The organism is Burkholderia paludis, assembly GCF_000732615.1.
Classification (GTDB): Bacteria; Pseudomonadota; Gammaproteobacteria; order Burkholderiales; family Burkholderiaceae; genus Burkholderia; species Burkholderia paludis.
In genome coordinates this window covers 1-44867 of the sequence record NZ_JPGL01000079.1, presented here as the reverse complement: position 1 = coordinate 44867, position 44867 = coordinate 1, and the positions used below count along the sequence as shown (strand labels likewise).

The following is a 44867-nucleotide window of genomic DNA, read 5'->3' as shown; positions in this document are numbered from 1 at the left end:
CCGCCTGCGCGGTCGCGGCGGGGCAGCCGGTCGGCGGGCGCGTCGACCTGCGGCACGCGCACTTCTTCGACGACGCGGGCCGCGCGCTCTGAATCCGGCCCGGCCGGCAGGTTCCGCCCGCCGCATCGGCGGGCGGCCGAACGCATGCATAACACCGAATTTCGATGACGACAGTGAAACTGGTACAGGGCGCGAACGCGATCCTGGGTGAGGGCCCGCTCTGGTGCGAACGCTCGGCGTCGCTCTACTGGATCGACATCAAGCGCACCGCGCTCTACCGCCATACGCCCGGCCAGGGGCAGACGGGCTTCTGGCTGCTGCCGGAGCTGGCCGGCTGTGTGGCGGGCGTCGACGACGGGCGGCTGCTCGTCGCGCTGAAGAGCGGCCTGCACCTGTTCGAACCCGCGCACGGCACGCTCGAACGGCTGGCCGACGCCGCGCACGCGCGGCCGTCGCTGCGCTACAACGACGGCGCGGTCGATGCGCGCGGCCGCTTCTGGGTCGGCACGATGGCCGACGACGGCGACGGCCCGGGCGATCTGCATTGCTTCGAGCACGCCCGTGCGTCGCGCGTCGCGGCGGCCGGCTTCGCGTGCGCGAACGGCATGGGCTGGAGCCCGGACGGCGCGACGATGTACGTGACGGATTCCGGCCGCCGCACGATCCTCGCGTACGACTTCGACGCCGACGCGGGGCAGGTGTCGAACGCGCGGCCGTTCGCGACGCTCGGCGACGCGCGCGGCGTGCCGGACGGGCTGGCGGTCGACGCGGAGGGCGGCGTGTGGTCGGCGGTCTGGGACGGCTGGCGGCTGCATCGCTACGCGCCGGACGGCGCGCTCGACGCGGTTGTCGAGATGCCCGTGCAGCGGCCGACCAGCGTCGCGTTCGGCGGCGCCGATCGCGCGACGCTGTTCGTCACGTCGGCGTCGGTCAACGTGAGCGCGGACGGGCTGCTGCGCGGGCCGCTCGCGGGCAGCCTGTTCGAGACGCGCCCGGGCGTGGCCGGGCTCGGGCCGCATCGCGTCGCGCGCGCGTGGCTGGGGGAGGCGGTTGCGTCGCGTTGCGCCTAGCGGCGGCGCGGTTCGCGCGGCCGCACCGTCGATTCGCGCACGACGAGCCGCGCGTCGAGCATCGCGTGCGCGGCGGGCGACTTGCCCGCGAGCGCGTCGAGCAGCGTCGTCATCGCGACTTCGCCGGCGCGCTCGGTCTCGGTGTCGATCGACGTCAGCGTGGGCGACGTGAGCTTGCCGAGTTCGAGATTGTCGAAGCCGCACACGGCGACGTCGTGCGGGATCGCGATGCCGAGCCGTTCGGCCTCCTTGATGAAACCGGCCGCGATCATGTCGTTGTAGCAGATCACCGCATCGGGCGGCTCGGCCGACAGCATCACCGATGCGCACACGCGCTCGCCGTCGGCGACGGTCGCGCGCGGCACGCTGAAGGTGCGCAGCGGCAGCCCCGCGCGCGCGAGCACCTGCTCGGCGCCGGCGCGGCGTTCGTCGTCGCCGCGCGCGTTCGGCAGGCTGATGTACGCGAAGCGCTGGTATTTCTCCATCAGCAGGTGCTGCGCGAGCATCTCGCCCGCGCGCACCGGATCGGAGTACAGCGTGAGCAGGCCGTCGCGCGGCGCGGAGCCGACCGCGACCACCGGCTTGCCGAGGCTCGCGGTCCAGCGCAGGTCGTCGTCGGGCATGCTGGTGTTCAGGATCAGCCCGTCGACGCGGCGGCTCAGCTTCGTCAGCGCGGGGCGTTCGCCCTTGCGGTTCTCGTCGGCGTCGACGATCAGGACGACGAAATCGTTGCGCTGCGCGATCCGGTTGACGCCCTTGACCATCGCGGTGAAGTACGGGTTGAGAATATCCTGGATCACGACGCCGACCGCGCCCGTCTGGCCGGTGGCCATCGAGCGCGCGAGCGGGTTCGACTCGTAGCCGAGCTGATCGATCGCCTCGGCGATGCGGCGCTCGACGTCGGGCGAGAAGCGCTTCGTCTTGTTGATGAACTTCGAGACGGTTCCGATGGAGACGCCTGCGGCAGCGGCGACTTCGTTGATCTTGGCCACGATGAAAGTGAGTGTCAGTGCGTTTTGCCGGCGAGCATAGCATGCGCGCCGACGGCGGCGGTCGCGCGGCGCACGGGGTCGCGTGCCGCGCGATCGGACTCGGTAGTATCCCTTGGGGCGCCAGAATTCCCTTGAAAAAGCGCGATCGCGCGTCGACAATGAAAACGCTTTCCCTTTTCGCGAGCATAGCACGCGCGCATTCCGGACGACATTCGACGGAAAACGACGCACGACAACCGCCGCGAAATTTTTTTGCCGTTGAGGGAAAGCGTTTTCCCATTTCGACAGGGCGTGAACGAAAAACAGGAGGAGATCTTGATGCGACAGTATGGGTGGATCGCGGCGCTGGCACTGGCGGTGCCGGCGGCGGCGCAGGCCGAATCGAGCGTCACGGTGTGGGGGCGCGTCGGCGGCGACGTGCAGTACCTGAGCGGCGTGCAGAACGGCGCGCATTCGACGGGTTCGCGATTCTCGGAAGGCAACGACTGGGGGACCAGCATCCTGGGCCTGACGGGCAAGGAGGATCTCGGCGGCGGCAACCAGGCCGTGTTCTGGCTCGAATCGGCGATCAACGCGGCCAACGGCAACTACAGCGGCGGCGTGCTGTTCCAGCGCGGCGCGTGGGTCGGGTTCAGGAACGAGCGCTACGGCTTCCTGCGGCTCGGGCAGGGCTCGTTCATCAACAGCTACATCTGGTCGTACGATCCGCTGCTCGAGGAAAACTATTCGGTCGAGTCGCTGACGTCGTACCGGAACGGCCCGAAGCTGTCGAACGGGATCCGCTACGAATCGCCGACCTTCGGCGGCTTCTCGTTCGCGCTGCAGGCAAACCTCGGCAACAGCTCGAACGGCTGGCTGCGCGGCTCGCCGAACAACGTGAACGCGACGGGGCTCTCGGACGGCGCGACGCTCGCCTACACGCACGGCGGCTTCGAGGTGCGCGCCATCTGGAACGAGATCCGCAACCAGTACGGCCGCGAGGACAACCTGTTCACCGCGTCCCAGGAAGCCTTCATCGGCGTGCGCAACCGTTTCGGCCCCGCGCTGGTGCAGCTCGGCTATACGCGCTACAGCGCGCCCGATACGCCGGCCGGCCTGTCGCGCACCGCGAACTACTACTGGGGCGGCGTGACGTACGACGCGACGCCGTTCCTGCATCTGCAGAGCGCCGTCTATTCGATGAAGATCGACGCCGGCCAGTGGACCGCCGACCACAGCGGCGAAGGGCGTTCGACGATCGTCGGCCTCGGCGCGATGTACGACCTGTCGAAGCGCACGTTCCTGTACGCGACGGCCGCGCACGTGTTCAACAGCGCGAACGCGAACCTGGGCGTGAACCCGCAGTCGCCGGGGCTCGGCAACGGCAACGGACTCGGTGCGTCGCCGCTGCCGGGGCACAGGCAGACGGGCGTCTATGCGGGTATCGAGACGCTCTTCTGATATCGCGGCGGCAACGCGGCTCACGTCAACCCTGAAAAAGAGGAATCCTATGCAAGAGGCAACACCACGGCCCGATGGACGAGCGCCGTTGCCGCGCCTGATCGCGCTCGACTGGGGCACCACGTCGCTGCGCGCGTACCTGATGGCGAGCGCCCATACCGTGCTGGACGAGCGGGGCGCGGCGAAGGGCGTGATGCAGATCGGCGGCGCGGGCGTCCCGATCGCGCATGCCTGCGACGCGGCGTTCGAGGACGTGTGCGGCGCATGGCTCGATGCGTGGCCGGCGCTGCCGGTCGTCGCGGCGGGCATGGTCGGCAGTGCGCAGGGCTGGCGCGAGGCGCCATACGCGGACGTGCCGATCGACGCGGCGCGGCTCGGCGCGTCGCTGCAGACGGTGCGTGCGCGGCGCGGGACGACCGTGCACATTGTGCCGGGGCTGATGCAGCGCGGCGAGCTCGCGAACGTGATGCGCGGCGAGGAGACGCAGATCGTCGGCGCGCTGCAGGCGGGCGGCGCGACGCACGGGGCGGAGACGCTGCGGTGGTTCGGCCTGCCGGGCACGCACTCGAAATGGGTGGCCGTGCGCGGCTCGCGTATCGAGCGCTTTCGCACCTTCATGACGGGCGAACTGTATGCGCTGCTGTGTACGCACAGCCTGCTCGGCCGCACGATGCGACCGTCCGCCGGGTTCGCGCGCACGGCCTTCGAGCGTGGCGTGCGCGCCGCGCAGGCGGGCCACGCGGCGGGGCTGCTCGCGACGATCTTCGGTTCGCGCGCGCGGCTGCTGGCCGGCGAGCTGGCGGCCGACGAACAGGCCGACTACCTGTCCGGCGTGCTGATCGGTCATGAACTCGCGGGGCTGGCCGCGGAAGACGGCGGGCCGGCCGGCGCGGCGCATGCCGATGCGCCGGGGCCGATGCTGATCGGCGACGCCGCGCTGTGCGCGCGCTACCGGCATGCGACGTGGCTGATCGGCTGGCCGCCCGTCGACACGATCGACGGAGCGGCGGCAGCCGGCCTGTGGACGCTGGCCGAGCGGGCGGGCCTGTTGCCCGCGGCGGGCGAGGAGGGGGCGCCGCATCGTCTCGACGAAGCGGTGGCCGGAACGGGCGGCCGGCGCGCGGATCGACCTGCGGTCGACCCGGCGCGGGATCGCGAATGCAATATTTCAGGAGACTGACCTTGAAACACTGGAAGATGGTCGCGGCGCCGCTGATCGGCGCGCTTGCGGCATGCGGCGGCGGGGAATCGGCGGACGGCGCGGCAGCCGGGCAGCAACTGGCCGCCGCGCGGGCGGGCGGACAGGCGGCCGACGCGCCGCCCGGCACGCTGTACGTCGACTGCTCGGCCGGGACGAACGCGGCGGCACCGGCCGCGCCGGCCGGCACGGAGGCGAATCCGGTTCGCGATCTCGCGTCGCTGAACCGTATCGTGCTGACGCCCGGCATGCACGTGCGCTTCAAGCGCGGCACGACGTGCAACGGCAGCTTCACGCCCGCAGCGGGCAGCACCGGCGCGGCCGGCGCACCGATCGTCGTCGACGCGTACGGCGATCCGCAGGCGCCGCGCCCCGTCATCGCGGCCGGCTGCGCGGACACGGCGGCCGATCCCGACCAGTCGATCACCGAGCAGCACAAGACGCCCAGCGGGTTCAGCGCCTACTACTCGCTGTGCCGGTCGGACAACCCGACGGTGAACCGCGCGGCGCTCTATCTCTACAACACCCGGTACTGGGAGATCCGCTCGCTCGAACTGACCAACGACGCGACGACGCCCGGCGGGCGCCTCGGGCTGTATGTGCGGCTCGAGGACTACGGCACGGGCAGCCACTATCACGTCGACGACGTGTACGTGCATCACGTGCGCGGCTATCTGAAGGACGTCGCGAGCAACACGGTGGGTTCGTACAAGACCACCGGCGGGATGCTGTTCGAAGTGACGCGCGACAACGAGGTGGTCGGCAAGAAGGAGAAGCCGACCGGCTTCGACGACATCACGGTCGAGAACAGCGAGATCTACAACGTCGACGCGGTCGCGTTGTCGACCCGGTCGGCGTGGATGTGCCGCGAGGGCGGCGCGCCGTGCGGCGACTATCCGCCGTACAAGGGCAATCCGGCCTACCTGACGGATCCGGCCACGCAGGCGGCGTCGGACTACTTCCCGATGACGCGCGTCGTGCTGCGCAACAACCTGATCCACAACGTCGGCGGCGACGGCATCATCGTGCGCACGGCCACCGCGCCGAAGGTCGAGGCGAATCACCTGTACGACATCTGGATGCGCGCGCCGGGCAACAGCGCCGGCGCATGGGCGATCAACACGGACGATGCGCTGTTTCAGTACAACGAAGTCAACGGCGTGCGGCTGCAGAACAACATCGAGGCCGGCGACGCGATGGCGTTCGACGCCGATCTCGGCACGCGCAACACGCGCGTCGTCGCGAACTTCAGCCACGACAACGACGGCGGCCTGATGCTGTTCTGCGGATGCGGATCCGACGGCCTGGGCCACGTCGCGCAGGAGACCGGCGCGCTCGTCGAGCACAACCTGAGCCTGAACGACCGGCGGCGGATCGTCTCGGCGGCGGGATCGGCCGATTCCGTCGTGCGCGACAACGTCGTGATCACGCGCACGCCGGGCCTCGTGACCCCGATCGTCGAAAACCTCAGTTATGCGAACGCGTTCCAGGTGACGGGCAACCGCTTCTACAACGCATCCGACAGCGGCGCGATTTTCCGGACGAAGAATCCGCAGGGGAGCTACGCGAACATCGTGTGGAGCGGCAACGCGTACTTCGGCTATGCGGCGGACCCCGAGTTCACCGGGCCGAACTACCGTCACGGCGCCGAGCCCGATACGGTGCTGCCGTTCGCCGGACAGGACGTCGACGCGGTTGCGGGCGCGTGGTCGCGCGACAGCGGGTTCGAGCAGCACCGGTACCGCACGCCGCACCCGCAATGACGGCGCGGGCCCCGGCGCGCGGCGGCCGGCGGGGCGCGTCGGCGGCGCGCTGCGTCGGGCGGTCGCAGGCCGATGCCCGCGGGGCTTGATCGTCGTCAACATTCGAACCCGCCATCCGCCGATGATGGTGACAAGGCCGCGCGCGACAGGGTGCGCGGCAGTTCACCCCAGCGAGGTTCGCATGTACAAGAAGATCATGGTGGCAGTCGACGGCAGTGCTTCGTCGAAGCAGGCGCTGGCCGAGGCAGTGAAGGTGGCGTTGGCGGGCGATGCGCACGTCAGCGTCGTGTATGTGGTCGACAAGTCGGTGCTGTTCACTTACGCGGGCCGTTTCGATCCGCACGCGCTCGTCGAGGAGATTCGCGACGACGGGCGCAAGGTGCTGCGCGAGGCCGAGCAGGTCGTCGCGCTGGCCGGCGCGAAGGGTGAGGCCGAACTCGTCGAGACCGAGAGCATCGGCGAGGACATCTCGGAACGCCTGCAGCGCTACGTGAAGGAGCATGCGATCGATCTCGCGGTGGTCGGCACGCACGGGCGGCGCGGCATCCGGCGCGTGCTGCTCGGCAGCGTCGCCGAGCGTTTCGTGCGCGGCTCGAAGTGCCCGGTGCTGCTGATCCGCGGCGACGACGCCGACGTGGCGGCCGCCGTGGCCGCCGCGTAACGCGACGGGGGGCGCGATGATACGCCGCCAGTACCGGATCGTCGTCGCGGCGTTTGCCGTGTTCGTGTCGCTCGCGGGGATGATGTCCGTGGTGACGGGGCTGTTGTTCGACAGCGCGATGGCGCTGCGCGGCGGGGCGATCGCGCTGGTCGTCGGCGTGGCCGGCTTCGTCGTGATGCTCAATCCGGGCCCGAAGGGCGAGGAGTGACGCGGGCGGGCCCGGCCGGGTGTTTCCGGCCCGGCCCCCGCTTTTCCGGACGACCGGCGGCGCTTGCCGCGTCGCCCCGCCGGCCGCTGCCTCGCGTAATCGCTTACTCGCTGGCGGTGCCCGGCGTTTTCGCGCCATCCTGGCCGATCGTTATCGCCAGCCGTTTCAACGTCTCGTCCAGCGTGTCGTTCTTCGGCTGCACCTTGCGCGCCTGTGCGAACGCATCGCGCGCTTCAGCCTCGCGGCCCAGCTTCCACAGCACTTCTCCCTTGTGCGTCAACCCGGTCGCGTACGCCTCGCGCGCGCTGTCGTCGATGTCGCCGTCCCGCGCGAAGATCGCGATCGAGCGGTCGAACCACGTGAGCGCCTCGTCGTTGCGGCCGAGGCGATACAGCGCCCAGCCCTTGCTGTCGAGTGCGTATGCGTCGTCCGGCGCCTGCGCGAGACGCGCGTCGATCATCGTGAGCGCACGCCCGACCGCCACGCCGGCGTCGGCGAGCCGATAGCCGATGCTGTTCAGATGGCGGTCGGAGATCTCGCCCAGATCGAGTGTCGCCGCGACGCGGCCCTCGTCGCGTTCGGCGATCGCGAGCGATACCAGCTTCGCGACGATCTGCTGCCGCAGCTCGTCGCTGATCCGGTTGCCGTTGGCGACCAGCGTGCCGAGGTACTGCGTGTACAGGTCGGGCGCGGCGGGATCGTGCGCGCGGTTCGCGATGGCCGCGCCGGGGCCCGCGCACCAGTCGGTGTCGTCGGGCGCCGACAGCATTCCCGTATCGACGCTGACGTTGCGCGGCGTGTGCGACTGCGCATAGTAGGTGTAGCCGTTGGCGTCCGAGTAGCCGCACGCGAGATATTCGTCCTGGACGTCCATGACGTACGGCATGCCGCGCAGCGGTTGCGTGCCGGACGGGTCGACCAGCCGGAACGATTCGCCCATGTCGCCTTCGCCGATGATCGCGTTGAACACCCACTCCTTCTCCGGATGCGCTTTCGGCAGCCGGATCCTGACGGTGCGGCCGGCCGCGTCGGTCGTGCCGAAGATCACGCTATCGTGCTCGCCCGGCTTCGGGGGCAGGCCCGCGATCGTCTGGCCGGGCAGGAACAGCCGGTAGCGCGCGTTCGGCATGGGCTGGTGGGTGACGGGGTCGCGCAGCACGAACTGATGGACGTGGGGGCCCTTGCCGAACGATGCCGTCGGTGCGAGGTAGGTGCGTGCATGGGCGGCGGGCAGGGCGGTGCAGCTCAGGGCCGCGGCAACGACCGCGGCGAGAAGGCGTGATGTCATGAAATGGCGGTTCTTCTTGTAGGCAAGGCTTGATGGAACGACGGCCTGAAACGCACCGGACCCGTTGCGCAGCCCTCGACGGACCGCTGGCTGCGGCCGGCGCGTCCCGTTGCGGGCTGCCGGCTCGTTCGGCGCATTTCGATGCACGTTCCGTCCGCTGCCGGGCATGCGGCGCGGCGAGCGGACGGACGATGCGGGAATGCAGCGCGCAGCATAGCAGGCAGCGCACATCCGTTGCAGTGTGGCCGTGCGGCTCGGAGGCGCCGGCGCGATGCCGCGCGCACCGGGAATCGCGGTACCCGGAATGCCGCGCGCGACGTATCCGGCCGCGCGCGCTTCTGTCAAACTGGCGCCCATGAAACCGCGCCTCGCCTCACCGTCTTCCCCCGATTCCGCCGCCGCGCCCGCAGGTTTTCCCGACGCCGACGAACTGGCCGCGCTGCGCGCGTGGTACGCGGGCATGACCGTGCGTCAGGCCGTCGCGCGCTACCTGCCCGATCGCCTCGGCGAGGGGCGCTCGGCGCGCGGCGTGATCGGCGGCATCCGCCGCCGCCTCGTGCGGGTCGCGCGGCAGGTCGGCCGGCCCGATCTCGCGGAGCGGCTCGGTCATCCCGACGGTGAGCGGATGCGGGAAGCGAAGGCGGCAACCGAGGCGATCGGCCTGCTGCGCCACGCGCGCGAGCCGGTCCCGCAGATCAGCGACGACGTCGGCCTGTGGCTGCCCGCGCGTGCGGTCGTCGCGCTGCGCGCGCACGGGATCGCGACGCTCGCCGATCTCACGGTGCGGATTCCGCGCCGGCGCCAGTGGTGGCGCGCGATCGCGGGGCTGGGCATGGCCGGCGCGCGGCACATCGAGGCGTTCTTCGCCGCGCATCCGGACCTGACCGAACGGGCGCGCGCGCTGATCGCGGCGACGCCGCGCGGCACCATCGTGCCGTGGGAGCAGTTGAAGCTGCCGCACGAGGTCGACGGCTCGGCCGGCACGTTCCGCGCGCCGCGCGCGACCAGCACGCTCGACGCCGACAACGATTACGCGGCCGTGCACGCGTGGCTGTCGCTGCACGAATCGGCCGCGACGCGGCGCGCGTACCGGAAGGAGGCCGAGCGGCTGATCCTGTGGGCGATCGTCGAGCGCGGCCGCGCGTTGTCGTCGCTGACGACCGAGGACGCGGTCGCGTATCGCACATTCATCCGGCGCCCGACGCCGCACGAACGCTGGGTCGGGCCCGTGCGGCCGCGCGGCGCCCCCGACTGGCGGCCGTTCTCGGGCGCGTTGTCCGCGCGCTCGGCCGCGTACACGCTGTCGGTGCTCGGCGCGCTGTTCCGCTGGCTGATCGAGCAGCGCTACCTGCTCGCGAATCCGTTCGCGGGCGTCAAGGTGCGCGATACGCGCGGCGCGAGCGCGCTCGACACGTCGCATGCGTTCACCGAGGGCGAGTGGCTGCTCGTGCGCACGATCGCCGACGGGCTCGAGTTTCGCGCCGGCACGGCGGCCGGCGCGTCGCCATCCGGCTGGACGCCGGCCGCCGCGCAGCGGTTGCGCTTCATTCTCGATTTCGGCTATGCGACCGGGCTGCGCGCGAGCGAGCTGGTCGGCGCGACGCTCGGCGGCATCGAGACGGACGCGCACGGCGATGCGTGGCTGAAGGTGATCGGCAAGGGCAGCAAGGCCGCGCGCGTCGCGTTGCCGCCGCTCGCGCGCACGGCGCTCGACCGCTATCTGGTCGCGCGCCGGCTGCCGGTGACGCCGGCGCGCTGGCGGCCGGATACACCGCTGATTCCGAGCCTGGCGGAAGACGGCGCGGCCGCGATCACGAGCGTGCGGCTGTGGAAGGTGATGCAGCGTTTCTTCGCGCAGACGGCCGCCCAGGTCGATGCCGATCACCCCGCGCTCGCGCAGAAGCTGCGGCAGGCGAGCCCGCACTGGATGCGCCATACGCATGCGACGCATGCGCTGGCGCGCGGCGCGGAGCTGACGACGGTGCGCGACAACCTGCGGCACGCGTCGATCTCGACGACGTCGATTTACCTGCATGGCGACGACGTGAAGCGGGCGCGGCAGATGTCGAGCGCGTTTGCGGCCGACAAGTAACGGCGTCGCCGTCGATCGCGCCGCGCCGGTCCGGCAGGTGCGCGGACGCGATCGGCGCGCGCGATGTCGGCGCGCCGCGCGCCGTCATGTCGTTGTCACTGTCACGACACGGGGCGTCGTGGGCCGGGAAGGCCCGTACGAGCCGGAGCGCGCATTCCACCGACGAACGCACCACACGCCGCGACGCATCGGCGAGCCAGGCGGAACGGTCCGGCACACCCGGCGGTCATACACTTTTTTCAGGGGATACGGATGGCATCGAGCCAGCGCACCGCGGATTTCATCGTCGAGCAGATGGCGGCGGCCGGCACGGTATCGGCGCGCAAGATGTTCGGCGAGTACGGTATCTATTGCGACGGCAAGATGGTCGCGCTCGTCTGTGACGACCGGCTGTTCGTCAAGCCGACGCCTGAAGGCCGCGCGTTCCTCGGCGCGTGCGAGGAAGGTTCGCCGTATCCGGCCGCGAAGCCGCACCTCGTCATCGGCGGCGAGCACTGGGACGATCGCGAATGGCTGTCGGCGCTGATCCGGATCACCGCCGCGCAGTTGCCCGTGCCGGTGAGGCGTCGCCGATAACGGCCCGCTTGCATGCAATGTTGCGCTGCGGCCAGGCGTATTCTGTGACACATGGGCGCGACCGTCGCGCGCCTGGCGGGAGTACAAGAATGAAGACATCCGGACATCCGCGCGGCTGGTGGCTTGCCCGCCGCGCCCGGCACGCGCTCGTCGCGGCCCTGTGTGTCGGCTGGAGCGTGCTGTCGTTCGGCGCGGACGACGCGGCCGCGCTGCTCGACCGTTACCACAGCCTCGGCGCGCAACTGAAGGACAACGCGTTTCACCGGCCGCTGTACCTCGAATCGTCCGAGGCGTCGTCGTCGCTGAAGGGCGACATCTACGCGGTGGTCGACTATCCGTTCGCGGTCGTGAGCGGCCAGCTCGGCGATCCCGCGCAGGGGCCCGCGAACTGGTGCGCGGTGCTGATCCTGCACCTGAACACGAAGTACTGTCATGCGTCGCCGGGCGGCGGCAGCGGCCCGGTGCTCGACGTGAACCTCGGCCGCAAGATCCAGCAGAAGCTGTCGGACACCTATCGCGTGCAGTTCCGCTATCGCGTGGCGGCCGCGACGCCCGATTATTTCCAGGTCGACCTGACCGCCGACAGCGGCCCGATGGGCACCCGGGATTACCGGATCGAGCTGGAGGCGGTGCCGGTCGGCGCATCGCGCACGTTCCTGCATCTCACGTATTCGTACGGCTTCGGCACGGTCGGCCGCATGGCGATGAAGACCTACCTCGCGACGGTCGGCAGCGACAAGGTCGGGTTCACTCCCGTCGGCGCCGCGTCGGCCGCGCCGCCGCAGTACATCGGCGGCGTGCGCGGGCTGCTGGAGCGCAACACGATGCGCTACTACCTCGCGATCGACACGTATCTCGCGACCCTCGACAAGCCGCTCGACCAGCGCCTCGCGCGCTGGTTCGACGCGACCGAGCAGTATCCGCAGCAGTTGCATGAGGTTGAACGCGGTGCGTATCTGCAGATGAAAGCGCAGGAGGTGCAGCGGCAGCAGGCGGCGCGGTGACGGGGCGGTTCCCGGTCGCGCCGCCGGGCGTCAGTTCGACGCGCGCACGTTCGAGCGGGGTGCTGCCGGTGGCGAGGTGCGCGTACGGTGCGCGAAGAAACCCGCTTGGATCGGAGCCGTGCCGGCTTCCGACGAACAGCACGCCGCGCGTGAAGGTCGGTGGGGGTGCGGGTTCGATCTGACGGCGGCCGCTAGTCGAGCAACCCCGCGACGACGTCGACGATCCGCTGCAGCAGCGCTTCGTCATAAGGCAGCCACGGCACCGCGCCCAGCGGCGACGGTGGTGGTTCGAGCGTGGCATCGACGGGTTCTCCGTCGCGCATCACGCGCCCGGTTGCGCAATGCACCGACCACGCGCCGACGCGCACATGCCGCTCGTCGATCGTCATCTTCCCTTGCGCCACCGGCCCGGCGAACACGAGCGACAGCACGTGCCGGCGATGCCGCGCCATCGTGCCCAGCGGCAGATCCGACAACCGGTTCACGCGTTGCCGGCGTTGCGTTTCGAGTTCGCGCTGGCGCACCGGGTCGACCGTGAGCGCGGCGGCCGCCGCGCGCGTCGCGTCGTCGTCGAGCGCGAACGCGGCGACGCTGACGAGCAGATCGACCGAGCGCGCCACTTCCGAGAACACCACGCGGTCGATCTCGCCGATCGGCAGCGGTACCCAGCGCCGCTCGTGCCGGCGTTCGAAGTGCAGCCGGCGCGACGTGCCGTGGCTTTCCGAGCCCGGATAGAGCCGTGCATCGACGAGGAAGGTCGCGCGCACGTCGCCGAATTCGCGGACGAGCCCGTCGTCGTACGCGCGGATCGACCAGCCTTCGCGCCGCGCGACGCCGACCAGCTGCCGGCTCGACAGCACGTGGCCTTCGAACATCGCGGAATCGCTGGCCGACGCGTCGCCGTCGGCCGGCACGTAGTATTCGCGGAAGGCCTGCCTGACCGGCTGCCGCAGCGTGCGGCCGACGATCGCGCGTTGCCACGCGAGCCGCTCGTCCGCGTCGGCCAGCAGCGGGTGCCAGAGCCGGATGTCGCTGTCGCCGGCGATGTCGATCGCGCGCCCGGCCGCATCACGCAGCACGACCTTGCCTTTCGCGATGTCGGGCATGAACGACTGCGTCGAGCCATCGCTGCCGCGCGCGTGCCAGATCGTGCGCGCGGCGAACGCGGCACCGGCCGGCGCATCGACGAGGCGCTCGCGCCATTCGGCCTGGCCGAGCGTCATCGACTGCCAGAAGCCGGCTTCCATGCACGTGGCGAGCATCGCGAGCTGCTTCTTGTCGGGCTTCGCGTCGAGCGTCATGCGCAGCGCGGTGCGCGGCCGTTCGCCGAGCGCGCGTTCGGCCGGCTTCAGGTTGCGTGCGAGCTTCTTCTGCACGCCGGCGTGACGCACGGCGGCCAGCGCGTCGCGCAGCGCGTGCACGCCTTCAGGGGTCGGGATGGCCTCGACCGCGTGACCGAGCGCGATCGCGAGCGACTGCGACGGCGCGGTTTTCGCGGCCGTCGGCGCGACGCACACGCCCGTCAGCAGCGGCCCGATCAGCGGGCGCAGCCACGCTTCGTCGCGATAGGCGGCCACGCGCACGGCACGCGCGACGACCTGCGCGTCGTCGGTCGTGAACGCGCGATCGGCCTCGTAGGGAACGGCCCCCGCATGGAGCGCCGCGACCTGCCGCGCGGCCTCGGTCAGCGCGTCGCGCGCGAACGCGACATACGCGGCGTCTTCCGCGAGCGTGACGGCCGGATCGCTGAAGTCGAGCCACAGCCGCCGCGGCGAGAAGTAGCCGTCGTTCGTCGCGGCCAGCGCGAGCAGCGCGGCCGGCCCGAGTTCGGGCAGCACGTCGAGCTCGCGCACGCGAAACGGCGAATCCGCCAGCGCTTGCGCATACGCGTCGCGTCGCGCCGAGAAATCGCGGCGGCCGGCGAACCAGTCGAGCGCATACGTGCCGTACGCGGACGCGGCGCGCGCGCCGTCTGTCTCCGGTTCGTCCGCGATCCTGGCGAGTTCGGCCCGCAGCGCGGACGACGGCAGCGCGTCGAGGCACGGCAGGTCCTCCAGCGCACGCTTCCACCCGCCGGGCGGGATGTCGCGGAACAGTTCGAGCGCGGCATCGGCGTCGACGAGCGGCACGAGACCGAGCGCATCGATCTGCCCGCGCAGCCAGCGCGCGAATTCGGCGCGCGGATCGTCATGGGGGAGTTCGCCTTGCCAGATTGCGTGTTCGGTGCGGCGCAGCGCCGGCCAGGCCGTGCCGAGCGCGTGCGCGTCGAGCGCCGACAGGTCGATCGGCGCACCGGTGAAGCGCGGATGGTCGACGCTGCCGGTCAGCCGGGCGACGAGCTGCGAAGCGAGGTCGCGATCAGGCATCGGCGGCTCCGTTGCCGGCGGGGCGCGATGCGCGGACGCCGGCATGGCCGGCCGTGTTGTTCCGGTGCCATTTATTTTGTACTTGCCTGACGGCGCGGCGCGCGCCGCCGGGGGCGGCCGCCCGTTCGATCGGGTACTGCATGGTGTGACTCCGGCAATGAAACCGTGGGTCGCACAGTATTGCATCCCGATTGGGCTGGCCGGGCGATGGCCCGCCTGGCGGCGTCCCGCCGGCCTTCCGGCCGCCCGGCCATTTCATATGACGTACAGTTTTTTCGTCATGCGTGATCCGGGTCAAACTGTACTCTTGTTCGCGGGATCGATGTGTGTACTCGTCCCGAACTGTTCTTCTCTTAAGATCCGATCATCAAGTGCACAGTGCCGCGGATCCGGTCCTACCGGACCCTGCCGGCGCATCTTCAAGAGAGAGCCAGTGCGATGGAAAAGGCAAAACCGGAGCGACCGATCGGCAATCACGACGGCCCGATCGACGGGCAAAACGTGCGCAATCCCGGCGCACACGGCAGGGCGGCGCGGCGGCGCGGGCCGGCGGGAGGGAAGCGATGAAACTCTATGAAAAACTCGCGGACGACATCGAGCGCCTGATCCGCCAGGGCGTATACCGTCATGGCGACCGGATTCCGTCGGTACGGCAGGCGAGCCAGCAGCACCGGATCAGCATCACGACGGTGCTGCATGCGTACCTGCTGCTGGAGAGCCGCGGGCTGCTGGAAAGCCGGCCGCAGTCGGGCTATTTCGTGAACCTGCGGAACGACGAAGGGCATGCGCCGGTGCGCGAGTTGCGGCCGTCGAAGCCGATCGCGATCTCGTCGTCGGTCGACGTGAGCCGGCTCGTGCTGTCGACGCTGCGCTCGATCGGCACCGACGATGCGGTGCCGCTCGGCTCGCCGTATCCGGACCCGAGCCTGTTTCCGTTCGAGAAGCTGAACCGCTATGCGTATGCGGCCGGCCGCGACAAGTCGCTGTGGGGCGTGACGGACGGGTTGCCGCCGGGCCATCCGCGGCTGATCCGGCAGATCGCGCGGCGCTACCTGGAAAACGGGATGTCGGTGGACCCGAACGAGATCATCGTGACGGTCGGTGCGACGGAGGCGATCAATCTGTGCCTGCAGGCGGTGGCGAAACCGGGCGACACGATCGCGGTGGAATCGCCGACGTTCTACGCGATGCTGCACGCGATCGAGCGGATGGGGATGAAGGCGATCGAGGTGGCGACGCATCCGGAGTACGGGATCGACATCGCGGCGCTGGCGACGATCGCGAAATCGCAGCCGATCGCCGCGTGCATGGTGATGCCGAATTTCCAGAACCCGCTGGGGTTCCAGATGCCGGACGAGCGCAAGCGCGAGCTGGTCGAGTTTGCCGCGAAGGCCGGCATGCCGCTGATCGAGAACGGCGTGTACAACGAACTGTATTTCGGCGAATCGCATCCGAGTTCGCTGAAGTCCTACGACCGGAACGGGATCGTGCTGCATTGCTCGTCGTTCTCGAAGAGCCTGACGGCCGCGTACCGGATCGGCTGGGCATTGCCGGGCCGTTATCGCGACCAGGTCGAGAAGCTGAAATTCCTGAACACGCTGGCGACGCCGTCGTTGCCGCAGCTCGCGATCGCGGAGTTTCTCGAACGCGACGGCTACGAGCATCACCTGCGGCGCCTGCGCAAGGCGTATGCGCAGCAGGCGAACCTGATGCGGGCGATGGTGTCGCGGTTCTTCCCGGAGGGCACGCGCATTTCGAGTCCGGCGGGCGGATACGTGCTGTGGGTCGAGCTGCCCGCGCAGGTCGACGCGATGCGCCTGTACCAGCTCGCGCTGGAACAGGGGATCACGATCGGGCCCGGCTACATGTTCTCGATCACGGACAGCTTCCGGAACTTCATCCGGCTGAACTACAGCAGCCCGTGGTCGCCGGAGATCGAGCAGGCGGTGATCACGGTCGGGAAGCTGGCCGCGGCGTGCATGCGCTGAACGGGCGCGGGTGCGCGCATCGAGCGTCAACGACGGAGCCGGCCTCGCGCCGGCTCTGTCGTTTGCGGGGCGGCCTGTTGCGTTGCCGCCCCGTTCAAGGGGACCGCCGTGTCAGTAGTCCAGTTCGAGCGACGCCATGAAGGTGCGCGGCGTGCCGAGATACGCGGTATTCGCGCCGGGACTGCCGACGATGTTGCCGTCCGCGACGGACGCGTAGTAGCGCTTGTCGGTCAGGTTGACGACCTGGAAGCGGAACGTCTCGCGATGGCCGAAGAACGCGTTCGAATAGCGCAGCCCGAGGTCGAACGTCGCATAGCCCGCGGCGAACGAGTTGTTGGTGTTGGTCGCGGCGCGCTTGCTTTCGACGTGCACGGCGCCGGTGAACGCGACACCGTCCGCAAAGGCCGGATGGTAGTCGGCCGCGAGATCGCCCTTGAAGCGCGGCACGCCGACGACCATGCCGCCGTCGGTCGCGGGATTGCCGGTGTGGTTCAGCGTGGCGTCCACATAGGTGACGCCGCCGAACAGGCTCAGGTCGTGCGTCAGCTCGCCCTGCACGAACAGCTCGGCGCCGATGTCGCGCTGCGAGCCGATCACCGAGAAGACGTTGGTGGCCGCATTCGTCGCGCCCAGCGGGCGCGTCATCCAGAATGCGTCGGCGCTGATCAGGAAGTCCGGATTGGGGGCGTATTTCGCGCCGATTTCGTATTCGTGATCGCGGTACGGCGTCATGAACTGGTTCGCGTTCGCGGTGCCGGCCGGCGCCTGGTCGCCTTGTTCCAGCGCGCTCGTGAAGGTCGCGTAGGTCGTCAGCGCCTGCGTCGGCCGGTAGATCACGCTCAGCGTCGGGCTCAAGGCGCCCGCCTGCGCGTTGCCGCCCGTCTCGCGGCCCTTCGCGTCGAAGCTGCGCTGGTCGATGAAGGTCGAGTTCAGCACGCCCTGGATGGCCCACCGCGGGTTCAGGTGCAGCGTGTCGCCGAGCACGATGGTCTGCTCGGTCAGGGTCGCCGAGCGGTACTGGCCGCCATTGTTCGGCACCGGCGGCGCCGCGAACACGGCCGGGTTCGCGAGGCTCGCGCTGCCGAGCACGGTCGCGATCGGGTTGCGCGACGAGTACTGCGCGTTGTCGAAGCCGTTCGTGCCGAGCGTGAAGTCGTTCATCATCCCCAGTACGGAGAAATGACCGTTCAGCGAAGCCGTGTCGCTCGCGATCGCGAAGTGCGGCACCGCGTTGAAGTTCTTCGTCACCGTATAGCGGCCGGTGTTGTCCGTCAGCGCATTGGTGATGCCGTACAGGCCGCGGTCGGCGTTCTGGTAGAGCAGGCCGACCTCGACGTTCCACTGGTCGTCGATGTCGTGCTTCAGCTTGATCGACGCGGTGTTCGTGATCAGATCCGTGCCGGCGCCGGGCTGCCCGTAGCCGAGCCGCGTCGGGTCGACGGCCGCCGGCAGGAACGTGCTCTTGCCGCTGTCGTAGGTGATGCTGCCGGGCAGGCCGGTGATGTTGGTCTGGTAATGGCTGAAGCTGGTCTCGACGACGGTTTGCCGGTCGAGGTGGAAATCGAGCGCCGCGCTCAGCAGCGTGCGGTTGCTGCGGCTGTCGGGCGCCCAGCTGCTGCCTTCGCCGTGCACCAGGTTGAAGCGATAGCCGATCGCGCCGTCGGGGCGGATGCCGTCGGGGCCGACGCGGCCGCCCACGTCGAGCGCCTCGGTAAACACGCTGGTGGAATCGTCGCCCTCGGTGAAGCGGAACAACGGCTGGTCGGTGGGACGCTTCGACACGTAGTTGAACGTGCCGGCCGGCGTTTGCGGGCCGTAGAGCGAACCGGCCATGCCGTTGAGCACCTGGATGTCCTGCAGGTTTTCGGCCGGAATGGCGGTGGTGCCGATCACGTTGAAGCCGTCGAGCCGCGTGTTCTGCACGATCGACCCCTGGAAGCCGCGCGACTGCGGGCGCGAGACTTCATAGCCCTGCTGGTTGCGGATCGTGACGGAAGGCAGGTAGCGCAGCGCGTCATTGACCGTCGCTACCTGCTGGTTCAGCAGGAGCCCTTGCGGCACGACCGTGACGGACGCGGGAATGTCCTGGATCGCCTGCGTGCCGAGCGCACCCATGGCCGCGCTGTCCGTGAAATAGCGGGCCGTTCCGGGCGCCGGCGCCGAGACGTCGATCGGCGGCAGGACGGTTTCGCCGGGCGACTGCTGCGCGTGAGCCGCGCCGATCCAGGCGGCAAACACCGCCGGCCCCAATACCCATTCTCTTTTCTTCATGTGCATCAGCTTCTGGCGCTGCTCCGTTCAATATGCGAGCGAGCGCTTCGATATGTTTGGTCGGATATAACGAGATCGAAAAAAAGCGCTCATGGGTCCAGGGCGAACGAATGAGCGCTCGTGATGTTCGTTGCGATACAACGCCGGCAGGCCGGCGTCACGCGGTCCGGTGCAGCGTTGTCGTGCCGATTTTATCGTCGGGGTGCTCGCGGCAAGCGGGGCAATCGGTCCGCGGCCGACAGAGCACAGTGCGCGGGCGACCGGCCCGGTGCAAACGGCCGGCCGGGGCGTCATGACGCTACGCGTCGGGGGCGGGGCGGCACATCGTCGTCTGGTATTTGAGCGGCGTCGTATGCAGCACGCGCTTGAACATCGCGGCGAAGGAATTGGCATCGGCGTAGCCGAGACGGCGAGCGACTTCGTCCACGGGCGCATTCGTCGACAACAGGCACATTGCCTCGGATACGCGCATCTGCTCGCGCCACTTCGCGAACGGCATCCCGGTCTCGCGCTGGAAATGCCGCGCCAGCGTTCGCGAACTCGCGCCGAAGCGGTCGCCCCAATGTTCCAGCGAATCGCTGTTGGCCGGTTCGGCCACCAGCGCCTCGCAGATGCGGCGCAGCCGCGGATGCTGCGGCAGCGGCAGGCGACCGTGCAGGTCGTCGCCCGGCGCGATCGCGGCAAGCAGGTTGACGATCAGTTGCGTGAGGATGTCGGCCAGGCTGCCCGGTTCGCGCGGAAGCACCGGCTGGCGAGTCATCGCGAGGATCGCCTCGCGCAGCAGCGGGTCGACGGGCAGGAGGCGACCCTCGTCGTTTCCGCAGATCGGACACGGATCGACGTAAAGGGTGCGGAATCCGACCTTGCCGACCATCTCCAGCTCGTGCTCCACGCGCGGCGGCACGAGCATCGCGCAATCGGGCGTCACGACCCAGCTCGCGGCCGGCGTGCGCACGCGAATCAGGCCGCGGGTTGCGTACAGCAACTGCGCGCGCGGGTGGGTATGCGCGACCTCGCGCGCGCCCGATTCGTATTCGATCGCCTGCCCGAACACGGCAGGCAGGCTGCCCGCTGGCGGAGGGGCGACGGAAGGCGGCGGCGCACGACGCGAATTGTCCGTTTCATTCGAAAACCCACTCATAACGCTCATCGTTGCCAAAACATGTCCGGATTGGCCCCACAGGTCGTCTGCCTCTGCGGAGCGCCAACTAATAACATCTGACCTCGCCAGACGGCCGCCCGGCGTGTGTTCACGGGGTGCGGCGCCTGGACCATCGAACGACACAGTCCCCCATCCGCGCATCGCCTTTGCCTGCGGCGTCCGTTGCCGCGGGAATTATAGCTTCAGAAAACGTAATAAGACGCATTATCATTAACATTCGCGAGTGGATTGACGATGAAGGGACGCAAGGACAACACCATGGCCGGGCCGCGCGGATGGCGCGCGGCGTTTTTGCCCACACGGGCGGCGCTGCTGGGCATGCCGCTGGCCGTTTCCGCGCTTGCGCACGCGCAGTCGGGCGACGACGCGATCCGCACGCAAGGCGCGCAGCGCGCCGGCCAGGGCGCCGCGGCCGTTTCGGCGCCGGCACAGGATGCACGGCCGGCGGTCGACGGCACGCTGCCGGCCGTCAACGTGCTGGCGCAACGCGAGTCGCCGACCGGCCCGACCGCCGGCATCGTCGCCACCCGCGCCACGACCGCCACCAGGACGGACACGGCGATCGTGCGCGTGCCGCAGTCCGTGTCGGTCGTGACGCGCGACCAGATGGAGCAGCAGGGCGCGACCACGGTCGACCAGGCGCTGCGCTACACGCCGGGCGTGTATTCGCAGGACTCGACCGACTTCCGCTTCGACCAGTTGCGCGGGCGCGGCTTCGACTACACGGAATATCTCGACGGTCTCGCGCTGCAGTTGAACCAGTATTACGCCAATCCGCGGATCGACCCGTACTTCCTCGAGCGCATCGAGGTGATGCGCGGCCCGGCGTCGGTGCTCTACGGCGCGGGCAGCCCGGCCGGCATCGTCAACATGGTGTCGAAGCTCGCGACGGAGGATCAGGTCAACGAGGTTCAGCTGCGCCTCGGCAATCACGACTACTACGGCGCGGCGTTCGACGTCGGCGGCAAGGTGGACAAGGACGGCACCGTGCTGTGGCGGATCGTCGGGCTCGGCCGCGACGCCGATACCCAGGTGGGCGGCGTCAAGGATCAGCGCCTCGCGATTGCGCCGAGCGTCACGCTCAAGCCGGGCGCCGACACGCGCCTCACGCTCTATGCGCAATATCAGCGCGATCCCGCGGGCGGCCAGTTCGATTCGCTGCCGGTGCAAGGCACGGCAACCTACAACCCGAACGGCAGGATCAGCCCCGGCATCTACGTCGGCAACCCGGACGACGACTACTTCCGCCGCACGCAGTACGCGTTCGGCTACAGGTTCGAGCAGAAGCTCGGCAATGCCTTCACCTTCCGCTCGGACGCGCGCTACATGCACGACGACGTCGACTACCATCAGTCGTACTTCGGCACCTGGAAGGCGGGCACGAACCAGTCGGTGCTCACGATGAACGCGTTCCTCGACCGCGAGCACCTGAGCCAGTTCGCGATGGACAACCAGCTCGAGGCGAGATTCTCGACCGGCGACGTCAAGCAGACGGTGCTCGTCGGCGTCGACTATCAGCGGCTGCTGAGCGGCACGAATTCGGGTTCGGGCGCCATCGGCACACTCGACCCGTTCAACCCGGACTTCTCGACGCTTGGCCGGATCACGAAGACGACCAAGCGTGTCGACACCGCGACCGACCAGCTCGGCGTCTATCTGCAGGACCAGATCGAGTATCGCCGCTGGCTGCTCACGCTCGGCATCCGCAACGACTGGACCTCGACCAACATCCAGACGAGCGGCTCGACCTCGAGCCTGCAGAACCAGACGCCGCATGCCTTCACGTGGCGCGGCGGCCTGTCGTATCTGTTCGACAACGGCATCGCGCCGTACTTCTCGTACGCGAAGTCGTTCCAGCCGACCACCGGCGTGAACTTCGCGGGCCAGGCGCTGGTGCCGACCACCGGGCAGGAGTACGAGGTGGGCGTGAAGTATCAGCCGACGAGCTATCGCGCGCTCTATTCGGCGGCGCTGTTCGATCTCACGCAGCACAACGTCACGACCGCCGACCTGAATCACCCCGGCTATTCGGTGCAGACCGGCGAAGTGCGCTCGCGCGGCCTCGAACTCGAGGGCCGCGTGCAGCTCACCGACGCGCTCGCGATTCTCGGCTCGTATACGTATCTGAACCAGGTCGTCCTGAAGTCGAACACGGCGTCGCAAGTCGGCAAGCGTCCGACCTTCGCCCCGCGCAACATGGCCAGCATCTGGGCCGACTACACGCTGCACGGCGGGCCGCTGCGCGGCTTGGGCTTCGGCGGCGGGGTGCGCTACCTGGGCATGTCGGCGGGCGATACGGCCAACACCTTCGACGTCAGCAGCGTGGTGCTGCTCGATGCGGCCGTGCATTACGACATCGGCAACTGGAAATTCGCGCTCAACGCGACCAACCTGACGAACCGGACCTACGTCGCGTACTGCTCGGGCGGCGCGTGCTACTACGGCTCGAAGATCGGCGCGCTGGGTACGGCGAAGTATCAGTGGTAAGCCGATCGCGACGAGGGCCGCGGCCCCGTGTCGAACCCGTCGGCTCGAAGGTTCCGGCACGTCGCGGCCCCGGGTATCCGCGCGCGGCACGCGGTGCCGTGCGCCTGCGCGGCGTACGGATACCGGGCGACGCCGGCGCGGGAGACGCCGCGCGCCGACCTGCCGCCCGCGCGCGCGGCCCGGCGCGCGGGCGCCCCGTCCTGACGCAATTGGCCGGACAGGGCCCCGCGAGGCCGGGACGTGCGTCGATCAGAGGCTGTCGAGAAACGCCTGCGTGACCGCCACCCACGGGCCGTTCCCGTCGTTGTTCGCGTCGTATTCGACGGCGGGATTCTGGCCGCCCCAGATGATCAGCCCGGCCGCGGTGGTGCTGCGGATCGTGTTCAGCATGCTCTGCCAGGTCGAGGCCGGGATCAGCGTCGTGTTCTGGTCGTAGTACTGCGGCCAGATGTACGGAAAGGCCGGGTGCGCACCCGTGCTGCTCTGGCGATCGATCGTTCCCGTCGTCGCGAGGTCGGCGTTGAGCTGCGACGCCCATGCCGCGCCCGTGTACGGCGAGGTGCCGTTGGCTTTCACGTATTCGCTCGGGAAATAGGCGGTCTGGCCGTTGTTGAGATCCATCAGCTGCGCGATGTCGCGATAGGCGCTGGCCGGGTCCACCGTGCTGATGTTGGCCGCGTTCGCGAGCCCGTACCACCCGAGCACGCGGTTCGGGCGAATCTCCTGGGTCCACTGCTGAAGCTGCTTGAGGATCGCGAACCGGTTGGCGATCGTCGCCGTGCTGCCGGTCAGGTACAGCTTCTCGCAGTCGAGTACGAGGTAGCCGGCCGAATCGGCCGGCGTCGGGTCGTAGGTGTTGACCAGCGCTACCCAGTCGCTCTGCGACGGCAGCTTGACCTTGCCCGTCGACGCATCGTACGTGAGCGGCTGGCAGTATCGGGCCGGGATGAAATTGGTCTTGATCGCGCCGTGACCGATCGTGACGTCGGCGTAGGCCGTGTCGTCCAGGACGGTAAACGACGCTGCCGCGCCGGCATCGAACGGCCGGGCGAGCGCCAGTGCGATCAGGGCTGCGGCGCCGACGCTTGCGGCGATCGTCGCGCGCCGGCGGAGGGATCGGAATGACATGGCTGGACTCCTGGTAGGCAAGTGGAAGGAACATGGCGTGCGGCGCCGTTACCGCGCCGGTCGCGCCGGCTAGAACATCGTTTCGATGCCGGCATAGACGCCGGTCTGTCCGTGACCCGGCGCCGGGTTCGTGCCCCAGCCGGCGTTCATCGGGCCGAGCCCCGGGCTCTGCGGATTGACGCCGAAATTCGCGTTGGCGCTGTTGAACACGTGCGCCGCCATGCTGTACAGGAACGTCCGCTTCGACAGGTCGTACATGCAGCCGACGCCGACCATCGTCACGCGCGATTCGCCGTCGTGATCGGCGGTCCATTTGCCGGGGCCGACCTTCATCGTGTAGGCCGCGCCCTGCAGGTGGAAAAACGGATTCACGTCGTACGTGAGGCCGGCCCACCAGAGGTCGGCGCGGTCGGACAGGCCGGCCGGCGTATCCGGCGCGGAGTAGTGCGTGTACGCGGCCTGCACGCGAAACGGGCCGAACCGGTCGCGCACGCCGACGAACAGCTCGCGCGAGTAACTGAACAGGTTGTTCTCGATGCCCTGCGCGTTGCGGATCTCGTCCCAGACCACCCGCACCTGGAAATCGCCGCGCGTGTAGGCGCCGCTGACGCCGTCCGCGCGGCCGGCCTTGCCCGCGTTGGCCGGATCGCCCGCATTGAAACTGGTCGGGCTGTTGCCGAGGTTCAGCTCCGCGTCGAACGAGAAGCCGTTCAGGTCCGGCGACAGGTAGCGGATGCCGTTGGAGAGGCGCGAGCCGTTGCGGTACGCGACGAACGATTGCGCGCCGAAGTTCTCCTCGAGCAGCGGGTCGTATTCCCAGACGTAGTTGTTGAGCATCGGCCCCTGGCCGAACCGGATCGTGCCGTAGGTGTCGTTCTTCAACCCGACCCAGGCCGCGCGCTGGAAGATCAGCCCGGCGACCAGCGAGCCGGTCGGCGTGAACGCCGATTCGAGCCAGAACAGCGCGTGATTGCCGTTCCCCAGGTCTTCCGTGCCCTTCAGGCCGATGATGTTGACGCCCCAGTCGCTGCCTTCCGACCAGCGGGACGCGAGCCCGTGCGGCGTCTGCACGCCGCTCGTGTACTGGACGTCGCCGCCCAGGCGTCCCCACAGCAGGACGTTCGATTGCGCATGCGCGAGTGTCGTCACGAAGCACGCGACCGCGAAGGCGATTCGGCTTTTCATTTATTTAGCTATCCATATTTAATAGGGCGATAAAGAAGCGGCCGTTCCCCCCTGGCACGACCGCCTTTCCGCATGACTGCCGGGTGCGCTCAGCGCGGCTGCTGCACCGGCAGCGGCCCGTCGGCGCGCGGCGCCGGGCGGGGTGCGGCGGGCCGGACGAACTGCCGGCGCTGATCCTGCGTCAGCCCGAAGAACCACGTGAGCACGAACGCCGACGCATAGGCCGTCGCCGTCGCGAGACAGTAGACCGCGACGCTGCTGCCCAGGCCCATCGGGCCCGTGACGAGCGGGATCAGCATCAGGTTGGCGGGGCCGATCGTGGTCGCGCCCACGAAGTCGCCGTGGCTGGCGAAGTACCCGAGCACGAGCGCGCCGATGCCGCCGCCGATCGACGACGTGACGAGCGGGCGGCCGAGCGGCAGCGTGACGCTGTACAGCAGCGGCTCGGAGACGCCCAGCATGCAGGTCGGCAGCGTGTCGCGGATCCGCTGTTTCAGGCCCGCATCCTTCACGCGGAAATAGAGCGCGAAGGCGGCGCCGGCCTGTCCGCAGCCGGACATCGCGAGGATCGGGAACAGCGCCGTGAAGCCGTATTGCGCGATGAGCTGCGCATGAATCGGGATCAGCGCCTGATGCAGGCCGAACATCAGGAGGCCCACGAACGACGCGGCGAGCACGAACGCGGCCGGCATGCCGCCGACGTTCAGCAGCAGCGTGGTGATCTTGCTGACGCCGTTCGTCAGCACGTCGGCCACCGGCATGAGCACGAACAGCGTCGCGACGCCGGCGACGAGTAGCGACACCGTCGGCGTCACCAGCGTCTCGATCGCCGGCGGGATGCGGGTGCGCAGCTTGCGCTCGACCAGCGCGACCAGCGCGCCGGCCAGCAGCGCGCCCATCAGCCCGCCCTGGCCGGGCCGCAGCACGATCTCGCCGAGGAGCGGCAGCGTGAACGCGGGGAGCTTGGTCAGCGCCGGCACGATCATCACGCTCGCGGCCGCGCCGCCGAGGCTCGGCGTGCCGTCGAATTCGCGCGCCGCATTCATGCCGACCTGGATCACCAGGAATGCGAAGAACGCCGTGCCGATCGTCGACGCGACGGTCGCGAGAAAGGCGAGGTCGCCGGCGCTGTCGGGCGGTGAATGCCTGGCCCACAGCAGCAGCAGGCCGCCGAGCGCGTTGATCAGCCCCGCGCCGACCAGCGCGGGGATCAGCGGCGTGAAGATCGCGGCGATGCGGCGCAGGAAGCCGCGCACGGCGTGGTTGCCGCGCTTCGAGGGCGCGGGCGGCGGGGCGGCCGGCGCATCGGCCGGCGAGGGCGCGCCGCTCGCATCGTGTTCGCTCAATGCCTGCGCGAACGCGCTCCATACCTGCTTGACGGTGCCCGGACCGATGACCACCTGCAGCGGATCGCCGCTCACCACGCCCAGCACGCCGGGCAGTTGCCGCAACGCGGCCGGATCGGCGAGCGCGGGATCGGCGAGGCTGACGCGCAGTCGCGTCATGCAATGCGTGTGGTGGCGCACGTTCCGTGCGCCGCCGATTGCACCGAGAATCGCGTGGGCCAATGCCCTGAACCGCTCTGTCGTGTCCGCCGCCATGCCTGCTCCCGTGAAAGACCGAACCGCCCCGATTCGGAGACGGATACAGTGAACTGTCGATAAATTGGAACGTACCAATACATATAATGGTTGGCAATAGGTAGTTTTTTAGAAGCTGTCCAAGGGATTGGTGGATAGCTTTCCAGCGTTGGAGATAACGGGGTCAGGATGATGGTGCTGGCCGCGTTCAGGTGAAAATATACGTGTTATCAACGGATTATCGGTGTTTCGCAAGAGGATTCGCCAAAGTCGACGCCGCTCCCGTCATCGCATCGGATGAATTCTCGATTTACAACCAATGCCATACCAATTATGATCGACTCCATCTCTCACCCAACCTGTGGAGCGTCGTCATGCCGCTGGATCGTCTGATCACCGAGCAGCCCAACGTCTTCAGCGCCAACCTCGACCAGCTCGGCATCGAGGAAGGCGTGGCGTTGATGAATCGCGAGGATGCGTTCATCGCGCCGTGTGTGGCACGCGCGCTGCCGTCCATCGCGGCGGGGGTGCGGGCGGTCGCGCAGGCGCTGCGCACGGGCGGCCGGCTCGTCTACATCGGCGCGGGCAACAGCGGCCGGATCGGCTATCTCGATGCGCTGGAATGCCAGCCGACCTTCGGCATGTCGCCGCGGGAAGTCGTGGGCATCGTCGCGGGCGGCTTCGTCGGCGTATCCGAGGGCGTCGAGGATTCCGCGGAAAAGGGGCAGGCGGACCTGCAGGACATCGCGCTGCGGTGCGAGGACGTGGTCGTCGGGCTGAGCGCGAGCGGCCGCACGCCCTACGTGATCGGCGCGCTGCGTTATGCGCGGCACATCGGCTGCCGCACGGTATCGGTGGCGTGCAACGGCGGGAGCGAGGTCGGCGCCGTTGCCGATGTCGCGATCGAAGTGGACTGCGGCCCGGAGATCCTGGCGGGATCCACGCGCCTGAAGGCCGGAACCGTCCAGAAGATGGTCTGTAACATGCTGTCGACGCTGTCGATGGTCGCGCTCGGCAAGACCTATGGCAATCTGATGGTCGACCTGCAGGTGCACAATCACAAGCTGCAGCTCCGCGCGCAATCGATCGTCGCGCAAGCGGCGGGCGTCGCGCCGGACGTCGCGGCGCGGACGCTGGCGGAAGCGGGCAACCGCCCGCGGATCGCGATACTGATGCTGCTGGCCGGCTTGAGCTGCGGCGAGGCCGAAGCGCTGTCCGTCGAGCATGGCGGATCGATTCATCGCGCGCTGCAGTCGCGCAAGCCGTCCTGACGCCGTGCGTCGCACCGCGTCGCCTGTTCAATCCTGACCTTTTCTAGTGTATCGATGACGGAACGCCGCCTGGATGACCTTCTTTCGCTCGACCCGCAACCCGACGCGCGCCTGTTCGGCGCGTCGCAGGTCGCCGAGCTGCATGCGCCGTCGCCGGGCGGCGCGAGAATGCCGATCGCCTCGCGGCTGGCCCGGATGCTGCGCGCGATCATCGTCGACGGCACGATGAAGACCGGCGAGAGCTTCCCGCCGGAGCGGGAGCTGGCCGCGCAGTTGCAGGTGTCGCGCGACACCGTGCGGCGCGCGATCGAGGAACTGATTCGCCAGGGGCTCGTCGAGGCGCGGCAGGGCGCGGGGACCTTCGTTTCCGCGCGCGTCGAGCAGCCGCTGACCGAGATCACCAGCTTCTCGGACGACATGCTCCGGCGCGGTTTCCGCCCGGGGTCGCACTGGGTCAAGCGCGAACTGCGCCGCCCGACCCCGGAGGAGTCGCTCGCGCTGGGGCTCGCGCCGGATTCGGTCGTCATGCACCTGGAGCGGGTCAGGACCGCGGATGCCGTGCCGATGGCCGTCGAGCGCGCCGTGCTGGCCGCCGACCTGCTCGGCGGCAACCTGGAGTTCGGCGATTCGCTGTACGGCGCGTTGAATGCCGCCGGCATCTGCCCGGTGAGGGCGCTGCAGCGGCTGCGCGCGGAGCTGGCGTCCGGGCTCGATGCCGAGTTGCTCGGCATCCGTGGCGGCGATCCGGTGCTGCATATCGAGCGCCGCTCGTTCTCGGTCGAGGGGCGGCCGCTCGAGCTGACGCGGTCGTTTTATCGTGGCGACCGCTACGACTACCTCGCGGTGATGGGTAAGGCGTGATGGCTCCGCCGCGCCGGAGCCGTTCCGGGCAGTGATGAAGCAAGCGGTACGACCGACCGCACACGATCCTCTGCTGCGATCCGCCATACCGGTAGACGGAGGGCGGCGCGCCGTTTCCATTCGGGGAATACGGATTCCCGGCATCCGCGATGCGCACCGGCAAGCGCAACGTCACTGTCGGCGCCAATGACCATCCCGAGATTCGACAGGCGTTGAGCGCCTGTCGATGCCCGACCCGTCCGGCATCAGAACCAGGCCATGCGCTGGCTCGACGGAGCGGCACTCTTGAACGCCAGCACGGGTTTTTCAACCAGGTGCCATGACAGCCAGGCGAACCCCAGTGTGATCGCCGTCGCCATCGTGAAGTGGGCGGCAAATGACAACTCGGCGCCGAAATACCAGACAAGCGTTTGCTGCACGACGAAGGCGTAGATATATACGCCATAGGAAAGATCGCCGAATCGGCCGAAGCGCCTGAGAAATGTCGTGGACGCATCCCCAAGCATGACGGTCAGCGGGGCAAGGGTGACGAGGGTGCCCAGAAGCTGCTGCCCCATGAAGTACGTCGAGATGCCGGCAAGTGCAATGAGGGCGGCCCACGCAAGCCGCTGCGATTTCCATTTGTCCCGGTACAACCCCATGAGCGCACCGAAGCAGAAGTACAGCCCGTATTCTCTGTTGGGCACCCGGTTCGGGTTGGTTTCCGCACCGTAAATGCCGAAGTGATAGATAACAAACGCGATGACCGCGAGCAGGACGATGTGACGTCGTCCGACAAGCGTCAGCGCGCCTGCGATAGCCAGGTAGACATACCATCTGACTTCGATCGGGATTGTCCACGTCGATCCGTTTACCGCATTGGGGAATGGGTTGCTTACGAATACGCCGGGCAACTGGTAGTTCATCCGGAGGCGCAGATTGTCCATATATCGAACAACCAGCGAATCCTGGAAGTACTCGGAGACTTCCAGCTCGGAAACGATCGGGCCGACCACGAACGCGGCCAGGGTAGTGACGACGAATAACCCCGGCCAAATCCGGAGGAAGCGCTTCAGTGCAAAGCGGATCAGGTTTGGATCTCGCTGCCAGCTCTGGACGACGAGATAGCCGCTGATTGAGAAAAAGATCGAAACACCCAGGGCGCCAAGCTCCAGATTCGAGTCGAGGACCGGCTGGGGTCTGCCCAGCAGTGCGAACTGATGGCTGAACAGCACCATGAAAGCGGCGAGCAGCCGCAAGAAATCGAAGTTATTTTTATACTGCATTCCAATGCCATGGGTTTATCTAAGACGCACGGCTTTACCCGTCTGCGAAGAAGCACGTATTTGATGCCGCCGCTAGTGTCATTTGCAGTGCAAATCAGACATTTCCGTCTGTCGGGCATTGCACGGCGACCCCGCATCGGGCTGATGCGATGCGTTGTGGTCGCCGAGACACCATCCAATTCGAATTGGCGGGAGGCCGGCGGAATTATGGCACGAAAGATGCGGGGTTCAGCGAGACTCATCCTGAGTCTCGTCGTGTCAGATCGATCCTGTCGCTACACCAGTTGAGCGGACACCGGCAAAAGGCCATTGCCGACGGCGTGATGAAACGCGGACTGCGCGAGTTGTCGACCCACCTCGCGTTTTACGCCGGCTGGCCCGCCGCGGCATCCGCGGTCAATGCGCTGGCCGCGCTTCCCGAGTGACGGAGGGATTCCCGATGCCCTACGCGTGAATTGCACTGCTCGATAGCAAATCCGCGGCTTGCCAGGCGTCGAAGACTGGTCGTTCGGGCATGGCCGGGCCGCATCGCTGCCGCCGCCGTCCAGTCCTCGGTCCGCGCCTTGCGACACCGCCGTGGACGATGTCCGAACCTGATGCGACATCGCCCGACGCCCCGGGTGCGCAGGTCCGCCCGGCGGATCGCATTCGCCCGGAAGCGGGCGCGCGGCCGGCCATGCCCGGCGCGACTCACGTCGCGGTCGCGAACCCGGCCACGCCGCTGCGGGCATTGGCGGCGGCCGCGAGACGTCGCTCCGGGTCGGTCGCATGGACGCGATCCCAGGCGAGCACCTTCGGCGTCATCAGCCGGTGCCAGAGCGGCGGGAGCATCGCGACGACGATCGTCGTCAGGTAGCCGCCGATCATCATCGGGGCGTCGGAAAACGGTTTGAGATCCTGATAAGGCACTTCGCCCTGCGCGTGATGATGCGAATGGCGCGTCAGGTTGAACATGGACCACGAACTGATGCGTCGATTGGTATTCCACGAGTGACGCGGCTGGACCGGCGTGCCCGGATCGCGAACGATGCCGTAGTGCTCCATGTAGTTGACGATTTCCAGCAGCGCCTTGCCCCACAGCGCGCAGAGCAGGAAGTAGACGCCCGTCCTGTATCCGCCGGCGCTCCACGCGCCCGCGAGCAGCAGCACGCTCATCAGGTGGCCGCGAATGACCGCGTTGAACGGCGTCAGCCGCCCGTGCCCGGCCCGCTTCAGGCGTTTCGCCTCGATCTTCCACGCGCTGACGTTGCCCTTGACCGTCGACACGAGGACGTGGACGTACACGTTGCGGCCGCGCGGCGCCGTGGCGGGGTCTTCGGTGGTGGACACGTAGCGATGGTGCCCGTACACGTGCTCGATCGAGAAGACCGTATCGAAGCTGAACGCGAGCAGCCAGCGGCCGATGAACATCGACATCCGGTCCCACGTGCGATGGGTCAGCTCGTGCGCGGGAATGGTGCCGATCATGCCGATCATCAGGCCGGTCAGCACGACGCCGGACACATGGTGCGCCGGGTTCGCCGCCGCGCGCGCGGCCAGCGCGTCGTATCCGGTCAGTCGTTCGATCAGCGCGCCGAATCCGAGCGGATCGGCGCCGGCCATCGACCAGACCGACGCGAACACGATCAGCGACAGCAGCGGCAGCGCCATCCAGAGCTGAAACGTCAGGATGCCGGAATGGCGCAGGACGGGCGTCGACGTGTCGTCGCCGCCTATCGCGTCGCCGACGATGTAGAACGCGAGGATCGCGACGAGGTCGATCGTGATCCACGCGCCGCCCGCGACGAACGCGACGACCGACGAGAGGCCGACCAGGTGGAACAGAAAATACTTCAGGTAGTGATGCATGGGAACGTCTCCTCCTTCGGATGGATATTGGAATTCAGGCGACTGCCTGCACATCGTGTTGCGTGGCGAACCGATCCGCGTGAATGTGCGTGCGGGCAAGGCCGCGCGCCGTCAGCAGGTCGGTGGCCGCGTCGATCATCCGGGGCGGCCCGCACAGGTAGGCATGCGCATCGGCCGGCAGGTCGCCGGCGATGCCGTCGGTGACGAGGCCGCGTGCGCCTCGCCACGACGAATCGGGCGGCTCCTCGGACAGGATCGGCAGGAAGTCGAAGCGGTCGTGCCAGCGGCGCGCGAGATCGGCAATCGTGTCGAGCGCGTACAGATCGCGCTGCGTGCGCGCGCCGAACAGCAGCGTGACCGGGCGCGCCACGCGCGCCGCCGCGCCGTCTTCCAGCAGCGCCAGTACGGGCGCGAGCCCGCTGCCGCCGGCGATCAGGAGCAGCGGAGCGGCGGCGGGGCGCATCCAGAAATCGCCGAGCGGGCCTTCGACGGTCGCGGTCGTGCCGACGAGATCGTGCGCGTGCACGTGACCGGAGAACAGGCCGCCGGGCACCCGGCGCACGAAAAACACCGCCTGCGCGTCCGGCCGCACCCGCGTCGCGAACGAGTAGCTGCGCGCCTCGCCGGGCAGGGATGCGATGGACAGCCGCGCATGCTGTCCGGCCTTGTACGGAAGCGCTTCGTCGAGCTGGATGCGCAGGCGCAGGATGTCGTGCGTCAGCCGGTCCTGGCCGGTCACGCGGCCGCCGACCGTGCGCCGCTCGCCGTTGCGGCTCATGTCGACGGCGATGCTGACGTCCGATCGCGGGACGCTCTGGCAGGCCAGGATGAAGCCCTGATCGAGGTCCTCGTCCGACAGGATGTATCCGGTTTGCGTGAGTTCCTTCACGCGGCCGTCGATCAGCCGGCACTTGCAGGTCGCACATCCGCCGACACGGCAGCTGTGCGGAAAGTCGAGGCCGTGGCGCAACGCTGCCTGCAGCAGCGTTTCCCCCGGCTGGACGGCGATGGCGCGCCCGTTGACGACGGCTGTCACAGTCTTGGGCTTTGTCAGGAACCTGAGCATGTTTCCTTCCGGTCGGCACGATTGAGGTGCGTTCATCGTAGGGAACCGGCCGCCGGTGCGGGAGTGCTCGAATTGACATCGATGGCGCATTTAAGGTCAATTGAGGTCCGTCACCCAGCGAGGATGTCCGACATGTCCGAGACGGACTTTTTCCTTCAACCGCACTACGCGCTTCAAATCTCGGACCAGGTCGTCCGGATGGGCGCACGCCTGCCCGACTGGTTCGTGCAATTGCAGCGCCCCGGCGCGAACGGCGAACTGACCGTCCAGGGCCTGTCCTTCGATGCATTCAAGCGGCTGGTGAGCGATGCCATCGCCGCGACGGGCGAGCCGGCGTTCGGGCTGCTCGTCGGGGAACGCCTGCGCGTCGGCAGTCACGGGATACTGGGTTATGCGATCACGAACAGCGTGACGCTGCGACAGGCCCTCGAACTCATCGAGCGCTTCGTGCAGGTGCGGACCACCCTCGTTTCCGCGAAGCTCGAGATCGCGGGCGAACACGCACGTCTCGCGTTCGTCGACGGTTACCCGCTCGACGCGATCCGGCAGCCGGTGATGGAAGCGATCGTGTTGACGATCAAGAACCTGCTCGACTACCTCACGCGGGGAGCGAGCCCCGCGTCATTCGTGGCGTTTCCGTTCGACGTGCCCGGCTATGCGACCCTGGCGGGGGAACTGTTCGGCTGCGACGTCCGTTACGACCTGAACTGGGCGGGCCTGGACTTCCGGGCCGGCGATCTCGACCGGCCGCTCGGCAGCAGCAACGCTTGCGCGTTGACGGAGGCGGTGCGCATCTGCCAGACCGAGCTCGCGAACCTGAGCCGGCAGCATGCGCTGCCTTCCCGGGTCCGGCGGCTGATGCTCGAGAAGGCGGGCGCGTTCCCGTCGCAACAGCTGACCGCGCAATTGCTGAACATGACGCCGCGCACGCTGCATCGGCGCCTGGCCGACGACGGGACGTCGTATCGCGAGATACTCGAGAGCGTGCGCCATACGCTGGCGGTCGAGAGCGTGCGGTCGAACAAGCTCAGTCTGCAGGAAATCGCCTTCCTGCTCGGCTACGACAGCCTCGGGAATTTCCGGCGGGCGTTCATCCGCTGGGAAGGCCGGTCGCCGTCGGAATTCCGGCGGGCCGCCAGCGGTTCGTGAGGCGTCGCGATCCGTGCCGCCGCCGCTCGCCGGAGCGCGCGAGACGGGGCGTCGCGCGGCAGGCGTGACGTCAGCCGCCCGTCACCGGCGGAAAGAACGCGACCTCGCTGTCTTCGCGCACGACGAAATCCCCGGCCACCATCTCGAGATTCACGGCTGCCCGCACGGGGCGGTCCATCCGCAACGCGTCCGCGCTGCGTGCGTCGCGCGCGGCCAGCGTGCCGCGCAGCGCGTCGACGGTAAGCTCGCGCGCATCGACCTCGACGGTTTCCTCGTCGCGTTCGAGCCGTTCGCGAATGCTTGCGAAGTATTTGATCGTCAGTTTCATTGCGATGTCTTCAATGGAATCGGCGGAATCGGAACCCGCGGAGCGGGCGCGGTCAGCCCCAGCGCCGCATTGCCTGGTCGTCGTGCGCCTTCGCCTCCACCCAGCCGGATTCGCCGTCGTGGCGAATCTCCTTCTTCCAGAACGGCGCATGGGTCTTCAGGAAGTCCATCAGGAATTCGCACGCATCGAACGCGGACCCGCGATGCGCGGCGGCGACCACGACCAGCACCACCGCCTGGCCGAGCGGAATGCGGCCGACGCGGTGCACGATCCTGACCGCTTCGAGCCGCCAGCGCGCGCTGGCTTCCTCGACGATGCTCCACAGCGCCTGTTCGGTCATCGTCGGGTAGTGCTCGACCTCCAGGGCGACGACGTCGTCGACGTCGCCTTCCTTGCGCACGACGCCGAGGAAGTTCACGACCGCGCCGACATTCGGATTGCGAACGATCGGCGCCAGCTCCGCCCCCGCGTCGATCGCGGCGTATTGCACGCGCACCTCGAAGCCGGCGGCAATCGCGGGCGGCGGCCCGGCGTGCGGCTCGGCCGCATCGGCGGGAGGCGGGTGGCTGCCGGCGTGCGGCGGTTCGTCCGGCAGCCCGGCGCGGGATTCGGTGAAGGTCGTCATGACGGGTTCTCCTGTAGGCGGTGCGTCCCGTGTCGCGCGGCGGCCGGTCAGCCGCCGACGAGCGACATGCGCACGGTCGGATAGGTCTTGCCCGGCGCGCGGGCCGGCCGTGCGGCCCGGCGCTCGGAATAGCGGTCGTCGCGTCGCGTCCAGCGCTCGCGCACGGCGGCCGCGAGCGCGTCGGTCGAGGCGGCCTCGTCGAGCCACGGCCGCAGGTCGGTGCCCTGCGTCGCGAACAGGCACGTATAGAGCTGCCCGTCGGCCGACACGCGTGCGCGCGAGCAGGTGCCGCAGAACGGGTGCGACACGCTCGCGATGAAGCCGACTTCGCCCGCGCCGTCGATGTGCGCGCAACGGATCGCGGTGGCGTCGTGCCCCGGTTCGCCGACGAGCACGAGCGGATAGTGCGCGTCGATCAGTTCGCGCATCCGCGCGGCCGGCACCACCTTGTCGCCGGACCAGAAGCTCGCGCCGCCGACGTCCATGTATTCGATGAAGCGCACGGCCACGCCCGTATGCCGGAAGTGGCGCACGAGCGGCAGGATCTGGTCCTCGTTCGCGCCTCGCTCGATCACCGCGTTGACCTTCACCGGCGCGAGCCCGACGGCCTGCGCGGCCTCGATGCCGGCCAGCACGCGCGACACGGGCACGTCGGCGTCGCTCATCCGGCGGAACGCCGCATCGTCGAGCGCGTCGAGGCTCACGGTCACGCGCGACAGCCCCGCATCGCGCAGCGCGCGCGCCTTCGCGGCGAGCAGCGAGCCGTTGGTGGTCAGCGCGATCTCGACGGGCTTGCCGTCGACGGTCGTCAGCGCGGCGAGCCGCTCGATCAGCGCCTCGAGGTTGCGGCGCAGCAGCGGCTCGCCGCCGGTGATGCGGATTTTCTCGACGCCGAGCGACGTGAATGCGCGCGCGATCTTTTCCAGCTGCGCGAACGACAGCCGCTCGGACGACGGCATGAACGCATAGTCGGCGCCGAAGTCTTCGCGCGGCATGCAGTAGCCGCAGCGGAAATTGCATTGATCGATGACGGACAGGCGCAGGTCGCGCAGCGGGCGGCCGAGCGTGTCGGACGGGCGGGGAAGGGCGCCGGGCGATGCGCCGCCGGATGGCGCGGCGGCGGTGGCCGGCGCGGCGGAAGCGATGGCATTCACGATCGGTTCGTCGGCCTGCATGGAGTAAGCGTGGCGGCGTCGCCGGCCGGCCGCGCGGTTGCCGACGGGTCGGTGCGCGGGTCGTGACGAGCGTCATCGTGAGGATAGTCCGCCGGGTTTTTCCGGCAGAGGCACAATCGCGCCCGAATCGCAGGAATACAGTTCGTCACGATCATGCGAGCCAGTGCGCGAATTCGTAGTACGGAACCGCGTCGCCGCGCGCGATCGCGCGCCCGGCCGGCAGCCGCGCGAGCCCGCTCGCCTGGACGAGCGACTGCAGCGTGCCGGCGCCTTGCTGGCGCAGCGTGTCGAGCACGGGCGCGCCGTCGGCGCCGACGGCGCAGCGCACGCGTACGAAGCGCTCGCGCTGCGCATCCGGCTCGAAGCCGGTGTCGATCGGCAGCGACGGCACGGCCGGCAGGCACGCGTCGCGACCCTGCAGGCGGCGGATCAGCGGCGCGACGAACAGCGCGAACGCGGTCATCGCGGCGCCCGGATTGCCGGGCAGCAGCACCACGGGCCGCGTGTCGAGTCGTGCGAGCGCGACCGGCTTGCCGGGTTTCATCCGCACGCCGGTCACGACGAACGATGCGCCGAGCGCGGCCAGCGCGGGGCGCAGCAGGTCCTTGTCGCCGACCGATGCGCCGCCGACGCAGATTACGAGATCGCACTGCGCGTGCAGCTCGCGCAGCGCGCGATCGACGGCCGGCGCCGTGTCGGCCGCATGCAGCCGCATGGCGACGCCGGCACCGGTTCCGGCTACCAGCGCGGCAAGCATCGGCGCATTGCTGTTGTAGATCTGCTGCGGCGCACGCGGCTCGCCGCACGCGACGAGTTCGTCGCCGGTCGTCAGGAGGCCGACGCGCAGCGCCGGGCGCACGTCGACGTGCGCGAAACCCTGGGCGGCGGCCACGCCGACGTGCATCGCGCCGAGCCGCACGCCGGCCGGCACGAGCAGGTCGCCGGCGCGCACTTCCTCGCCGCGGCGCCGGATGTGCGAGCCGCCGCGCTGCGGCGCGTCGAACGTGACCCATCCTTCCTGTTCGCGGGCGTGCTCCTGCATCACGACGGTGTCCGCGCCGGGCGGAATCAGGCTGCCGGTGAAGATGCGCGCGGCCGTGCGGGCGGCCAGCGGCGCCGGAACGTCGCCCGCGTAGCAGCGCTGCGCGACGCGCAGCGGCTCGCCGTGCGCGAGATCCGCGTGACGCACCGCATAGCCGTCCATCGCGCTCTGGTCGGCCGGCGGCTGGTCGAGCACGGCGGTCAGCGGTGCGGCCAGCACGTGGCCGGCCGCGTCGGCGACCGGCAGGGCGGCGCAGGCGGAAAGCGGCGCGAATGCGCCGGCGAACTGCCGCTGCGCCGTATCGAAATCGGACAGGTGTTTCATGACGAGAGGGCCGGTTGCGCCGGCGCCGGTTGGTCGGGGTGAAGGGCGTCGGGCGACACGTATTCGACGAAGCCGTCGTTGCGGCAGAAGCCGAGCAGACGCACGCCGGCTTCGCGGGCGACATCGATCGCGAGCGACGTGGGTGCGGAGATCGTCGCGATCATCGGGATGCCGACCCGCGCGGCCTTGCGCACCAGCTCGTAGCTCGCGCGGCTCGACAGGAACACGAAGCCGGCGCGCAGGTCGGCGCGGCGCCGCGCCAGATGCCCGATCAGCTTGTCGAGCGCGTTATGGCGGCCGACGTCCTCGAACACGTCGAGCACGGCGCCGTCGCGGTCGCACCACGCGGCCGCGTGGATGCCGCCCGTCTCGCGCATCAGCGTCTGGCGGGCCGGCAATGCGCGGGCGGCGCGGGCGACCGCGTCGGCGCCGATGCCGGCCGCGGCGCCCGCGGCGGCGATGCGCGGCGGATGCAGGTCGAGCTGCGCGATGCTTTCGATTCCGCACACGCCGCAGCCCGTGCGGCCGGCCAGCGCGCGCCGGTGCGCCTTCAGCGCCATGAACGCCTGCTGCGCCACGGTGAGCCGCACCTCGGCGCTGCCGGGCCGGCATTCGCTTTCGATGTCGAATACGTCGGACGCGCGCTCGACGATGCCCTCGCTCAGCGCGAAGCCGAGGCCGAACGCGTCGAGGTCGATCGGCGTCGCCATCATGACCGTGTGCGAAATGCCGTTGAACACGAGTGCAACCGGCGTCTCGTCGACGACGCGGTCGACGGTGTCGCGCGCGTCGCCGGCACGGTGACGTATCACGCGGCACGCGGTGCTGCCGGTCGGCTCGTCGCGACGGGTGCAGGGCTCCATGCTTGTTTTCTCCAGACGGATCGGCCGGCGGTGCGGCCGGGCTCGGCGCGTGCGCCGAACGACGGGCATCGAGGCTGCCGGGCGGGCGCCGGAACGGCGCGCTACCGCCACGGGCAGGCGTTGCATAACATGTTAAGTGGAGTGAACAGCGGGCCGGATACACAGCCTTGCAGTGTGGAAAGCAGTACAGCTGACCGTCGAGCGGGCACGAAATGTGTTTTCCGTACACACATCTCCGGCCCCGGAGGCAGCACAGTTTCGACGCGCGCCGGCATGATTGCGAGTATCGTTGCAAACGCGATATCGTCATTCACGCTTCGACGCCATGCGAGTGACCGTTTGTGTTCGCATGTGTTGTCGCCAAGCCGTCGCACGATTTCCTGCTTCGGGCGGACGTCCTCACAACCACGAGCAAATTACGGTCATGGAAATCTTCGATGCGTTCCATCTCGCACGATTGCAATTCGCGTTCACGGTGTCGTTCCACATCGTGTTTCCCGCGATCAGCATCGGTATGGCGAGCTTCCTGGCGGTGCTGGAATGGCGCTATCTCGTCACCGGCGATGCCGCTTACAAATCCATGTTCCAGTTCTGGTCGAAGATCTTCGCGATCGGCTTCGGAATGGGCGTGGTCTCCGGCGTCGTGATGGCGTACGAGTTCGGCACCAACTGGGCCGGCTTCTCGCGCATCGCGGGCAACGTCACGGGCCCGCTGCTCACCTATGAGGTGCTGACGGCGTTCTTCCTCGAAGCCGGCTTCCTCGGCGTGATGCTGTTCGGCTGGCAGCGCGTGAGCCCGCGCGCGCACTTCTTCGCGACGCTGATGGTCGCGGTCGGCACGCTGATCTCGACCTTCTGGATTCTCGCGTCGAACAGCTTCATGCAGACGCCGCAGGGCTACAAGATCGAGAACGGCCTCGTCGTGCCGGTCGACTGGTTCAAGATCGTCTTCAACCCGTCGTTCCCGTACCGCCTCGTGCACATGACGATCGCGGCCTTCATCGTCGCCGGATTCATCGTCGCCGCTTGCGGTGCGTGGCACCTGCTGAAGGGGCGGCGCGACGAGCCGGTCAAGCGCAGCTTCTCGATGGCGCTGTGGATGCTGCTGGTGCTCGCGCCGATCCAGATCCTCGCCGGCGATGCGCACGGCCTGAACACGCGCCAGTACCAGCCGGCGAAGATCGCGGCGATCGAGGGGCTGTGGGAAACCGAGAAGGGCGGCACCGCGCTGAACCTCGTCGGTCTGCCCGACATGCAGGCCGAGACCACGCGCTATGCGATCCAGTTGCCGCACCTCGGCAGCCTGATCCTCACGCACAGCTGGGACGGCGAGATTCGCGGCCTGAAGGAATTCGCGCCGCAGGACCGCCCGTATTCGCCGATCATCTTCTGGACCTTCCGGATCATGGCCGGCCTCGGGATGCTGATGCTGCTCACCGCGTTGCTCGGGCTGCTGCTGAGAAAGGGCGGGCGCCTGTATGAAACGCGCTGGTTCCAGTGGCTCGTGGTCGGCATGGGGCCGTCGGGCATCGTCGCGCTGCTGGCCGGCTGGATCACGACCGAGGTCGGGCGGCAGCCGTGGACCGTGTACGGCGTGCTGCGCACCGTCGATTCGGTCGCGCCGCTCAGCGCGCAGCAGGTGGGCGTGTCGCTGCTGATCTTCGTGGTCGTGTACTTCCTGGTGTTCGGAACGGGTATCTATTACATGTTGAAACTGATGAAGCGCGGGCCGGCCGCCCAGGCCGGATACATCGAGCTGCACCGGCATCCGGGGCTGCGCAAGAGCGCGCTGTCCACGCCGCTGAACGTGACCGAGGCGGAGTAAGTCATGCAAATCGATCTTCCTGTCGTATGGGCCGCGATCATCGGCCTCGGCGTATTCATCTACGTGATGCTGGACGGCTTCGATCTCGGCATCGGGCTGCTGTTTCCGTTCTTCGACGCGAAAGCCGAGCGCCAGGTGATGCTCGACACCGTCGCGCCGGTGTGGGACGGCAACGAGACCTTCCTGGTGCTCGGCGGCGCGGGCCTGTACGGCGCGTTCCCGGTGGTGTATTCGACGCTGCTGCCCGCGAACTACCTGCCGCTCGTGCTGATGCTGGTCGGCCTGATCTTCCGCGGTGCCGCGTTCGAACTGCGCGCGAAGGCCACCCGCACGCAGCACATGTGGGATCTCGCGTTCATCGGCGGTTCCGCGCTCGCGGCGTTCTGCCAGGGGATCGTGCTCGGTTCGCTGCTGCAGGGCATCAAGGTCGTGAACAACCAGTTCGCGGGCGGCCCGTTCGACTGGCTGTCGCCGTTCAGCCTGCTGTGCGGGATCGGCGTGCTCGTCACCTACGCGACGCTCGGCTGCGGCTGGCTGATCCTGAAGGTGGACGGCGAGCTGCAGCGCAAGATGCGGCTGCTGATGAAACCGCTCGCGGGCGTGCTGCTCGCGGTGATGGGCGTGGTGAGCCTGTGGACCGTGATCGGGCTGCCGGCCGTCGCGCACCGCTGGTTCGGCAGCGGCGACCTCGGCTGGTTCCTGCCGGTGCCGGTGCTCGTCGTCGCGTGCGTGTGGGGCATCTTCCACACCGTGAAGCGCGAGCACGAGGCCACGCCGTTCCTGCTGACGCTCGCGCTGGTGTTCCTCGGCTATACGGGGCTCGTGATCAGCATCTGGCCGAACATCGTGCCGCCGTCGCTGACGATCTGGGACGCATCGTCGAGCCATTCGAGCCAGCTGTTCGCGCTCGTCGGCACGGTGATCGTGCTGCCGATCATCCTCGTGTACAACGCGATGCAGTACCGCGTGTTCCGCGGCAAGGTGCGCGAGGGCGACATCGGCTATCACTGAGCGACAGGCGATGTGACGGGGCGCGGCGTGCGCGGGCGTATCATCACGCGCAGCGCGCTTGCGGCACGGCACCCGTCCGACAGCGGCCCGCCACGTGCGGGCCGTTGCGCATCGGGCGCCGGCGCGCCGTCCGGCGCATTTCCTTGGCAGTCGAGAAAACATCATGATCGTCAGACCGCGACAAAACTGGCTCAGGATGCTGTTCGTGTGGAACGGCTCCGTGCTGCAATCGATCATTCCGCAGCTCGTGTTCATGGCGATCGTCAGCACGCTGGCGGTCTTCACGAACGGACGCATCTTCGGCGAGAAGATTCCGCTCAACACCGCGCCGTTCACGCTGTTCGGGCTGGCGCTCGCGATCTTCCTCGCGTTTCGCAACAACGCGAGCTTCGAGCGCTTCAAGGAGGCGCGGCACCTGTGGGGCAACCTGCTGATCGCCGCGCGCACCTTGACGTCGCAACTGAACCGCTATCTGCCCGACAGCGTCGGCGACGCGGAGCGCAACCGGCTCGCCGATCTCCTGATCGCGTTCACGTATGCGCTGAAGCACCAGCTGCGCCATACCGATCCGGCCGAGGATCTGCAGCGCATCCTGGGGGCGGAGCGCGCGGCCGCACTCGCGCGCAAATGCTTCAAGCCCGTCGCGATCCTCGACGAGCTGCGCGGCGGCATCGTCCGTGCGCTGGGTCGCGCGCCCGGCAGCGAGGCGACCTGCTGGATGTTCGACGCGCAGCTGGACGAGCTCGGCAAGGCGGTGGGCGGCTGCGAGCGCATCCTGTCGACGCCGATCCCGTTCTCGTACAGCGTGCTGCTGCACCGTACCGTGTACGCGTATTGCGTGCTGCTGCCGTTCGGCCTGGTCGATTCGACGGAGTTCTTCACGCCGCTGATCTGCGTGTTCATCGCGTACACGCTGATCGCGCTGGAAGCGATCGCGAACGAGGTGGCCGAGCCGTTCGGCCTCGCGCCGAACGCACTGGCGCTCGATGCGATCACGCGGACGGTCGAGCGCTCGGTGCTCGAACTCGGCGACCGCCCGATACCCGAGGAATTCGTGGCGGCGTCGACGTACCAGATCACGTAGGCGGGCGGGAAACGGGTGGATTGCGGCGGGCGCTAGAATGGCACGTGCCCGTTTCTGCCGGTTTCCCGGATCGTTCGCCATGACCCTCGTCGATACCTATCTTGCCGGCCTGCGCGTGGCATTGCCCGACGCCGACAACGCCGCGCTCGCCGTCGCCACCGGCGCGACGCCCGCGCAGCTCGACGCACTGCGCGCGACGTATCCGGCGTGCCCGGCCAGCCTGCTGGAACTGCTCGGCAAGCTCGACGGCACCTACTGGCGCGACTACGGCGACACGACCGTCACCGTGCTGGTGCTGGGCTCCGACGTCTACGAATACCCTTACTACCTGCTGTCCGCCGGGCAGGTACTCGAAGAAGGCGCGAAGTACCGCGACAGCATCGCGGACATCTACGGCGAAGACGCGAACGACGACGGCAACCTCGTCGATCCGCGCATCGACGTCGCGCTGCCCATGAGCCGCCGCCTGTGCTTCTCGCATTGCATGAACAACGGCGGCACGTCGCAGCTCTACGTCGATTTCGATCCGGCGCCGGGCGGCAAGGTCGGGCAGGTCGTGCGCTTCCTGCACGATCCCGACAGCTACGCGGTGATCGCGGACGATTTCGACGGCTACCTGCGCCAGCAGATCGACGGCGGTTACGCGTTTGTCATCGACGAAGACGAAGATGAAGATGCAGTGTAGCGAGAGGTGGGGCGGTTTGCCGGCGCGGACCGTTCGGCGTGGCCGGGTGGAGGTCGTTCACCGGCTGCCGGTTCAGGAGTGTGAGCGATGCGCATCTACGTGACGAGCCTCTTCGTCGACGACCAGGACAAGGCGTTGGCGTTCTATACCGACACGCTCGGGTTCAGGCTGAAGAACAACGTGCCGGTGGGCGAGTACCGCTGGCTGACCGTGGTGTCGAAAGACCAGCCCGACGGCACCGAGCTGCTGCTCGAGCCGGGCACCCATCGCGCGGTCGGGCCGTACCGGCAGGCGCTGTACGAGGACGGCATTCCGGCGGCGTCGTTCCAGGTCGACGATCTCGTCGCGGAGTCCGCGCGGCTCAAGGCGCTCGGGGTCCGCTTCATGCTGGAGCCGATGGACGCGGGGCCCGTACGCGTCGCGATCGTCGACGACACGTGCGGGAACCTGATTCAGCTGATGCAGATGAAGTGACGTGAAGCGACGCGCGGTGCGGGCCGCCCGGCCGCGGCCCGTTCATGCGTTCGCGTTGCGGCGCCGCTCAATCGAAGTAGTTCAGCCCCATCGCGCCCTTCACCTCCGCGAGCGTCGCACCCGCCACATCCCGCGCGTGCATCGTGCCGCGCTTCAGGATCGCCATCACCTCGGCCTTGTCGGTCTCGAACTCGCGGCGGCGCGTGCGGATCGGCTCGATCAGCGCCTGCAGCCGCTCGTTCAGCACGCGCTTGACGACGCTGTCGCCGAGCCCGCCGCGGCGATAGTGGGCCTTCAGCTCGTCGACCTTCGCGACGTCGGGCTCGAACGCATCGAGGAACGTGAACACGACGTTGCCTTCGACCTGGCCGGGATCGCTCACGCGCAGATGGTTCGGGTCGGTGTACATGTCCTTCACGGCCTGCGCGATCTCGTCCGGCGTCGAGCCGAGCGTGATCGCGTTGCCGAGCGACTTGCTCATCTTCGCCTTGCCGTCGATGCCCGGCAGCCGCGTGACCGACGACAGCACGGCCTCGCATTCGACCAGAACCGGCTGCTCGACGGTCGCGTTGAAGCGGCGCACGAGTTCGTTGGTCTGCTCGATCATCGGCAACTGGTCGTCGCCGACCGGCACGTGGGTCGCCTTGAACGCGGTGATGTCGGCCGCCTGGCTCACCGGGTAGGTCAGGAAGCCGGCCGGGATGTCGCGCTCGAAACCGCGCAGGCGGATCTCTTCCTTGATGGTCGGATTGCGTTCGAGGCGCGCGACCGTCACGAGGTTGAGCAGGTATTGCGACAGCTCGGCAAGCTCGGGCACTTGCGACTGCACGACGATCGTCGAGATGGCCGGATCGATGCCGACGGCGAGATAGTCGAGCGCGACCTCGATCACGTTGTCGGTGACGCGCTGGCGGCGGCCCATGTTGTCGGTCAAAGCCTGCGTGTCGGCGAGCAGCAGGAACTGCGTCGCTTCGTGCTGCATCTGCACGCGCGCGCGCAGCGAGCCGATGTAGTGGCCGAGGTGCAGCGGGCCGGTCGTGCGGTCGCCGGTAAGGATGATCGGTCGGGACGGTTGGGTCATGGTGGTCGTTGTTACGGGTTATCGAGACCGCCAGCCATGATGTCGGCCCAGAAACACGAATGCCGCCATCGCTGGCGGCATCACGTTCGGGACATGCAAAAGGAAACGGGCCGCCTGGGTCAGGCGCGCCACCAGCAATGCACGTTCGGCGAGGCGGGTCGGGTTTCCATCGCGCAAGTATAGCGCAGTGCGGGGCCGGACGCGCCGCGTCAGCGCAAGACCGACTCCATCGCGAGGCAGGCGGTTTCGGCGGACGGCCACAGCAGGTACAGCAGGCCGGCCATCAGCAGCAACGCGCCGGCGCGTACCAGCGGCGTGCGGTCCTTGTCGCGCGGGGGGCGCAGGGGCGGCTTCAGTTTCTTCATGCTTGCTGGCGCGCGAGGCGCCACTCCAACGGTTGCTGCAACGGGTCGGGTGGGGCGGCGCCGGGG

At 68.6% G+C, this 44867-nt stretch carries 38 protein-coding genes; 20 read left to right on the top strand and 18 right to left on the bottom strand.

The window, feature by feature from the left end; all coding sequences use genetic code 11:
• Positions 1-164 precede the first annotated feature (164 nt).
• The gene (locus GQ56_RS0134675; RefSeq protein WP_063962886.1) at positions 165-1070 is read left to right on the top strand and encodes an SMP-30/gluconolactonase/LRE family protein; all 906 of its coding nucleotides are present in this window, start codon (positions 165-167) and stop codon (positions 1068-1070) included.
• Here the strand turns inward: GQ56_RS0134675 and GQ56_RS0134670 are convergent.
• The gene (locus tag GQ56_RS0134670; protein WP_235212813.1) at positions 1067-2062 is read right to left on the bottom strand and encodes a LacI family DNA-binding transcriptional regulator; all 996 of its coding nucleotides are present in this window, start codon (positions 2060-2062) and stop codon (positions 1067-1069) included. The genes GQ56_RS0134675 and GQ56_RS0134670 overlap by 4 nt on opposite strands.
• A gap of 318 nt (positions 2063-2380) precedes the next feature.
• On the opposite strand from GQ56_RS0134670, the gene GQ56_RS0134665 reads away from it, so the two are divergent.
• From GQ56_RS0134665 to GQ56_RS0134645, 5 genes are all read left to right on the top strand, one after another.
• Complete coding sequence (locus GQ56_RS0134665) at positions 2381-3502, top strand: porin (RefSeq protein ID WP_031403013.1); 1122 nt, start codon at positions 2381-2383, stop codon at positions 3500-3502.
• A gap of 49 nt (positions 3503-3551) precedes the next feature.
• Positions 3552-4682: a 2-dehydro-3-deoxygalactonokinase gene (locus tag GQ56_RS0134660; protein ID WP_081895018.1), complete on the top strand. Its 1131-nt coding sequence runs from the start codon at positions 3552-3554 to the stop codon at positions 4680-4682.
• A 2-nt stretch (positions 4683-4684) separates the two neighbouring features.
• Positions 4685-6463, top strand: coding sequence for a right-handed parallel beta-helix repeat-containing protein (locus GQ56_RS0134655; protein ID WP_152601945.1), 1779 nt, complete (start codon positions 4685-4687; stop codon positions 6461-6463).
• 181 nt (positions 6464-6644) lie between these two features.
• Positions 6645-7124: a universal stress protein gene (locus GQ56_RS0134650; RefSeq protein ID WP_031403010.1), complete on the top strand. Its 480-nt coding sequence runs from the start codon at positions 6645-6647 to the stop codon at positions 7122-7124.
• A gap of 16 nt (positions 7125-7140) precedes the next feature.
• A complete protein-coding gene (locus GQ56_RS0134645) occupies positions 7141-7332 on the top strand; it encodes a DUF2964 family protein (RefSeq protein ID WP_031403009.1) in 192 nt (63 codons plus the stop codon).
• A gap of 103 nt (positions 7333-7435) precedes the next feature.
• Here the strand turns inward: GQ56_RS0134645 and GQ56_RS0134640 are convergent, their stop codons facing one another.
• A complete protein-coding gene (locus GQ56_RS0134640; protein ID WP_052007395.1) occupies positions 7436-8620 on the bottom strand; it encodes a tetratricopeptide repeat protein in 1185 nt (394 codons plus the stop codon).
• A gap of 355 nt (positions 8621-8975) precedes the next feature.
• Between GQ56_RS0134640 and GQ56_RS0134635 the strand changes: the two genes are divergently transcribed.
• The 3 genes from GQ56_RS0134635 (at position 8976) to GQ56_RS0134625 (ending at position 12292) form a co-directional block, all read left to right on the top strand.
• Positions 8976-10712 carry a site-specific integrase gene (locus tag GQ56_RS0134635; RefSeq protein WP_031403007.1) on the top strand — a complete coding sequence of 579 codons (1737 nt, stop codon included), beginning with the start codon at positions 8976-8978 and terminating at the stop codon, positions 10710-10712.
• Positions 10713-10964: 252 nt separating this feature from the next.
• A complete protein-coding gene (locus GQ56_RS0134630; protein WP_031403006.1) occupies positions 10965-11288 on the top strand; it encodes a TfoX/Sxy family protein in 324 nt (107 codons plus the stop codon).
• An 89-nt stretch (positions 11289-11377) separates the two neighbouring features.
• Entirely contained in the window at positions 11378-12292 is a 915-nt protein-coding gene (locus tag GQ56_RS0134625) for a hypothetical protein (RefSeq protein ID WP_031403005.1), read from the top strand.
• Positions 12293-12483: 191 nt separating this feature from the next.
• Here GQ56_RS0134625 and GQ56_RS0134620 read toward each other — a convergent pair whose 3' ends face one another.
• On the bottom strand, positions 12484-14658 hold the full coding sequence (locus GQ56_RS0134620) for a DUF4132 domain-containing protein (RefSeq protein WP_031403004.1): 2175 nt from the start codon (positions 14656-14658) through the stop codon (positions 12484-12486).
• Between the two features lie 563 nt (positions 14659-15221).
• Here GQ56_RS0134620 and GQ56_RS0134610 point away from each other — a divergent pair.
• On the top strand, positions 15222-16646 hold the full coding sequence (locus tag GQ56_RS0134610) for an aminotransferase-like domain-containing protein (protein WP_031403003.1): 1425 nt from the start codon (positions 15222-15224) through the stop codon (positions 16644-16646).
• A gap of 111 nt (positions 16647-16757) precedes the next feature.
• Here the strand turns inward: GQ56_RS0134610 and GQ56_RS0134605 are convergent, their stop codons facing one another.
• Together GQ56_RS0134605 and GQ56_RS0134600 are read right to left on the bottom strand one after the other, a co-directional pair.
• Positions 16758-18917 carry a TonB-dependent receptor gene (locus GQ56_RS0134605; RefSeq protein WP_161788597.1) on the bottom strand — a complete coding sequence of 720 codons (2160 nt, stop codon included), beginning with the start codon at positions 18915-18917 and terminating at the stop codon, positions 16758-16760.
• A gap of 298 nt (positions 18918-19215) precedes the next feature.
• Positions 19216-20058 carry an AraC family transcriptional regulator gene (locus GQ56_RS0134600; RefSeq protein ID WP_160257586.1) on the bottom strand — a complete coding sequence of 281 codons (843 nt, stop codon included), beginning with the start codon at positions 20056-20058 and terminating at the stop codon, positions 19216-19218.
• Positions 20059-20313: 255 nt separating this feature from the next.
• On the opposite strand from GQ56_RS0134600, the gene GQ56_RS0134595 reads away from it, so the two are divergent.
• Positions 20314-22566: a TonB-dependent siderophore receptor gene (locus GQ56_RS0134595; protein WP_235212812.1), complete on the top strand. Its 2253-nt coding sequence runs from the start codon at positions 20314-20316 to the stop codon at positions 22564-22566.
• A gap of 249 nt (positions 22567-22815) precedes the next feature.
• On the opposite strand, the gene GQ56_RS0134590 is transcribed toward GQ56_RS0134595, so the two are convergent.
• The 3 genes from GQ56_RS0134590 to GQ56_RS0134580 all read right to left on the bottom strand — a co-directional run bounded on the left by GQ56_RS0134590 (position 22816) and on the right by GQ56_RS0134580 (position 26480).
• Complete coding sequence (locus GQ56_RS0134590) at positions 22816-23694, bottom strand: hypothetical protein (protein ID WP_031402999.1); 879 nt, start codon at positions 23692-23694, stop codon at positions 22816-22818.
• 69 nt (positions 23695-23763) lie between these two features.
• On the bottom strand, positions 23764-24879 hold the full coding sequence (locus GQ56_RS0134585) for a porin (protein WP_031402998.1): 1116 nt from the start codon (positions 24877-24879) through the stop codon (positions 23764-23766).
• An 89-nt stretch (positions 24880-24968) separates the two neighbouring features.
• Positions 24969-26480 carry a PTS transporter subunit EIIC gene (locus GQ56_RS0134580; protein ID WP_081895016.1) on the bottom strand — a complete coding sequence of 504 codons (1512 nt, stop codon included), beginning with the start codon at positions 26478-26480 and terminating at the stop codon, positions 24969-24971.
• A gap of 353 nt (positions 26481-26833) precedes the next feature.
• Here GQ56_RS0134580 and murQ point away from each other — a divergent pair, with 353 nt between their 5' ends.
• Entirely contained in the window at positions 26834-27730 is an 897-nt protein-coding gene (gene murQ, locus GQ56_RS0134575) for an N-acetylmuramic acid 6-phosphate etherase (RefSeq protein WP_031402996.1), read from the top strand.
• A gap of 54 nt (positions 27731-27784) precedes the next feature.
• A complete protein-coding gene (locus GQ56_RS0134570; protein ID WP_081895015.1) occupies positions 27785-28591 on the top strand; it encodes a GntR family transcriptional regulator in 807 nt (268 codons plus the stop codon).
• Positions 28592-28836: 245 nt separating this feature from the next.
• On the opposite strand, the gene GQ56_RS0134565 is transcribed toward GQ56_RS0134570, so the two are convergent.
• Positions 28837-29856: an acyltransferase family protein gene (locus GQ56_RS0134565; RefSeq protein ID WP_031402994.1), complete on the bottom strand. Its 1020-nt coding sequence runs from the start codon at positions 29854-29856 to the stop codon at positions 28837-28839.
• A gap of 149 nt (positions 29857-30005) precedes the next feature.
• Between GQ56_RS0134565 and GQ56_RS46965 the strand changes: the two genes are divergently transcribed.
• Positions 30006-30281 (top strand): carboxymuconolactone decarboxylase family protein, encoded by a 276-nt coding sequence (locus GQ56_RS46965; RefSeq protein ID WP_081895014.1) that lies wholly within the window; start codon positions 30006-30008, stop codon positions 30279-30281.
• Between the two features lie 265 nt (positions 30282-30546).
• Here the strand turns inward: GQ56_RS46965 and GQ56_RS0134555 are convergent, their stop codons facing one another.
• Together GQ56_RS0134555 and GQ56_RS0134550 are read right to left on the bottom strand one after the other, a co-directional pair.
• Positions 30547-31704 (bottom strand): alkane 1-monooxygenase, encoded by a 1158-nt coding sequence (locus GQ56_RS0134555; protein WP_031402993.1) that lies wholly within the window; start codon positions 31702-31704, stop codon positions 30547-30549.
• A gap of 34 nt (positions 31705-31738) precedes the next feature.
• Positions 31739-32770, bottom strand: a complete 1032-nt coding sequence (locus GQ56_RS0134550) for a 2Fe-2S iron-sulfur cluster-binding protein (RefSeq protein WP_031402992.1) — start codon at positions 32768-32770, stop codon at positions 31739-31741.
• Positions 32771-32902: 132 nt separating this feature from the next.
• Here GQ56_RS0134550 and GQ56_RS0134545 point away from each other — a divergent pair, with 132 nt between their 5' ends.
• Positions 32903-33919, top strand: coding sequence for an AraC family transcriptional regulator (locus tag GQ56_RS0134545; protein ID WP_031402991.1), 1017 nt, complete (start codon positions 32903-32905; stop codon positions 33917-33919).
• A 70-nt stretch (positions 33920-33989) separates the two neighbouring features.
• On the opposite strand, the gene moaD is transcribed toward GQ56_RS0134545, so the two are convergent.
• From moaD to fdhD, 5 genes are all read right to left on the bottom strand, one after another.
• Positions 33990-34247, bottom strand: coding sequence for a molybdopterin converting factor subunit 1 (gene moaD, locus GQ56_RS0134540; protein WP_031402990.1), 258 nt, complete (start codon positions 34245-34247; stop codon positions 33990-33992).
• A 52-nt stretch (positions 34248-34299) separates the two neighbouring features.
• Positions 34300-34872, bottom strand: a complete 573-nt coding sequence (locus tag GQ56_RS0134535) for a molybdenum cofactor biosynthesis protein MoaE (protein ID WP_031402989.1) — start codon at positions 34870-34872, stop codon at positions 34300-34302.
• A gap of 47 nt (positions 34873-34919) precedes the next feature.
• Positions 34920-36047, bottom strand: a complete 1128-nt coding sequence (gene moaA, locus GQ56_RS0134530) for a GTP 3',8-cyclase MoaA (RefSeq protein WP_031402988.1) — start codon at positions 36045-36047, stop codon at positions 34920-34922.
• A gap of 151 nt (positions 36048-36198) precedes the next feature.
• The gene (locus tag GQ56_RS0134525) at positions 36199-37413 is read right to left on the bottom strand and encodes a molybdopterin molybdotransferase MoeA (protein ID WP_031402987.1); all 1215 of its coding nucleotides are present in this window, start codon (positions 37411-37413) and stop codon (positions 36199-36201) included.
• Positions 37410-38276 carry a formate dehydrogenase accessory sulfurtransferase FdhD gene (gene fdhD, locus GQ56_RS0134520; protein WP_031402986.1) on the bottom strand — a complete coding sequence of 289 codons (867 nt, stop codon included), beginning with the start codon at positions 38274-38276 and terminating at the stop codon, positions 37410-37412. Before fdhD ends, GQ56_RS0134525 begins: the two co-directional genes overlap by 4 nt.
• Positions 38277-38700: 424 nt before the next feature.
• Between fdhD and GQ56_RS0134515 the strand changes: the two genes are divergently transcribed.
• From GQ56_RS0134515 to GQ56_RS0134495, 5 genes are all read left to right on the top strand, one after another.
• Positions 38701-40101 (top strand): cytochrome ubiquinol oxidase subunit I, encoded by a 1401-nt coding sequence (locus tag GQ56_RS0134515; RefSeq protein ID WP_031402985.1) that lies wholly within the window; start codon positions 38701-38703, stop codon positions 40099-40101.
• A 3-nt stretch (positions 40102-40104) separates the two neighbouring features.
• A complete protein-coding gene (cydB, locus tag GQ56_RS0134510) occupies positions 40105-41112 on the top strand; it encodes a cytochrome d ubiquinol oxidase subunit II (RefSeq protein WP_031402984.1) in 1008 nt (335 codons plus the stop codon).
• A gap of 163 nt (positions 41113-41275) precedes the next feature.
• Entirely contained in the window at positions 41276-42196 is a 921-nt protein-coding gene (locus tag GQ56_RS0134505; RefSeq protein WP_031402983.1) for a bestrophin family protein, read from the top strand.
• A 79-nt stretch (positions 42197-42275) separates the two neighbouring features.
• On the top strand, positions 42276-42881 hold the full coding sequence (locus GQ56_RS0134500; RefSeq protein ID WP_031402982.1) for an SMI1/KNR4 family protein: 606 nt from the start codon (positions 42276-42278) through the stop codon (positions 42879-42881).
• An 87-nt stretch (positions 42882-42968) separates the two neighbouring features.
• Positions 42969-43355, top strand: coding sequence for a VOC family protein (locus GQ56_RS0134495; protein ID WP_031402981.1), 387 nt, complete (start codon positions 42969-42971; stop codon positions 43353-43355).
• 67 nt (positions 43356-43422) lie between these two features.
• Here GQ56_RS0134495 and trpS read toward each other — a convergent pair whose 3' ends face one another.
• Entirely contained in the window at positions 43423-44436 is a 1014-nt protein-coding gene (gene trpS / locus GQ56_RS0134490; protein ID WP_031402980.1) for a tryptophan--tRNA ligase, read from the bottom strand.
• A gap of 209 nt (positions 44437-44645) precedes the next feature.
• Positions 44646-44801, bottom strand: a complete 156-nt coding sequence (locus GQ56_RS46145) for a hypothetical protein (RefSeq protein ID WP_162836116.1) — start codon at positions 44799-44801, stop codon at positions 44646-44648.
• Positions 44802-44867: the final 66 nt, after the last annotated feature.

Coding starts and splice junctions, on each gene's coding strand:
- GQ56_RS0134635 (WP_031403007.1), top strand. CDS start 8,976: ATGAAACCGCGCCTCGCCTCACCGTCTTCCCCCGATTCCGCCGCCGCG.
- fdhD (WP_031402986.1), bottom strand. CDS start 38,276: ATGGAGCCCTGCACCCGTCGCGACGAGCCGACCGGCAGCACCGCGTGC.
- GQ56_RS0134600 (WP_160257586.1), bottom strand. CDS start 20,058: ATGAGTGGGTTTTCGAATGAAACGGACAATTCGCGTCGTGCGCCGCCG.
- GQ56_RS0134640 (WP_052007395.1), bottom strand. CDS start 8,620: ATGACATCACGCCTTCTCGCCGCGGTCGTTGCCGCGGCCCTGAGCTGC.
- GQ56_RS0134550 (WP_031402992.1), bottom strand. CDS start 32,770: ATGCTCAGGTTCCTGACAAAGCCCAAGACTGTGACAGCCGTCGTCAAC.
- GQ56_RS0134555 (WP_031402993.1), bottom strand. CDS start 31,704: ATGCATCACTACCTGAAGTATTTTCTGTTCCACCTGGTCGGCCTCTCG.
- GQ56_RS0134625 (WP_031403005.1), top strand. CDS start 11,378: ATGAAGACATCCGGACATCCGCGCGGCTGGTGGCTTGCCCGCCGCGCC.
- GQ56_RS0134515 (WP_031402985.1), top strand. CDS start 38,701: ATGGAAATCTTCGATGCGTTCCATCTCGCACGATTGCAATTCGCGTTC.
- GQ56_RS0134535 (WP_031402989.1), bottom strand. CDS start 34,872: ATGACGACCTTCACCGAATCCCGCGCCGGGCTGCCGGACGAACCGCCG.
- GQ56_RS0134525 (WP_031402987.1), bottom strand. CDS start 37,413: ATGAAACACCTGTCCGATTTCGATACGGCGCAGCGGCAGTTCGCCGGC.
- moaD (WP_031402990.1), bottom strand. CDS start 34,247: ATGAAACTGACGATCAAATACTTCGCAAGCATTCGCGAACGGCTCGAA.
- GQ56_RS0134580 (WP_081895016.1), bottom strand. CDS start 26,480: ATGGCGGCGGACACGACAGAGCGGTTCAGGGCATTGGCCCACGCGATT.
- GQ56_RS0134585 (WP_031402998.1), bottom strand. CDS start 24,879: ATGAAAAGCCGAATCGCCTTCGCGGTCGCGTGCTTCGTGACGACACTC.
- GQ56_RS0134565 (WP_031402994.1), bottom strand. CDS start 29,856: ATGCAGTATAAAAATAACTTCGATTTCTTGCGGCTGCTCGCCGCTTTC.
- GQ56_RS0134675 (WP_063962886.1), top strand. CDS start 165: ATGACGACAGTGAAACTGGTACAGGGCGCGAACGCGATCCTGGGTGAG.
- GQ56_RS0134595 (WP_235212812.1), top strand. CDS start 20,314: ATGAAGGGACGCAAGGACAACACCATGGCCGGGCCGCGCGGATGGCGC.
- GQ56_RS0134570 (WP_081895015.1), top strand. CDS start 27,785: ATGACGGAACGCCGCCTGGATGACCTTCTTTCGCTCGACCCGCAACCC.
- GQ56_RS0134505 (WP_031402983.1), top strand. CDS start 41,276: ATGATCGTCAGACCGCGACAAAACTGGCTCAGGATGCTGTTCGTGTGG.
- GQ56_RS0134495 (WP_031402981.1), top strand. CDS start 42,969: ATGCGCATCTACGTGACGAGCCTCTTCGTCGACGACCAGGACAAGGCG.
- moaA (WP_031402988.1), bottom strand. CDS start 36,047: ATGCAGGCCGACGAACCGATCGTGAATGCCATCGCTTCCGCCGCGCCG.
- GQ56_RS0134660 (WP_081895018.1), top strand. CDS start 3,552: ATGCAAGAGGCAACACCACGGCCCGATGGACGAGCGCCGTTGCCGCGC.
- cydB (WP_031402984.1), top strand. CDS start 40,105: ATGCAAATCGATCTTCCTGTCGTATGGGCCGCGATCATCGGCCTCGGC.
- GQ56_RS0134630 (WP_031403006.1), top strand. CDS start 10,965: ATGGCATCGAGCCAGCGCACCGCGGATTTCATCGTCGAGCAGATGGCG.
- trpS (WP_031402980.1), bottom strand. CDS start 44,436: ATGACCCAACCGTCCCGACCGATCATCCTTACCGGCGACCGCACGACC.
- GQ56_RS0134590 (WP_031402999.1), bottom strand. CDS start 23,694: ATGTCATTCCGATCCCTCCGCCGGCGCGCGACGATCGCCGCAAGCGTC.
- GQ56_RS0134610 (WP_031403003.1), top strand. CDS start 15,222: ATGAAACTCTATGAAAAACTCGCGGACGACATCGAGCGCCTGATCCGC.
- GQ56_RS0134620 (WP_031403004.1), bottom strand. CDS start 14,658: ATGCCTGATCGCGACCTCGCTTCGCAGCTCGTCGCCCGGCTGACCGGC.
- GQ56_RS0134665 (WP_031403013.1), top strand. CDS start 2,381: ATGCGACAGTATGGGTGGATCGCGGCGCTGGCACTGGCGGTGCCGGCG.
- GQ56_RS0134500 (WP_031402982.1), top strand. CDS start 42,276: ATGACCCTCGTCGATACCTATCTTGCCGGCCTGCGCGTGGCATTGCCC.
- GQ56_RS46965 (WP_081895014.1), top strand. CDS start 30,006: ATGCGTTGTGGTCGCCGAGACACCATCCAATTCGAATTGGCGGGAGGC.
- GQ56_RS0134650 (WP_031403010.1), top strand. CDS start 6,645: ATGTACAAGAAGATCATGGTGGCAGTCGACGGCAGTGCTTCGTCGAAG.
- GQ56_RS0134605 (WP_161788597.1), bottom strand. CDS start 18,917: ATGAAGAAAAGAGAATGGGTATTGGGGCCGGCGGTGTTTGCCGCCTGG.
- GQ56_RS0134545 (WP_031402991.1), top strand. CDS start 32,903: ATGTCCGAGACGGACTTTTTCCTTCAACCGCACTACGCGCTTCAAATC.
- GQ56_RS0134645 (WP_031403009.1), top strand. CDS start 7,141: ATGATACGCCGCCAGTACCGGATCGTCGTCGCGGCGTTTGCCGTGTTC.
- murQ (WP_031402996.1), top strand. CDS start 26,834: ATGCCGCTGGATCGTCTGATCACCGAGCAGCCCAACGTCTTCAGCGCC.
- GQ56_RS46145 (WP_162836116.1), bottom strand. CDS start 44,801: ATGAAGAAACTGAAGCCGCCCCTGCGCCCCCCGCGCGACAAGGACCGC.